This window comes from Methanomassiliicoccales archaeon, from assembly GCA_014361295.1.
Taxonomy (GTDB): Archaea; Thermoplasmatota; Thermoplasmata; order Methanomassiliicoccales; family JACIVX01; genus JACIVX01.
This window is the reverse complement of sequence record JACIVX010000001.1, coordinates 1,670,597-1,728,267: the sequence shown is the minus strand read 5'-3', so window position 1 is coordinate 1,728,267 and position 57,671 is coordinate 1,670,597. Positions and strand designations below refer to the sequence as shown.

Genomic DNA, 57,671 nt, shown 5'->3' with positions numbered 1-57,671 from the left:
GATGCCGACAGGGACGATTGGATTCTGAGAGAAGCGGGAGAAATGCTTCATAAGGATTCAAGAAATGAGATTTCTGATGTTAAAGGAATTGAGGAGCGCTTGTACAGAGTTGGTGTTTGCGTTCCTCTGGGATATTCGTCAGAAAACTCTTTTAAAAAGACGAAGTCGATTCCATCCCACTTCTCGAAAGTCAGACGGGCAACGGAAGAGGATTATGCGTTCCTGCGTCGATTCCTAGGCGATATCGAAGTCGGGAGACTCAGATCGGGAGATCGGGTACTCGATTTTCCTGTCGGAATTTCAGGCCTCGCATTTCCGCACCATATTGGCATTTTCGCGACGACGGGCATGGGAAAGAGCAACCTCATGAAAAATCTCGCTCTTTCCTGCATGAAACTCCGCCGCTACGGTTTTCTCATTTTTGATCCACACGGTGAATATTTTGATGGCGGCGAAATTGGAAAGAAAGGTTTAAGACATGCTGGCATGAACGATGCACTTGAGGTTTTCAGCAGCAGAGAACTGGAAGGGCCTTACACTACCTTGAGACTCTCGGCAAAAGAGATCGAGATCGCAGATCTCCAGAACCTGTACGAGTTCAGCCAGGCTCAAATCGAGTGCCTTCAGACGGCTCAGTTTTTTTACGGGGAAAATTGGCTGCAGGAGCTTAACTCGAAATCCGTCGACGAAATTTGTAAAGATTTGGGAGATAAATTTCATGAGGGTACAATTAACGTTATCAAGCGAAGACTCGAAAGCATCTTCAGATTTGGATTGATCACTTCGGACCCAAAGCTCTCAATCACGAAACATGTGATCGAATGCTTGCACAATGCGAAGGTCGTTCTCATCGACACTTCGAATCTATATGAAGCCGAGGAACTCCTCGTTTCGACGGTTATTTCAAGGGCGATCTTTGAAAAGAATAAATTCCTCTATGGAAACAAGCAGGAATTCGAGCGCATTCCGCCAGTATTGATCGCGATGGAAGAAGCACAGAGAGTCCTTGGACAGGCAAAAGGATCGATATTCGCGCAGATTGCAAGGGAGGGGAGGAAATTTAAAGTGGGATTATGTGCAGTCTCACAACAACCGAAACTCATCGATCCAGAAATTATCAGTCAATTCAACACCTTGTTTATACTAGGTCTGGCAGACAGGAGAGATCGGGATATTCTCAAGAACTCCGCAAAGCAGGACGTCTCGCAGCTTGACAATGAAATACAGACGCTGATGCCAGGCGAAGCGATCATCGCTTCCCCCTTCACTCCTTTCGCAATCCCAGTGAAAATTCATCTTTTTGAGGAATTCGTTTCGAAAGAGGGAACAAATGAGATTGGAACAAAGGGAAAGAGTTCGGGCAAACCGCGAGCTGAATTCAAGTTCTTTTGAAACTTCGCGCACGAAGGGTGTTTGACCAATGACATCAGAGAATGTGTTGTTATCAGACATCGCCGTTGTGCTTATCGTTGCAGGTGTCAGTGCCCTTGTCTTTTCCAAAATGAAAATGCCAGCAGTTATTGGATATCTTGTAGCCGGAATTCTGCTGGGCCCTCACACGCCACCTTTCAGTCTTGTTCAGAATATTGAATCAGTTAACCTTATGGCGAGCCTTGGTGTCATTCTTCTAATGTTCTCAATCGGTCTAGATTTTAATTTAAAGAAATTGCGGAAGATTGGACTTTTCTCAATCATTGCTGGCTCGATCGAGATTCTGACGATGATGGCGATCGGATACACGCTCGGAAATTTGATAGGATGGAATCACCTGGAATCGATTTTTCTCGGTGCTGTGATGTCGATCAGCAGCACCGCTGTCATCATCAAAGTTCTTTCAGACTATGGGAAATTGAAAGAAAGTTCCACAGAGGCGGTCATCGGAATTCTTATCATCGAAGACTTCGCCGCCGTTATGATTCTAACGATGGCGGCGCCGCTCACCAGCGGCTCAATAGTCGAGATGAAGACGATCGTCTCGATGCTCGTTGGCATTATCATATTCATCGTGATGAGTATTATTCTTGGCGCAGCTGTGATTCCAAAAATCATAAACTGGATAGCGAAAGAGCATCCGGGTGAAACACTCCTGCTCGTGTCCCTCGGCCTCTGCTTCGCGATGTCCCTCGTTTCGCTGACAATCGGTTTGAGCGTCGCGATTGGGGCGTTTATTATGGGAGTGATTATTTCACAGTCTGATTACGTTGAGAAAGTCATCGAAAAGATCACCCCCGTGAAAGAAATGTTCCTCGCGATTTTTTCGTGTCGATCGGCATGCTGATCATCCCTTCGTTGATTGTGCAGAATTTTTTTGTCTCAATCTTAATTGCACTTGTTTTCATCATCGGCAAAACGCTCAGCGTAACGTTTGCTGGGTACGTGGCTAATCTTGATGCTAAGACTTCCCTTGTTGCCGGAATGAGCATGGTCGCAATGGGAGAATTCTCATTTATTATCGCAAAGCTCGCGATTGATACTGGCGCAGCTGGAGAGTTTTTCTACTCGACTATCATCGGTGTTGCATTGATCACATCATTTGTTCTTCCATTCTCAATCAAGAAAGCTGAAAGAACTGCCGAGCTGATATCGGGACATTTACCTAACTCCCTGAGGAGCACGCTGAGTATCATCGAAAGATTGCGCGCTTCTGTAAGGGAAAGAATCGCCACTTCAGAAGAGATAAGAAAGAAAGTGAGAACCGACATCACTTGGATTTTTATTGACATAACGCTGATCTTTGTCGTGACAGCTGCTGCGAACATGATATACAATTTCACGGACATTGTGTCAGGGCTCGCTGAAATTTCACCAGGATTACCTGCGCTCATTGTAGGATCGACTGCTGCAGCTCTCCTGATACCGCCGGTGATCAGCATCATGAAAAGAATAAGGGCCATTGTCGCAGTCGTCGTTCATATTGCTCTGGATACCGGCAGATTTAACGCGATTGGTGGAAAGGTCATTTACAGAGTTTTCATGAACCTCTTCACAATCTTCATTATCGTTGTGACAGTCATCTATCTGATTTCGATTGTGCCGATTCCCCCAGATATGCCGTACATATCGCCTGTTCTGATTCTTATCATCGGCGCTTTGGTCGCATACCTTTTCAGGGACGCCGTAAGATCACTTCACCAGAGGATGTCACAAGCACTTTCAAAAGCAATCATTGAAGACGAGAGACCGAGAGATGGAAGTCCCCCTAAGAATCAAATAGGATGAAGATTTTTTGCAAACTATCTATTCAATGAACGCGGATCGTCAAAGGGGAGACGGGGTTTGAAGATCGTTCATTTGTCTGATACACACATTGGCTACTCCGCTTATTCCAAAGTGGACGAGGAAAGCGGCCTCAACCAACGGGAGGTCGATGTCTTCAACGCATTCAAGGAGGTTGTCGATCGGATTTTAGAGATCAACCCAGATGCCGTCCTCCATTCAGGCGATCTATTTGACTCGGTTAGACCGACGAACCGGGCGATATCGTTTGCAATCGAGCAGCTGGTTCGTATCACGGAGAAAGGCATTCCGGTGATTGTTATCGCGGGCAATCACTCAACGCCACGCCTTCAAGAAACGGGAAGTGTTTTCAGAATTTTTGAACATATCAATGGAATTAAGCCAGTGTATAAGGGTTCTTATGAAAAAATCAGAATTGGTGATATGGTCGTCCATGCGATTCCCCATTGCGATAGCGAGACATTAAGGGAAAATATCGAAATGATCAGGCTTTCCAAAGATGCGCAATATAACGTCATGATGCTTCATGCTGGCGTAGTAGGTCTCAGCGTCTTCAAGATGGACGAATTCAACGAGGCACTTATCCAATCATCGTATTTAAGAAAAGAGTTTGATTATATCGCTCTAGGCCATTACCACGGATACTTTGAAATCAACGATAACGCATGCTACGCTGGCTCAACGGAAAGATTCTCTTTTGCGGAAGTGGATCAAAAGAAAGGGTTTCTTGTGGTCGATCTTGAAGATAAGAGAAAGGAATTCGTCGAAATCAAGACGAGGGAAATGATCGACCTCCCGATCATTGATGCGTCGATGTTGGATGCGATTTCATTGAAGGATGAGATCGAGCGATCGATCGAATCGCAACCGCTTGGTGGGAAGATCGTGCGTTTGAGGATCAAGAACCTGCGCAGCTCGCTGTACAAGACGCTCGATTTCGGGAGGATCAGAGAGATGACTAAGAGTGCCCTGGTATTTGATTTAAGATACGATCTCATTCAGGAGAATATGGCAGTTCAGTCGTCCACGACAATACTGAGCTCATTGCCAAGGGAGTTTGTTTCATTCTTGGAACGGCACCCTGTGGAAGGGGTGAATAAAGAAGTAATCAGGGATCTGGGACTCGAGTACCTCAATAGGGGGCTGGAAGAATCAGATTGAGATACATGGAACTTCAGAACTACAGAAAATTCAGGCATTGTGCAATTGAATTTCCAGATGGTGTCATCGGTATCATCGGGCCGAACGGTGTTGGAAAATCTAGCCTAATTGAAGCGATTGCATGGGCGATCTACGGGAATGAAACACCAATCGTAAGAACGACGAAGGAAGGGGTCCTCAGAGCGGGCGCCGGTCCAAATGAGGAATGTCGTGTCCTTCTCGAGTTTGAGCTTGAAGGCGATTCGTACAGACTCGAGCGCTCGATGAAGGGTCGAGAACTTAAGGTCGATGCGAGGCTTTTCGTCAACAACAGACCTGCGGCGAAGGGCGATCAGACCGTCACGGAAGAGCTGACAAGAAGGCTAGGCATGGACTATAAGGCCTTTTTCATTTCAGTTTTCGCAAGGCAAAAAGATTTAGCGGCGTTGTCAACACTCCGGTCCTTTGAGCGAAAGAAACTCGTACTACGAATGCTTGAAATTGATGTTCTTGATAAGGTCGTCAGCGAGATCGATAAGGACGCCCTTTCTTTGAAAAAAGATCTCATGATGCTGTCAAGTTTTCTTTTATCGCCCAATGGCGTGAAGAAGATCGATCTGTTGAAACAACAGCTGAATGCGCTGAATCTGGAACTCGAACGCGAAAGAAACGAGTTCCACTTGCTCCGGGAAAAATTGAACGTTATGGAGAAAACGCTGGCGGAAGCCAAAGCCCGCAGGGACGAGATGAAGAGTAAGGAGGAAATGTTCAATCAACTCAAGAATCGCATGATCGAAAAACGAGAGAGAGTGGGAGCCTTTGAAAGAAAGAGGAAGGACCTCGAAATAGAAATCGCCCGACTGCAGGCAATTGGCGATGAAGCGTTTTTGCTCGAGCCGAGTTACATCGAATATAAGGAACTAATGAAAAAGAAAGATGAAATGGAACGAGACCTCCGCGCTTTTGAGGAATTGAGGGTCTCAAAGATCAGGCTCGAGAAAGTGAGGAACGAAAGAATGGCGGTGGAGAGAGAGGTTATCAATAAGAGAGAAATGCTTGCCTCGCTTGCGGGTATCGAGGATCGATTAATGACAGTAGAAACGACGATGAAGGAAGTCGATGATCGATTGAACGATGCTAAATACCGTCTCAGCCTTCTGGATTCCGAAATAGAGAGAGCTGAGAGCGTCATTAGAGAAACAGAAGAAAAGCGAAGGGAAATCGCACGTCTTGGTCCTGAAAGTTCCTGCCCAACGTGTGAAAGACCTCTCGGCGATTACCAAGCGATATTGCTTGAAAAGCTTGCGAAGGAGATTGAAGAACAGCGAAAATTGATTTCCCTTAGATTCGAAGAGAGAAAAACGATCGAAGAAACATTGAAAAAGGAAAGTGAGCGGAAAGAGGCTCTGGAGAAAAGAAAAAGCGATTTGATTAAGAAACAAAAAGAGGAAATAAAGGTCATAGCTGAGCTCGAACATCTTCAATCAAAAATCCAGGAATTTATTTTGGAAAGCAATGAACTCGAAATGAAGATCACTGCATTGGAGAAGATCACTTTCGACGAAGCCGAATATAGGAAGGTTAAGCTCAGAATCCAAGAGCTCGAGAAGGTTGCTCAGCGATATCTAGAATCGCGCGCGAAGTTTGAGCGATTGCCAGAATTGCAGAAAGAAATGAGGACGATTGAAGAACAACTCGAGATCGAAAGGGAGTCCCTTAAGAAAGTGCAGGAACAGATTGATTCGTTAGGATACAACGAGGCCGAAGCAAAGGACGCATACGAGCGCTATGAGAAGGAACGCGAGGCAAAACAGGAAGTCGAGATGACTCTCAAAGAAAAAGAAGGAGACATCCGTCTCAAAGAGTACGAGATCAGAAATATCGAAAACCAGATAAAGGATTTAGAGGAGCAGGAAAAGGATCTCGCTGCAAAAACGAAACATCTTGAAAATCTTAACGCGCTCAGTGTAATAATGAAAGGATTTCGCGAGAATGTCATGTCAAGGATCGTACCAACGCTCTCGGAAATTTCCTCTTCGTTGTTTACGGAACTGACCGATTCGAAATTCGGCGGCATGGAGCTCGACGAAGACTATGAAATCCATATTTACGACGGCGGCGAACGATACCCGATCTCGAGATTCTCTGGCGGCGAGGCTGACTTAGCAAATCTCTGTTTGAGACTTGCCATATCAAGGGTTATTGCTGAAAGGGCTGGCAGCAGTGTTAATTTTTTGATACTCGATGAGATCTTTGGATCGCAGGATCAGACGAGGAAACGGAACATCATGAGAACGCTAAATCAGCTGTCAAAGCAATTCAGCCAGATTATATTGATCACACACATTGATGACGTCAAGGATTTCATGACTCACGTGATCCATGTGAGGGAGAGAGAGGACGGGACGAGCGAGATCAACCTAATGACCTGAGAGGTAGCCTCCCGTCCATTGTGCACATCCAACTTTACTTTTCCCATATCCTGCTGAGATCGATGTGTTCTCTGACAACCTTTGTGATGAGATCGATCTTTCCCTGGTCCTCTGGATCTATTCTCGCGATCAGATGCTCGACCATTTCGGCAGTTGTTGCAGTGTCGTATCTGACGAGAAGAATCGGAATTTGTTCTTCGTATGCCTTCGCGATAACCGTCTTCTCCGGATACAATCCTCCAGTGAGGATAAGACATGATGTATCAGTTGAGAGTGCGGCGATCTGAATGTCGGACCTGTCTCCACCGGTGATCACCGCTTTTTTGGCGATCCTTCGCAGGTACTTAATCGCTGTCTCCGGTCGCATCGCACCGATTGTTACTTCCTCGACAATCCTGTTAAGCCCCTCCTCTCCGACAATCACATCCGCACCAAGCGCGTCCGCGACTTCCTTGACGCGGTAGTACTTCAGCTCCTTAATGGTTGGAATCGAGCCGAGAACAGGGATTCCCTTCTCATTGAGCAACGCTTCAATGGCCGGATCGTCCGTTTGGTTCAGAATGACTCCTTTGAAATTGAGTTTGTAAGTTTCCATGAGACGTTTTAGCATACCGACCCTCTCGACCCCATTTGGATGAGAAGTTGTCACGAGGATGACATCAGCGCCGACCGCTTCCGAGAATGCGAGTCCTGAAACATCATGTAGATAACCAGTTTGAATGATTCTTGCGCCTTCAATAAGCATGTAATCAAAGTCGCATTTCACCTTGTCATACGCCTTGAGAAGTCTTTCCATCGTTGTTGGTCTAAAAAGGTCGTATCGGCAAGGCGAGAGTGATTCCTCATCAAGCTCCAGACCAAGAACCCTCTTCATCAGAAACGCATCCATGTCGACGAGCCGATCATCAACAGGAATGATGTCCTCCTTGAATGGCTTGAAATAACCAACCTTTCCGGGGCAGTTCTTTGCCAGCCCTAGCGTCAGCATCGTTTTCCCAGTCCTTTCCACAACTGCACCAATATAAAGTGCCTTCACCTACTCTCCCTCCTTATAGTTACGAGCGCGTCAACGGCGCCACAACCCTTTCCTTCATCACCAACGATGACAGGGTTGATTTCTAATTCCGAGATTTCAGGGAAGTCCAATGCGATCTGGGCTACCCTGAAGATGACCTCCTTGAGCGATTCTATGTCCGCCGGCTTTCTACCTCTTGCCCCTGTGAGTATCGGATACGCTTTGATCGATTGGATCATCTTGTTTACATCAGCACGCGTCAGTGGCGCAATTCTCTGAGATACATCCTTCAATATTTCAACGAAAATACCGCCGAGACCGAACGTGATAACCGGCCCAAACTGGGGGTCTCTAACCATCCCTACAATAACCTCTCGACCCGTGATCATCTGTTGCACTGAGACGCCGATGATCCTTGCATTCGGCATCCTGCTCTGGCAGCGCGCGATGATAAGCTCAAACTGCCTTCGCACATCCTCGGGTGAATTCACATTGATTGCAACACCACCGACATCGGTCTTGTGAAAAATATCAGGCGACGCGATCTTCATCACAACAGGATAACCGAGTTTGTTTGCGATTTCGACCGCTTCCTCTGGAGTCTTTGCGAGGCCTTCACCAGGTACAGGAATTCCATACGCTCTGAAGATCTCCTTTCCCTCGTCCTCGCTCAGAGAGGTTCTGCCTTCGGAGATCACGCTGTCGATGAGTTCCCGCACCCTCCTTTTATCACCTTCTATCTTCACAGGCTCACTCTCTACCCACGCATGCCTTATCTTTGCATAGCGAACCATTCCACTCAATGCGGCCATCGCCCTATCAGGCGATTCGTAATTCGGAATCCCTGCCTTTCGCAGAATCTCAATCCCCTCCGCGCAATCCTCCCCGCCAACGAATGCCGAGACAATCGGGATCTTAGTCTTGCCAGCGAAAGAAGCAAGGATCCTCGCTGTCGCCGGGATATCAACGAGATCGGTTGGGGCAAGCATGACGGCGATGCACGAGACGTTTTCATCTTCCATCACTGTCTTGATCGCGAATTCGTATCTCGCCGCATCCGCATCACCAATCACATCAACAGGATTATAGAAGTTCGCCTGTTCGGGTAACCTGCTCTTCAGCTTCGCGATCGTCTCCTGTGAAAAGGATGCCAGTGTCAACCCATGATCCGCGGCGGCATCTGCAGCCATCACACCTAGACCACCGGCATTCGTGACGATCGCGACTCTGTCGCCATTGGGCAGCGGCATATTCGAGAATGCGAGGAGGAGATCGAAAAGTTGATCAATCGTCTTGACACGAACGATTCCTGACTGTTCCATCGCTGCATCATAAACCGCATCACTCCCTGAAAGTGCACCAGTATGAGATGATGCGGCCTTTGCACCAGAGCTTGTTCGTCCTGCCTTGAGCGCGATGATCGGTTTGCTCTTTGTTGTTAGTGCTGCCTGACGCATGAACTCGACGCCACGCTCAGTTCCTTCGATGTACATCGCGATAACTTTTGTCTGATCATCGTCCCTCAAATAACCAAGGAGGTCAGCCTCATCGATATCAACTTTATTTCCAACGCTGATAAACTTCGAGAAACCGATGTTATTTTGCGACGCCCAGTCAAGGATTGTCGTGCAGATCGCACCAGATTGCGATGTGACCGAAATTGTCCCTTTCTTGGGATAGTTGCGAGTGAATGTCGCATTCATTTTGTGATGCGTGTTGATGAGCCCAAGGCAGTTCGGACCAAGGATATTAATGCCGTACTTCCTTCCAATCTCACCGACCTTCTTCTCGAGTTCCGCCCCTTCCTTACCACTTTCCTTGAATCCCGAGGAAATAATGATGACCGATCTGACGCCTTTTTGACCAGCGTCTTCCATGATCCTTGGAACTAGGACATTTGGGACGACGATAATTGCGAGATCCACCTTTCCAGGAATTGCGCTGAGAGAAGGATAGCACTTGAGACCGAGAATTTCATCAGCCTTTGGATTGACTGGATAGATTTTCCCTTCGAAGCCAGAGGCAATGAGGTTCTTCACAACGACGTGACCGACTTTCGACTCTTCCCTTGCAGCGCCAACAACGGCGATCGACTCAGGCTCGAATAGGGTTTTCATCTCACTACTCCCTGCTTGGTGTTGCCGGACTAGGCCCTATTGGATCTTGATATTTGAAAGTTGTGATTCATCTCGGATTCATCCAAATAATGAGTGGAATTAAATGTACCCAACTTCATTTGGTTTTGCACCTGCACTTCCTTTTCACGATGAGGTATCGAAAGAAGGTCCATCATCTGCAGTGCATTCTTAACGGCCTTTGCACTACCGTGATTGTTGAAATAGACGCGGATTTCTTTTGTCTCCAATTGTATTTTTCTTATTCTCTCTTCCCAGGGTTTTAGCTGGTCTTCTGAATAAAGATAATCGTAACGGTTGATGCGGAAGTCATCTTCTTTTTCGCCATCGAACCAGATATCGTAGTTCCGGCCGTGAAATCGAATATAAGAATGATATGATGTTAATTGATCCGTGAAAGGAAATCCAGGTCCATCTACGATGACCATTGCGACGTTAAATTTCTTGAGAAGATCGGTCACCTCTCCAATGATTTGATTTCCAGAATCGTCGATCCACGACCTATGACGGAACTCAATGGCGTACCGGTATCGATCGTAGGCGATGGATGAGAGAAATGAAGATAGCGATAAAATCGAATCAGAACTGTACTTGAAATACGGAGATAATTGGATGAGAGCAGTACCCATGAGGTTCTCCTTTGCAAGTGGTGCAATGCAAATTTCCTCGAAGGATCGGGCCTGTCGACCCGCGGCTTCAATCTTTCCGTTGACGAGCGAATCATGAGTGATGAGCTGTGGCAGCTTGACAGAGAACTCAAATTCACCGAGGGATGATGCTTTCGAGATCCATGACCGTACGATAAATTCGCTTGGCGGCCTGTAAAACGTGCTGTTGATTTCTACGGTCTTAAAGAACTGGGCGTAATATCGTAGCCATTCCTCCTTCCTCTTCGCTAGATAAAGGGGATAGAACCTTCCAACCCAATCATCGTATGACCAGCCACTGCAACCCACTAAAATGGTCATCGAATTTCTATTGATCGTCGGCAGATAAAAACTTTCGCAGTCGTTGAAGAATGAAATCGGGTAGATCATCACGATTGTTGAAGGAAACAACAAGAATCTCGACATCCTCTCTTTCCCTAATCTTGTTGAAAAATGGATCGCCTTTCTCTGGAATCGTGCCGACGACAAGCTTGGAAGAGTCAAGTGCAGCGATCACTGCACATCTGAATGACGGCGATAAAACTTCCATCTTTCCAATCTCATCGATGATCACGATCTTCTTAGTTATCATCGCCTTCTCGATGGAAGCAACTGCAATCCGTTCAATGTCTTCGAGATTGACGCCATATTTGCCAACTTTTGGCGCATTACACAAGGAGACATCAGCAAGGATCCCGCTCATTCCATCCAATGTAATGATCTTAAATCCTTTTCTGATTCCTTTTATTCTCACCTCGGTTGTGTAGAATCCACCGCATTCGCTTTCAAGAGTTTTTGCAACTTTTGTGATCACAGTCGTCTTGCCGATACCTGGCGGTCCTGTGATCAAAAAGTTTTTCTTGATCTTAAAGTCGCTCGCCATTGGAATCACATCGGGGTGTTGCGATATCACACCAACTAATTGTAAATTAGCGGACACCTAAATTTAAATATCCATGTGATAATAGATACAAATGCCCGAAGAGGTCGGGAACGGATTTTTCCCAAAAATCTTCGGGTGGACAGAGTATCGTTAAAATGGGTCGCTCCAGGAACGACGATGCGACATCGGGTCATGACTGGAGACCAACCCCGGTACTCAACAAACCCCAGCCTGGGTCAGTGTGGTGAGACGGGTGTTTCCCTGCGATGATCCAATCTGTTAGGGCTGGGGAACATCTTTTCAATCAGCATTCATTCGAATTCTTTCTGGAAAAAAAACAAATTCTATGAGGTCATGTGGGTAATCGGTGGCACGATATATCAGGAGGGGTGTTTGCAATCGCTGCGGCGATTGTTGCAAGCCGCGATTCGAGATCGATGAAGAAGCGAAGAAATTCTATGCCGAGAATGGTCTGCCTGAAAACGGACAGTGTCAATTTCTTGCATTGATCGGCGGCGAATGGACATGCACGATCTACTCCCGAAGGCCACCATTCTGTGCTGCATTCCCGTGGCATCCAGATCAACTAAAGGGACTCCCGAGGTGTTCCTATTATTTCGAGATAGAGGACAAGAGTTAGCGGAGATAGATTGATCCAAGTCTCTTACTCCAGAACCAATTATCCTCCGTTGCCGCTTCCTCCTTTATCCTGATATACTGCTCAATGCGAGAATCCATGTCATCAGCGAGTGAAACAGCTATGGCTTCGGGAAACATCGGGATCTTTGGCGATCCGAGTTCGGGTTTCCCATGATGACTCAACAAGATGTGACAAATCTTGAGCTTGAGATTCTCTGGGAACTCGGGAATGGAACCACATGCCTTCGAAACCATTTCCGCGCCAATGACGAGATGACCACGAAGCATGCCATCGTCTGTTTCCTCGATACTCGTTTTGATCCGATATTCCCCGATCTTTCCGATATCATGAAGTACCGCGCCAGCAATGAGCAGGTCGCGATCGAGATTTGGATACAGTTTTGACTGAAATTCACATATTTGTGCGACCCGCAATGTATGTTCAAGCAATCCGCCCACCCAGTGACCATGGATCGAGATAGAAGCTGGCGCATGCTTAAATTTCTCCACAAACGATTCGTCCGAAAAAAAGAATGATAGAAGGGATCGAAGAAACGAATTCTCAACTTTCTTTATGAAAGAGTTGAGAGTCGACATCATTTGATCTGGGTCTTTGTCGCTAACTGCAACAAAATCTCTTATGTCGTAAAAGCCTGGTTGAACAACGACGATGGAGTCGCCAGTCTCAGCATTCACGCCGATCTCCATGACATCCTTGTATTCGCACACGATACCTTGCACTCTAATCACGTCGCCGTTCTTGAGGCTATCGTAGAGTTTCCGGATTGTCTCTTCATTGCCTGTTCCCCAGTATTTCAAATTCATCTGGCCCGTTCTGTCAGAGATACGTAATTCGAACATAAAACCTCCTGCATAGCGACGGGGCGGTTTCTTGTACTTGATTGAAAAAAGATCGTCAACCTCTTCGCCAACAACGAGATCTTTAATGAATCGCTTTTTCAACTGCTTAATTTCCATGTGCCTACACCTCAATTCATTTCATTCAAACATCCCGAGTCAATGACATATTTCCAGAAGTCATTCTCTCTCTGGCAATTTTCTTCAACCAAAGTTCTGCCTCATTCCATTTTGGAAACATTTTTTCTCGCCTTCTAAACTCTGATCCATGCCCAGTGAGAAGATGCTCAGAACTCATCTCCAGATGCAGCATTTCATGGTAAAGAACATAAGCAGGAACAACCGATGGTACAGATGGTGAATCCAGCACGGAACTGATCGCTATCACTTTCATGATAACGCTGCAACATCCCACGCGATTTCTGTTACCGTTGATCGTCCATGTAAGATACGCATCTGATGAGTTTTTGATAAGTCCGGTTTCCTCAAGTTGGTGTCGAATCTCATCCAAGTTGAAGGTCGATCCTGATGGTGATAACTTGAGATTCCTACTACGCTGAAGGTAGATCGGGCGATTCTTTTCAACAAACTCTTTCGATTGAATCCAGTTTTTGAATGCCTCTCCGTACAGTTCCCTCCTGTTTCTCGATTTCATTCTGCAAAAGAGTGAGCAGGCAAAATCCTCGATAACCTCTTCATCTGCCAACCGTAGATAATCTGAGACACGAAGAGAGAGCTGCGATCCATTTCTTTTCCAAGTGCTCTTCAATTCTTTGAATGGATAGAACTGTGCTTTAATCTGATCGTAACCGTAGTTCTTACCGACCGCAGTTACAATCGCTTCAAGGTTTGCATCATCCGACATTCTCAATCGATCGCCTCCTGCCTTGGAAGAATAATAAAACCATCGTCATTATCTCCGATAGACTCAGTGCGACGCCCCCTATTTATCCAATGCGAATACACGCATAGTGCGCTGAGAAGTGCATCAATCTTGTCCGCCACACCAGTCAGATCTCTTCTAGGCACGCGATTGATTTCATCTTTCAATTCTGAAGGAATTTCTAATGAAGGCTCCCATTGACTTGCGAGATGAAGAGCCCGAAGGGCATGTTCGCGTCTCTTGTATTCACCGCCTTTTTTGTATGAAGGGACCTTTCCATGTGTGATGATATAGAGTAAACCGTAAGGATAAACTTCAAACAAGATCCTATCCTCACTAGACAATTGATCGGGAAACCTGAAGCCATGCGATAGCAATTTTGATGCAAGAATTTCCCCACGGCAACCACCAAATTTCCGTTCGAAGAAAAGGCGATTCGTTGGAAGGAGTCTAATGCCTCTTGAGAAAAGTGTTTTCTCGCATTTCCTCAATTTATTATGATCTGGGATAATGAGCGGAGCATCGATCCCTACCCAAATATGATTCTTCGAGGTCACTTCATTGATGATCTCTTCATCGGTTGTTACGAGCTCAATTTTTTCAACTTGACCTCGAGAACTCAGAGTGCAAAGAGCCGTCCCCCTTTCTCGTGGGGGATTCATTTTCCATCCAAGATCGATACCGATGAAATACACAATATTGTATTACATACCTAGGGCATTAATACAATTGTTGCTCACATTTTCTATCTTCCCAGTGTGTACAGACCTTGATGATCAGACAAGAATCTTTCAGAGCCCGCTTGATGAAAAATTCGCAGTCATATCAAAAAATTTTGAAACGCCACCACTTAAATTTGGTCATTCACTCATCGAAAACATCTTCAAAGCACCTACTCCATGAATCAACCTTGCTGATTTTATGTTGACTCGACTTCTTTACCTCTTAACGATCAATTTTCCTTTCGCTCATCTGATTCAGTGGGGCGTTCCGTTGGTTCTCTGCTTGCCACCCTCTCGTAAATGAGCACAGGGCATTTCGCATTTTGAACGATTTTGTCCTGAGTTGGTCCGAAGACAAACTTCTTCCAGCGCCTTCTCGCGCTAACGCCGATCACAAGGAGATCATAATCCATCGACTCTGCAACGACGCCCCCAATAATCGTTTCTGGCCTGATCTCTTTTGTGATCACTTGTACCCCAGCAGATTTAACTATTTCCATCAGCCGCTTGGAATATTCTATTGCCTTCAGTCGGTAGCGTTCGTCCACGATGACATTGAGTATTGTGACTCTCGCAGCCCCTACCCTTGCAATCTCTGCAGCAATTTCTGTCGCCTTGCTCACGTGCCATAGTCCACCCGATAGAACCAAAATGTTCTCAGGCCTCAGTTTCTCTTCATCTCTCATCACAATCACGTCGCAAGGCGTTCCTCTCAGGATGTCATCCAATTTTCTCCCGAAAATCCTCTTCTTCGTTCTTGTATATCCTTTCCAACCGAGAATGATCATGTTGGCCGCTTCTTCCTTCGCGGTGTCGATGATCGCGGTGACAATATCGTGGGACACGGAAACAAGCGCCCGAGTCGGAACACCTCTCAGCTCGGCGTAGACTTTGAGTTTCTCCAGCATTTTCGTTCTTTCCTCAACGATTTTCCTGTCAACCGCGTCAATAGGGACGGCAGTCGGGACCTCGACAATGTTGGTGAGAAGAATTTCTCCGTGATTCTTCGCAGCAACAATACATCCCAGATCGATTAGCCCAACATTCCTTACATCATCAACGGGTATCAGAACCCTAAATTTTCTCAGCTCCTCCGGTGTCAGTAACAATCTAGCTGGAACTTCGATTTTCTCGATTTCTTTTCGCCCCTTTGCAAAGTAATGAATGAGAAGTCCAGAGTAAATCACTGCAAGGGCAATATACCATGCAAGAGGTTCAAAATTAAATAAAGAAGCAGCCAGAAAGACCTTCGTCCCAATCCCGATGAGGGGTATAATTGGAGATAGAGGAGTGAGAAAGTGTCTTTTCGCGTCCGGCCTTTTCCACCTTAATACAATTGCCGAAATATTAACAAAGATAAAAAGAAGCAAAATCAGTATATCGGCAACCGCAGCAACCTGAGTGATTGGCAAGAAGGCTGAAACAGATATGATAATGGCACCACTGAGGAATATGGCAACAGAGGGCGTATGATGCTTGCGGCTAAGTCTTCCGAAAAAAGTCGGAAGATTGCCGTCACGTCCCATTGCAAAAGAAACGCGCGAAGATGAAAAAATCACAGAATTTACAGCGGCGATCGAACCGATAATGATACCTCCTGATATAAGAGCCCCGCCGAGAACGGGAACGACTTTTTGAGAGGCGACGACGAGTGCATCTTGCCCTTTTCCAACGGCGGCCAATTGGGCAATCGATTCCCAGCCCATAACCGCGATCGTCAGCGCCGTTATCGCGATGAAAAGAATTGCACTGATCGTGATGCAAAGAAACATTGCGCGTGGAACAGTTTTCTCGGGATTCTTCGCTTCTTCACCTGTTTGCGAAATAACTTCGTATCCTTCGAAAACCATAAAAGTAAAACCCATTGAGGTCGCGATGCTCATGTAGCCCATTGGGATGAAAGGCTCAAACGCGTTTTGTACTCCATTACCGTTCAACAATGCGATAATGCAGAACATCATGTAGATCCCAATGATACCAATGAGCATGACCGAAATAATGACCTCAGATCTCCCGGCGCCCTTCACACCGCGGTAATTGAGAAAGATGAAGAAGACCGAGATTCCGACAGCGAAGAGCTTCGATATCATTTCAGAAGAGATGCCGAAAAAAGAGATGCCGTATTGGGCGAAGAGTGCGCTGACCCCGAGGCCGAAGCCCAACGCATAAACAGCGCATGCGATGCAATGACCAACCCACGACATCCATCCGCCTAGGAAACCCATCGGAGGAAAGAGCGCTTCCTTAATCCACAGGTACCCGCCGCCCGTTTCTGGAAAAGCGCTTGAAAGTTCGGCATACGACATCGCCGTGAGAAGCGTAATAAAAAAGTTGAGAACGAGAGCAAGAAGGATTGCAGGGCCCGCGATGCCGATAGCGATGCCAACAAGAACGAAAATCGTCGAGCCGATATTAGGCCCGATTCCTATCATTAAAACTTCCAAGAGTCCGAGGTCCCTTCGCAATGTGACCTCCACGCTTGACGGCCCCGAGCCTTCTTTGTTGGCCATGATTGTCGCACAGTTATGGGGTGGGGCGAAATAAGTGTTTCCACAAGAATAGAATGGATCGATAGGGCACAGGTAGTCAATTTAGGACCTAGCCTAATGAAAAGAACGAAAGGGAACAACGCACTCATGAGTGTTTTATCGTGTTATGCCAAAAAGGAGCACGGCAAATCAACGATCAAAATTCCGATAAAGAGAGAGTTTCGGAACATCTTCTGTTTAACCAGACAGTTCGAAAAATCGGTTCTCCGTTTCATGACTAATTATCAAGGCAGGGGAGAAATAAGTTTCATAGTATTAGCCCGATTCTCCAGATATCGACAAAGCTGTAGCCAAATATCTCCGCCTCAACGAGTTTTCCTGAAACCGCAGCAAGGATTTCATCGTAGATACTCTTGCCGGCAGTCTCTATGATCCCAGCGACTTCGATGACATCGAAAGCATCAACATCGATGTCGTCTTCTCTCTCCGACGCAGTCCTTGGATTGCCTGTCACTTTCGTCATCGGTTCAACGGGAAGACCGAATGGGGGGCATCGAGACTCGTTGAGAACACGACCACCTGAGCACCCCCTTGCCATAAAGCCAGAAACAACCTCGATCTCACGTCCTGGGGAATCCATTGAAATCAAGCCCTTCTTCTTAGGTCACTCGGCGTATTCAATCACGTCGACCAATGACGTACTGCCTGCCTTATGTAATGCACCAAGCGATTTCTCCTCGATGCTCGAAAGTCCTCTTCTGATGTTTTCAGGCGTGGTTGAGACCCGCGGATATTTACTCTCATTCTGTTTCCTTCTTTCTCCATTCTCGACACGATTTCATAGAGACTGTCAGAGACTTTCTTGTTCGCCGCTCTTTTCCCAAGGATGTGCTCCGCACCGATGATCTCTGTTGTTTCGCCAAAAATAACGCGTCCACCACACCCGATGATCCTGTCTGCAGCAACACCAGTCGCCGGATTCGATACGATTCCGGACGTTGTATCGGATGCACCACACTTGATCCCGATCGTGAGTTCAGATGCCGAGAATTCTTTACGGTGTTCAGCCGATGCATCCTTCACCATATTCCTCGCAATCCTTACCCCTTTTCAATGCTTTTGACAGTTCCGCCTGTTTCCTGAATCTTGATAAGTTCGACAGTCTTCCCCCTTGTGCGAGCTCATCAGCCAACCTCTGAGCATCGATCACCTCGCATCCCAGACTGACCACAAGAACCGAATGGCAGTTCGGATTAAGCCCAAATCCGAGAAGTGCCCTGTTGTTTGCTCAAGATCTTTTCCCATCTGAATGCATCTCTGATGATGCAGGAATGCGCGAGTACCTTTGACTCTTTCCTCCATATCCTCTTCCGACTTCATTCGCGCAGACGACGGAAGGCAAAAACGCAACATGGTTCCTTGTCCCGATACCATTTTTTTCGTTCGTAGCCGAGAAAAAAGTCCTTTGTCACGCGCCTTCAACCTACAACATCCACCTTCGAAAGATCCCCTCGACCTCGCATGCTTTCGATGTTATGAACATGTACATGTTCTCCCTTTTTTATGCTTGAAGTTGCCCTCCCAATGACCCCCCCGTATTTGATAACCTCTGATCCTTTGGGAATATGCGTGACTGCGAACTTGTGCCCGAAAGGAATGTCCTGAACGACTTTAATCTTCTCCTCTTTCTCCCCCTTAACCACAACCGTCTCGCCTGATTTAATCTCAGTCAGCGCCGTTGCGACGTTGTCTTTTTCGTTAATCTTTATCGCCTTTGCTTTCATGAGACCCTACCTCTTTCTTTTAAAACGGGTAACAAATCACCACCGTGATGAATGATGCCCACCGTGGCATCACTCCCATGCTTTTCCAAAGCCAAGTTCAAGGCATCCTCCATCGAGTCGGCATGTCCCATATCCATCTTCCACTTCATTTCCTTCGTCAACCCATCCGAGACGACGAGGACATTGACACCTTCCACTCCTTTCTTTATGAGCATGAGAAGCGAGCCTGCGACTTTGTCATCGACAAGATCGCATCTCATCATTTGCTTAAGCTCCTGATATGAATATTGACCTTTTTCGGCAAGGAATGGATGCGTCGGTGAGATGCCATCGGGCGCTGCCGTGAGGAAAATTACAGTCCCCCCATCCTTGACGACCCGTCTCGAATACGAAAGCGGCTTCGCAGCCTGCCACATATCAAGATCAGCCGGATATGCTTCGACGATAACGATATCCGCCCTCTTCCCAACCTCTCTCACGAAAATGCGCCTGGAAACTTCGATTCCTGCGTCGTGGGCAGCAATCGGATCGCCAGCAACAACTCTGACAAGCTGCCCATTGCTGTTGATGACAGCGTTGACGATGAAGCGCAACCCTGCCTTCAATGCAACAGCGCGCATCTCCTCCATCACCTTATTCCCACGCATACCAGCGTAATCGAGTACCCTATCATCATCGTCGAAAATCAAGTGATGGGTTGCAGCCGTTGTCTCAGGACCGCAAATACCTGGCTGAACAATTTTCGCCCCGCCCGAAAACCCCGCCCAGCAATGGGGAACAATACTCCCAACACCGATGAGAAAATCCGCCTCATACGCAATTCGATTAACCGTTACGGGGGTTCCATTTGTGGTCGTGCCAACATACACGAGATTTTGAGGATCCATCCATTCATGATTGAGGACCTTGACCCTCGAAACGACCTCGCTTCCGAAGTTCTTAACAATCTCCTCTCCAGTCATATATCGGTGAGTACCCAAGCCGATAAGAACTGTGATCTTCTCATCACTAACGCCGGCGCGATTGAGCTCATCAAGAATCACTGGTAAGATAATTTTCTTTGGTGTCGAGCGCGTGAAATCATCCGCGATAATCACGACATTCATATGTGGTTTGACCATGTTGCTTAGTCTTTCACTGTTGATCGGATTTGAGACTGCATCTGCAACGGCTTTGCGTTCATCATCAACCGCAGGCAAATCATTGGGCGAAAGTTCCCATATGATATTTCTCTCTGGGATCTCAACCACAATTTCTTTCTTTCCGTATCTAAGAGGGATTCCCATAACATTCAAAACAGTAATGAAAGATCGACCTACTTACATATTATCACAGATATCCGAGAGTATTCGAAATATCAGAGATCAGAGGCATATTTTTCATGTTGACGATCATTTAAAAAAGGCTGTTCATAAAAGCGGCTCTGGCCGACGATTTTCATATTCGAAGGGCAACGACGCTCTGTGGATGATGAGGCCATCCTCGAAGTGATATGCACGATTGAGTACTAACCTCTTTCCGATGTCAGAGACGGCAAAAACAGGTATTGCCACTCCTATCTGTATCTTCGATGACTTTCCAACGATTTCTCTTACGTAACGCGAAGCACACCCCCATACGATATCCGCATATTGCGCAAGCGTCCTCGCTTCATTTTCTCCTATACCCGTATTATGCACAGCGAAGACGATGGGTCTCACGCCAAGCTGTTCTCCCATTTTCCTGAGGAGCCTTGCATCATCAGCCCTTTCGCCCGTGATCGTTACGACAATTTTTTTGAATCCGAGTTCTACGGCCTTCCTAAATCCCCGGACCTGATCGATGGTGCATCGTTCATCTATAACGAAACACCCTTTCTCCCTCAGCTTATTAATGATCTCTGGAATCGGGTCGGTGGCTATCAAACCAGTCATGTGCGCGCCAATCGCCTGCAGGACCTTTGGCTTATCAACAACAACCGTCCCTGCACCTTCGCAGACGACCACAGCGGCATCGACAAGACCTTCCAGCATCGCATCCATCACTATTTCTGACGCACCGAATGATACTGGCTTCTCGTGAGATTCGAGCACTCTCTCAGGTCCGTACATTCCATATTCATCCATATGTTTCCTCAACACTCTCTCGACAGTTTCCTTGCTTTCTTCCTCGCATCCATAGAGTTCTTTTCTCAGTGGGCAGGACTTGATAAGCGGATCCCTTAAAACAATAATTTGACCATTCTTGATGAGTATGAGGGCTTTTGCCATTTCAAGCAGGTGCTCTCCCATTGAAATCCCTTCCAAATTGTCGGTGCCCTCTTCTGATCAATGGCTGAACAAATTTTCTCATCAGTAGATTATTCCGTTGTCTTGCTACAATCCTGAATCCCATGTGTTCATAAAATCCGATTGCTTCTTCATTGTTTGATTGAACCCATAGTTCCACTCGTTCTGCGTTTAAGTGTGAGGCAATTGCCTCAATCCTTTTAATCATAGCCGCACCGTAACCACGATGTTGATATGCCCTAGCTACCTGTATCGAAGCGATGAAAACTCTCTTATCCTCAATGAAAATGCAGTAGTATCCGATGATCTTGCCGTCGATCTCAAGTATTTCCGTCTGTGCGTCCTCGTCACATAATGTGTCGAAGAGCAGCTCATCTTTCCATTCAACACCCCAGGCAGATCGAATAATATGAGCCATGTTATCCCTACTGATCTTGGCGAGCACTGGTAGATCGTGCTTCTGAAATGAGCGAAACGACAGGGAAAGAAATTTGTCAGGCCCCATGCGAAGTCAAGAGAGGACTTTCCTGACTTAACCTTTTCTGATTTTGCGATTAAAACATCAATATTTTGAAAATTGTAGCAAGTTGTGCGCTAAGCTGTGAGGGAAAGAAATTAAATAGTTGCTTGTTTGTCAAAGTCGCAAGGTGTAATATCTATGGTATACATCACTGAAGAAGCGACGAAGTTCCTGAATGATATCATCGAAAAGAATGATAAGAAAGGATATGGAATTAGGATTTACATCGCAGGAATCGGATGCTCTGGCCCCCAATTTGGAATGGCATTTCAAGAAAAGAAGAACGAAGGCGACATCGAGGACAAGCAGGAAGGTTTCTCCTTCTATTACGATGAGGAAACCCAAGAACTACTCGAAGGTTGCAAGATCGACTATATTGAAACGCCTCAGGGTTCTGGCTTGATCATTCACAATCCAAATCTCAATGGCTGCGATTCGTGCGGCGGCGGATGTCACTAACTGAGACATTCGATTCGGCGAACACCAAACACTTTTACCATTCCTTCCAAAATCTTCTTTTATAATTCAGATGATTTGATCATGTGTTCGTTCAGCATCCCCTCATCAAACCAAACAAGATCGAGGACAGAGCTTATCAGGCCTCTCTTTCAAGAGCATGCCTGGAATCCTCGACACTGATCGTTCTCCCGACGGGGATGGGGAAGACAGTTATTGCGTTACGCGTGATAGCTGAGGTCCTGTACAGAAAGGGCGGAAAAGCGCTCGTTTTGGCGCCGACGAAACCCCTTGTGGAACAACATGCGTCATTTCTAAGGGAAAATCTCGTGGGGAAAAGGGTCGTCTGCCTGACGGGCGAAATTGATCCAGCGGAGCGAGAAGTTTGCTGGCTCGAGAATGATGTCATTGTTTCAACCCCCCAGGTCATCGCAAATGATCTGAGATATGAAAGGATCAACCTGCGGGATGTTCAATTGATCGTTTTTGACGAGGCTCATCGGGCGGTTGGGAATTACGCTTACGTAAGAATTGCTGAAGAGTTCAAGGAATACGGTAGGTTGGTCATGGGAATGACAGCCTCGCCTGGAAGCAGCGGGGCGAAAATCGGAGAGGTGTGCAGAAATCTCGGTATCCAGCGAGTAGAAGTTCGATCCGAAAGTGACCCAGATGTCGCCCCATATATGCAGGATGTCGAGATGCAAATCGTCGAAGTCGACATTCCTGATGAAATGAAAAGGATCACAAAAATCCTGAGAGCGATGTTTGATTCATGCGTCCGGGATTTGATCACCCTCGGACTGATCGATGAAAAACGCCCCGTGACAAGAAAATATCTTCTAGAGATAGGAGAGACAATTCAGGAAAGGCTCAACTCCGGAGAAAAAAGAAGTCAATTATACAGAGGGTTGAGCGTTCAGGCAATGGCGTTAAAAATCAACCACGCACTCGAGCTCGCAGAAACACAGGGAGCAACCGCACTGACTAATTATCTAGAACGTATGAGATCTGAAGCGATGTCGGAAAACGGATCGAGGGCATCGAGATCGATCGTGCAATCAGATGAGTTCGAAAGAATCGAAGATATTCTTAGAAGAACAAAAATGGAACATCCAAAACTATCAAAGGTTATGAGCATCGTGTCGAATCAGATCATCGCACACCCCGAATCCAGAACGATCGTGTTCACTCATTATCGAGATACATGTGAACTTGTCGCGAGCAAACTTTCAAAGATCGAAGGTGCGAGGGTCGCGAAACTCGTAGGCCAGGCGGAAAGAGGAGAGGAAAAGGGACTCAAGCAGAAAGAGCAGGTGGAAGTTCTGGAGAGATTCAGAAAAGGAGATTTTAATGTGATCGTTGCGACCTCAGTCGGCGAGGAAGGTCTCGACGTTGCCTCAACCGATCTTGTCATTTTTTATGAGCCCGTGCCCTCCGAAATCCGGAGCATACAGCGAAGGGGGAGAACGGGGAGACAGAGGCCTGGCCGGGTTGTTATTTTGAAGACGAGGGGGACGAGAGATGATGCTTACTTTTTCACAAGCCAAAGAAAAGAAAAGGCGATGAGACGGCGATTATTCCAAATCAGCAAGGAACTTCAGAATGGGGAACGCTTTGCAGAAGAGAAAGAAAAAGACGAGCCAACGGAACAGAAAAGGAATCAAAAGGAAAGTGGGCAGAAAACGGTCTTTGACTTCCTTTGAGATTTTCTAATTTCGAAAGAACGCGAATGCATTTTTTTGTCGTCAAGTCGATCTTCATGAATTATATACTCAAACTCTGATTGGTAAGGCATGCTCTACAGAGAGCTCGTTAGAGTTTACGAAGCACTTGAGTCTACAACGAGCAGACTCGAGATGACTGACATTCTTGCTAACTTCTTCAAAGAAGCGGATTGCTTTTCATTAAGGAAGATCATTTATCTAACACAGGGACAACTGTACCCTGATTTTTATCCTCAGAAACTTGGGATCGCCGACAAGCTTCTATTGAAGGCGATCAGCTTCACATCCGGCGTCAAGGAGCAGATGATTCAGAATCTTCTCCTCAAAGAGGGTGATCCTGGCAATGTGGCTCAGAAAGTTTTCCAGGGAAAAAAACAGACAACTCTTTTTTCTACACCCCTGACGCTGGAAAGGGTCTATGACAATCTCAGAAAAATTGCTGAAGCGGAGGGCAGCGGGTCGCAGGATTTGAAGATCAAGATGCTCGCAGATATCCTCCATGACGCAACACCTGTTGAATCGAAATACATTGCAAGGATCGTAACGGGCAAAATGAGACTTGGTGTAGCTGACATGACCGTTCTCGACGCACTTGCGCAAGCCTTCGCAGGGAAGGAGGAGAAGGATGTCATCGAAAGGGCATTCAATATCACATCCGACCTCGGCCTCGTTGGCGAAATTCTCTGCAGGGAAGGGGTCGAAGCACTGCGAAAAATAGGCGTTTCTGTCGGAAATCCTATCAGGGCGATGCTTGCCGAGCGTCTGTCATCACCAGAAGAAATCCTTGAAAAAATGGGGGGGCGTTGTGCATTCGAATATAAATATGATGGCGTACGAGTCCAGGCGCATATTGATTCACAAAAGAGAATTAGACTTTTCTCGCGTCGCCTCGAAGATATCACTGATCAATTTCCTGATGTCGTGAACGCATTGCGAGAAGCTTTCGCGTCCAAGGATGCGATCATCGAGGGGGAATGTGTTCCAGTTGATATCAATACAGGGGAAATGCTGCCTTTCCAGGAGGTCTCACACAGGAGAGGCAGAAAATATGATCTCTCAGTCGCCATCGAGGACTACCCCGTTCGGACGTTCCTCTTCGACTGCCTTTATCTTGATGGCGTTGACCTGACCGAATCTCCTTTTTTAGAAAGAAGAAAGGCGCTGGAGAAATGCATCAAACCGTCAGAGGATGTCAGACTATCAGAAATCAAGATACTTGATCGAGTCGAGGATGTCGAGCGATTTTTTGAAGAGGCTTTGAAGGATGGCTGCGAGGGACTTATGGCAAAATCGATCGGTGAGGATTCGATTTACCGCGCAGGTGCACGCGGCTTCCTCTGGATCAAATACAAAAAGGAGTACAGGTCGGAGATGTCGGATACTGTTGATCTTGTTGTCGTCGGTGCCTTCGCTGGAAGAGGAAGGAGAAAGGGAGTCTACGGAGCGCTCCTCATGGCGACGTACAATGATAAGGAAGATACATTCGAAACAGTTTGTAAGCTGGGAAGCGGTTTCGATGATGCCACACTCGCAGCCTTACCGTCCATGCTTGAGCCGTACAAACTGCAAATAATCCATCCGAAAGTCAGATCCAAGTTAGAAGCGGACTACTGGTTCGAACCCGCCATCGTCATGGAAGTCCTCGGCTCAGAAATTACATTGAGTCCAACCCACACTTGCTCGTATTCCCTCATCAAAAAAGATGCTGGCTTTGCGATCAGATTTCCGAGATTTACCGGCCGATTCCGTTCGGACAAAGACCCACGGGAGGCGACGACGAGTGTCGAGCTTGCGGAAATGTACAAACGCCAGTTGAAGAAAATTGAAGAATGATCGGGCTATCAAAAGCTTTATAAAGAGAAGTAAGATAGGAGCGGCCATGGAACTTGAACTCATCGAAAAAGACAAAGATTCCATCAAGATCCGTATCAAGGACGCTGATATGACATTAATTTCTCCACTCGTCAGCGAACTCTTGCTTGATGAGGGTGTCGCCGAAGTGAAATTTACGACTGGCCATCCGGAACTTGACTCTCCAGTGCTTTATGTGAAGGTGAAGAACGGTAAACCTCAGACCGCTCTTAAACGCGCATCGAAATCACTCGCAAACCAGTTTAAAGAAGCAAGAGAAAAACTCGAAAAGGAATTGAAGTAGGTCATGGATCACATTCCAAGCCACGCTAGAGAAAAGGAGCTCGGGATAGAGGTCTTTTTCACCGATACGCCGGGCATCGGTGGCAAGTTGAGAAAGGATCCAGAAGATTTTGTTGTGGAGGAAATTTCGGATTTTCCAGAAAAAGATGAAAACGGTCGCTATACGATTGCAAAAGTGACCTCAATAAACTGGGAGATGAATCGACTCGTAAGGCAACTTGCAAAGAGCTTGAGGATTAGCAGGAATAAGATAGGCTTTGCAGGAACGAAGGACAAGAGAGCTGTCACTACACAGCTGATGTCTTTTGAGGCTCCGATTGAAAATGTCACTTCTTTGTATATGCACCAGGTTGTTATCACCGATGCGTATCGCGCTCGAAAACCGATCACGATCGGGGACCTCATTGGCAATTCTTTCAAGATCAGAATCAGGGAGTGTCTATATCGCGATGAAGAACTCGGAAAGATCCTGAAGGAAACTCTTACGATTTTGGAGCGATCTGGCGGTTTCCCCAATTTTTTCGGAATCCAGCGTTTCGGCGTGATCAGACCCGTTACCCATCACGTCGGCAAGTATATCATCAAGGGTGATTTTGAAAGGGCAGTCATGACTTATGTGGCAAATCCCACAGATTACGAGAGTGAGGAGGTGAAAGAAGCCCGCAAAAACCTCGAGGAAACAAGAGATTTCGAAACTGCACTTAGAGTCTTTCCGAAAAAACTTCTCTTCGAAAGAGCCGTCATTTCACATCTTGTCAAACATCCTGGCGATTACGCCGGTGCGATTCGATCGCTTCCAGAAAATCTCCAAATGATGTTTGTCCATGCATATCAATCGTATCTTTTTAACAAGATACTCAGCGAAAGAATCAAAAGAGAATTTCCACTCAACCGGCCAATACTCGGCGATGTTATTCTGCCGGCTGATGCAAAAGGATTGCCAGATCACGATCACTATGTTCTCGTAACAAAGGAAAACATCGATTTCGCTGAGAAGAGAGTTGCTGAGGAGAAGGCATTTGTCAGCGGCGTTCTGTTCGGTTCTGAGAGTGAGTTCGCGGAAGGCGAGATGGGAGCGATTGAAAGGGAAATCATTGAAAGCGAGGGGATCGCAAAGAAGGATTTCGTTGTCCCAGAGTTGCCCCAGTGTAGCTCGAGAGGCAGCAGAAGGGAGCTCCTTGCCAGAATGAAGAATTTAAAATATTCTGTTGAGAACGATGAGGTATTGATCTCATTTTCTCTCGACCGCGGTTGTTACGCCACGGCCCTTCTCAGGGAAATTATGAAAGCTGACGTGACATCTTATTAATCATCATTTGTCATAAAATCCTGTGCAATCAGAGCCGCGTCCAGTCCCTTGATCCCTTATCGTCTTCGCTCTGATCCACTTTTTCCTTGGCCACTTTCACTTCTTTCGGCGCTTCCGGTTTCTCCTCTGTCTTCACACCTTTCTTTTCAATCGGCGTGCCACATCTCGGACAATAATTCGATTTTGCAACGCAGTCTGCGCACAACAGCGTGCCGCATGAGGCGCATCTCATCACTGCCTGGTTTCCGTGGAACAAACATCGACGCCCTTTGAGTTCCTCTGCTTGAGGCGACACTTCGACCGTTCTTGTCTCCTTGTACAACCTCGAATAGAGATCTTGTTCCCTTCGAACCGAGAGTTTCTGCGCGCTTTCTCTCCTGACATCCGATGCCTTAGACTTCTCTTCCCTTTCGATGTCGACGAGCCGTACGCGCTCAGGTATTTCCTTAACCCGCACCGTCGGCGTCTTGTACGCCTCTGTCTTCAATGATCGGAGAATGCCGACAAGTTTTCTTGCGTTATAAATTCCCAAACCAAGGTTTTCCATGAGACCAATCGCCGAACGCTGCTCTTCAGGTAAATTCAGTGCCGCGCGAATGAAACGATCGGAACGCTCGTCTGCCGTCGCATTGGAGAAGTCAATTTCATTGACCGCCTCGATGTATGCTAACACTCTCTTGGCCTTCCTAATATCTCTTTCAGGCATGTTCATAAAGACATCGCATAAGCGCAATCCGTATCTTCCGACGTTGGGATTTCGGTACGCCGCCAGTATTATCGAGCGCGAGAGTCGTTCATATTCATCGAACTCTTCGTCTGTAAGTAAATTAATGTTGACGCTTTCCTTCTGATCGAGATACCGCATCACATCATCCAGATAGGAAAATGGCACGCCGGCTTCACGAAAAGCTTCCTCCCTCGTGACCTTCTTTCCCGCCCGATATTCGTACTCGAGAAGTTTCTCAGCATGCACAGCGATCTCCTTTTCCTTGAGTTTCGCCTCTGCGACCTTCAATCCTTCCCTCGCCAACTCGTAATTTCGATCGAGTTCGAGGGCTTTCTCAAAAGCGCGTTTGGCCTGTTCGTATTTTTCGAGACGCAACAAAACGGAACCCTTTCCAGTCCACGCGACCTTTTCTTTCGGATCAATGCCTATCGCTTTATCGTACGATTTGATCGCTTCATCCGTACTCTCCAATTTCTGCATAATCTCTGCCCGAACAAGCCACGCTTCCTTGTCGTTTGGGTCGAGGTCAATAGAACGGTCGATGCTTCCAGAGGCGGCCGTGAGATCACCCAATTTCATCTGCACAGTGGCCAGACTTAACCAGACGGAGGGGGCGTTGGCATCCATGGCAATAGATTTCTGATAGCTTTCCAAGGCTTCTTCCAGCCGATTTAGCTTTTCGAGAGCTTTTCCCCTGAAACGATAGACAGCGGCGTCCTCAACACCGAGTTCGATCGCCTTCGAATAGCAATTAGCTGCCTCTTCATACTCCCCCATCCTGAAAAGGACACCACCCTTGTATTTCCAGGCTTGCGCATCTGATGGATCAAGCTGAAGGGCATGGTCAAATGCCTCAATCGCCTCCCCGAGTCTATCAAGCGATGCAAGCGCCCTTCCCTTATCAGTGTGGAATCTCGCATTTGAAGGGGACATCTTAATACACTGCTCAAAGACCCGAAGTGCATCGATGAAGTTATGCATGAGAAGGAGCGCCCTTCCCTTATTATCGAGCGCGTATGGATCGGTCGGATCCAATTTGAAAGCCCGGTCAAACGCCTCCACAGCTTCTCTGTATCTCCCTAGCTCCGTGAGCGCGAGACCTTTGTGGTAAAATGCGACTTTGTCCGTGTTGTCAATCTGAATCGCTTTATCATAATTTTCAACAGCTTCTTCAAGACGACCAATTTTTTCGAGCGCGATTCCTTTATCAATCAGCGCGAGCTTATTCCTCGGATCGATCTGAAGAATACGCTCTGTCACATTGAGAATTTCATTTTGATCGCCACTTGCGATGACCGTCGACTTTTTATGTTCCAGAATACTCAGATCATATGGGTCAATCTCGAGCGCCCTGTCAAATGATTTGATTGCCTCGGCGAGATCGCCAATGCGGTGACATGCAACGCCTCTGTCGAACCATGCATTCTTGTTGCGGGAATCAAGCTTGATGATCAGATCGCAAACTCCGATGACCTCATTATATTTTTCGAGTGCTTTGAGGGAGTGTTTCTTCGCCTCGAGGACTTCAAGATCCTTCGGTGTGATATCGAGCGCACGGTCAAACGCGGCGACGGCTTCGTCATGTCTGTTCATCTTCGCGAGGACGTAGCCCCGGCGTATGTGCACAAATCGGTTATCGGCGTCGAGGCTGATCGCGACGTCGTACGATGAGAGCGCCTCGGGATACCTCTCAAGCCATTCAAGCGTGACGCCCTTGCTTATCCATGCATTTTTGTCATCTGGATCGAGTGCGAGTGTTTTTTCATAACACGCAAGAGCTTCCTCAAATCTCTTGGCACTTTCAAGAGCAAGGCCCTTTGAATACCAGAGTTTGCTGTCCTGAGGATCGATGTCAATGCCCTTTGTGAACGCTTCTGCCGCTTCATCGAATCTTCCGAGCGCATAGAGACTATCGCCTCGCACACGCCAGAAGATTTTATTTGATGGATAAGAGGTTGCACCAGCCGAGGACCATTCAAGTGCCTCATCATAACGCCTCAGTGTGAAAAGGGCGATCGATATATTCTTGAGCGCTTCTTCCTCAGTCGGATCGACATCAAGAACTCTTTTGTACATTTCGACGGCATCAATTTTCTTATTGAGCCTGTCAAGCGCAATTGCTTTGTCCATGAGGGCAAATTTGTTCTTGGGGTTGATTCTAATGATGTTATCGCATGCCTCTAGAACTTCCTTGTCCCTTTCAAGGTGCTTAAAGCATTCTTTGAGAATAACAAAAGTGCTCTCACGATCTGGCTGTATTTTCGATGCCTTTTCAAGAACCTTGATAGCTTCATAGAATTTTCCAGTTTTGTAATAAGCAAAACCCTGATCGTGCAAGGCATCAACATTATCAGGATGCAATGAAAGGATTTCGTTGCATACGCCGATCAGATCATCGTACTTGTTCAGGGCATAGAGCGCGACTCTTTTCTTCTCAAGCAAATCAGGCTCTCGAGGAAAACGCTCGAGCGCACTCGATACCGTTCTCAAAGCCTCCTCCACCTGGCCAATTTTCATCTGAGCTTCTGCCTTTGTAACAATCCACTGAATGCTATCAGGACTCAGTTCAAGCAACTTCGAACAGCATTCAGCGAGTTCTGCATCTTTGCCGAGTTTCCTCAGAATGCTGCATTTTCCTTCGAGAGCTGGAAGATAATTATTATCAATTTCTAGCGCTCGATTGTATGATTTCAATGCTTCTTCGAATTTACCGAGGTGCTCGAGCATCGTCCCTGCTTCAAGCCAGGTTTGTTTATGAGATGGATCGGATCTGAGCGCTTCACGATAGTGTTTGAGGGCATCATCTACTTCACCTTTCTCTCTATGAGAACGCGCCTTGTTAAGATGTGCGGTGAAATTGCGCGGATCTTTGAGGAGCACTTCGTCGTACACCATTGCCGCATCGTTATACCGGTTGAGGACGACAAGCGCATTTCCTTTGGCGAGAAGAACATCCAGATTTCCAGGAGACAAGGAAAGGGCGTCGTCGAATACCTTGAGGGCTTCTTCAGCTTTTTCATTTCGCACGAGAGTTTCTCCTTTTTTCCTCAGCCAAAGTATCTTGTCTGGTGTTTTGGTGATGATAATATCATAATAGGAAATGTCGTTGGGATCGATTTCGACGATCTTCTCATAGCAATGGAGTGCCTCCGATACCCTGCCACTACCGTCAAGAATTCTGCCTTTTTCCGCCCATGCACCTTTGTTGCTCGGGTCTTGGACAATGATTTTGTCAAGGATCAACAAAGCCTCTTCCACTGAGCCGATGGCAGCAAGTGATTTTGCTTTGCAGATTATTGCGCTCACAGAGTTAGGAGTTAAGGTTACGGCCTTGTCGGCAACCCTCACCGCCTCTTCAGGTAAACCAAACTTCAGATAATTCTCAGATAGAATAACCAACACGTCCGAGAATTCTTTTGCGTACTTTTTCACATTCGGGATTTCCTGAAGAATCATATCCCTAACTCTATTCAATTCGGATTTCGCGGAATCAACTTTGCCAGTACTTAATCGGGAATTGGCATCTTCAATAAGTTTTCTCGCTTTCCTCAGCGTTTTGAGCTCCGCATCGAACAATGATTGAAAATATCCCATCCCATCACCAAACATTGCTTTAATGCCCATCCAACTTCAAAAAGCTTTTGACCAGACAGCCGCAAGTAGCCCATCAATGAATCGCCCTTTTACTCTGATTCAATAAGAGCAAGTGGAATTCGAACGGGATTAGAAAAACCAAAAGAAACCAGATGCCGCGATTATCGATATTTTGGCGCGTCTACATATTGTGTATTTCAAGGTGCAAAAACCTTAAGTATAGGTGATCGCATAACGATATTTGTCTGACAAAAGTCGGACAAATCTAAAACCTCTTAAGGGATGGGATGCAGAATTGACAGGAGATCACTTGAACGAAAATTCGTCGGAATTTGACCCAAGTGTTGTTGACTGGATGCGTAATCATACTATCGGCGACCTAAAGAGATTGGCACAGGAAATGGAATTATCGGGTATCGATGCAAGAGAAATATGGGGATTCATCGATGATCTTCTCCTTGTTGCGATGAGTATGACTGAAAGTCTACCAGAGACGGCAAAACTCGATCTTGAAGAAATCGTTCTGGCTTCGCCGTGATCTCCTGTGAAGGGGTGTGTCAGACACCCCTTCGAATCATTTTTGATGGGAAACGCATGTGAAATTGAAGAACGACCTTGAGTTTTTTGAATAGCTTAATGATTTTTGACGTCCAGACATCGACCGCTAAAAATTTAAAACCGATCGTTGTTAAGGAGAAATGAAGGCACACGCAGGTGTGATCTAGTCTGGTTAGGATTTTGGCCTTCCATAACCGGTATCGACCGGTTGAGGATAGCCAACGGCCCGGGTTCAAATCCCGGCACCTGCACTTTGTTTAAAATCATTCCACCACAATAACGCAGAAACAGAACTGGGGGACAGGCGGGGAACCACATAACGTGCGTTTCAAAGAACCTCAGCGCACCTCATCGGTCTTTCGTAACGGATTCTGAGATTACTTAAACTCAAATCTCCATTTATAAACTCAATAATTTGGGCAAATCCTCTCACGATGGGACAGTAGAACTGTCGGATTTCTTATTCATATTGAAATCGGAGGAGAAAGATTGCAAAGCCGGGCCGATCAAGCAAATCGACCCGTGTCCAATCCAGATTATCCGGAGGGAGCATGGCGAAATACAAGTGATCAACAAGGATCAGACTCGCTTTGCATATTAGCAATCGTTAATTCATGCTATTAAATTTTTGATTCGAATGAGATCAATGTTCCATTAAATGATCAAAATATTGGCGTGTGGAGATCGATAGGGCAATTGATTGGAAACCGTGAAAAGCCACCTTGATCCTGGTTCGAGATAGCTAGAATTCTATTTTATTAAAATTCGAGTCCCACATGGAATCAGATTCGTGCGGATAGATATTCATCAAGGGGAAAACGGTGGGGGGGAAGGAGGCCTTGATTTCCCCCCACTGAGGGATGGTTGCTCATCGTGAATTTCGTCATATAGCAAACTGGATACACCAAACAATTTGTAGATTTCTTCCCAATCGTAATGTTGAATGTCTGCTTCCGTCATCGGGACACTTCCTATTTGTTACGATCAATTGACCCTTGCCTTTAAAAAGAATGCCGAGAGAGGTCACCGAAAGTGGTTCAAATACGAATAGACAGATCTACTAATCTGGAGCCAAATGCCTGACCTTCACAGCTTCGCCACGCTTGCATCGTACCATCTCCTCTCCGCACATCGAGGCAATGCCGACTGCCTTTAGCGACCCATCCCTTAAAACAACTGCTTCATCGCCAATTCTTAAACTCTTATCCGCATCCCTGATCCCAGCGACGAAAAGATTTCCCTTCAATACAAAATCCTCGATCTCGACCCAGTTTCTTCTTATGGGCAGAATCTTTTCAGCGCCTCTCAATGTTAAAGAGAGCATTCCTCTTTCTGGGGTGAGAATGGCAACCTGTTTATCCCCTTCCATAATCTTGAGATAAGGATATTTTCCCCGTACTTCACATCCATCAAGGAGAATCTCTCCACCTTCTCCAAATTGAAACCGCGCAATCGATTTCATTTCACAGAGGCGATCTTCATCTTTGCTCACATTTGGCAGGCCATTGCAAATCCTCGTCAGTTCCTCCCTCAGATTCTCAAGCGATTCCTTCGATGTTGGGCTACCAATGGAGGTGTCGAGGCAGTCGATATTCTCGCTGATAAAATCCATCCCTTCACCCAGATGACACACGATTGCCACATAATTATGTGTAGCAAGCGACTTGATCATTTCGACCACCATCGACCTCTCCTCCATATCCCAATGTCCAGTTACCGGCACATCATAATGAGCGGCCGGATAGAACAATTCGAGTTCCCTTGGAACGAGACCAAGAGGTGAGGTCACAATCACCTGATGCACGACTCGCCAGTTTTCGATCGAGGTGATAATATTCTCAAAAATTCGATGTGTCCGAGAAAAGGAATACGGCTTCTTAGCTGAGCAAGGGAGCAGGAGAAGAACTCTTTTGTTCGAAGGTGGCTTATAGCGCTCGAGAATTCTTCGTCGATGCCGCCAGACGTCAGGTCTGTAAAGCGATTCTTTCGAATTACAGAAAATTCTCTGACCGATCACTGGCGTGTATTTCTCCTGATAATCATAGAACTCAAGGTCAAGAATCCGAAGGACCGCTACAGCCCAGGGATTGACATTAGCGCGAAGTTCGACAAATTCCCTTAAGCGACCCTGTTTCATCATGAGTTTTACAAGTTGAAGCTCTTTCCACGCAGATTCCAGATTGAATTTCGTAATGGGCTCGCGCGTGTCGCCTGGATGCAACCAAGACGCCTGATCAGCAGATAGTGATCCCTCAGGAAGACACAAACGCCCGAGCTGACTACTGTAAATAAGGAAAGAGGAGTCAAATAGATCGACTCCGAGATAAACAAGAATCGCGAGATTGCTCGGATCCATAATCCCCGGTAGGTAAATCAGCTTGCTTGGTCCGATCGCTTCCCTCAACCTAACGATGCTCTCAACAAGCAATCTCGCATTTCTTCTCAGTTCAAACGCGCCTTCCAACGAAATGATTTCTGCGCTTGAGTTCTCGATTCCCATACAACATTCAGTGATTTGATTAGGTGCAGCACGCACGATCGCGGTGTCTTCGGACGCCCGTGAAAAGCCATCACCGTTCACTGAGAGCCAGGATAGCGACGGCTTAATGTAGTCCTCTGGCGGAAACTCAATCAACCGCCGATTGCTTGAATCGATGATTTCGCGCCGACCCTCCTCATTAATTCTTACGATTAATTGAGCGAAAGATGGTGCAGGATGAACTTCGGATGAAAAGAAAAGGATGTTAGGCATTTCAAGTCTCGTTTCTCCGCGGGACCATTTGACAATCCTTCCAGGTCCTCCCCTGGAAATCACCTCGATCATATTCAGCGAATGAGAATCCGGGCAATTAAAACAATTGTTTCCGGATGCGAAAAAAAAAGGAAAAGATGGTAAAGAAGTAAGAGAGTGAAATCTCAGAACGTCGTGACGAGTTGGTGTTCCGAAATAATCGAGCGCGCTTCTTCCCATGTCACCATTTTAACGCCCGCCATCGTCTCGATCTCACCAACCCTTTCAAAAAGATCTTCTTGGACACAGTAAACAGGGGCATCAAAATCGAGGACATCCTGGATCGCCTCGAGATTCGAAGGCATTTCAATTGCAGCTGGTTTCTGAGACGCGACGGCGTTTAGCGTTCCGTCACCAATCAATATGATCGATGTCTTTTCAATGATGCCACTTGCGATCATTGCGAGAGCAAGTCGAAGACCCGCGAAGGCATCTTCCGTGCCGTAGGGTGGCTTTGTAATCAGCACAGCGATACTTTCAGCCATCGATTCACCTCGCTAGCGTGATCATTCGATCACTTTCCGCAACAAATTTCGAAAGGTCGTTCGTGAGGCTTCCGATCTTCGAACCTTTGATCTCCTCACCTCTTTTGATGCCGCGAGCTGCGCAGCAAGTTTCGCAAACGGCAATCGTCACTCCCTTTTCAGCGAGATCGTGAAGGATCTTTCCAATGTTGGGAAATCGTTTTGGGTCCTGTCCTTCTTTGATCGTCATAACCCCTTCGCCGTATCCAAAAATGTTAACTTTGTACCCCTTGCTGATCGCTGCCTCAGCGATTTTCACCATGACGTTGGCATCCATATTCATCATCGTTCCAGATCTGATATGAATCGTCAGTGTCTTTGTCATCAAAACGCCTCCATCCAGATTCTCGATCATATAGTGATTGTTTGGTCGTACTCTTCCATGATGAGATCAACAACGGTCGGATAATCAATGACCTCGTATCCTTCCGCAAGTTGATCACTAAATCCTCTAGCATGTAGATCGTCCGCAATTACGTACGCTTTGCCAACGAGATCAAGAAGCTCTTTACTCTTTCTTTTATCGACGGCGAAGTACACCGCATCCTCAAAGAGAACAGCAGCTCTCTTTTCATTGCCAGCGATCTTATCGAGGTATTCCAATGAGTGATACTCGAATGGCGATTTCAGTAGTATGAAAAGAATCGATGGCATCGTATCACTATCCAATGAACAACTGTATATCCGAGTCCGCGGCGATGTTCAGGAACGCGGCAGCTCCAAGCACCTTAACGCCATCGATCATATCTTCCTTCTTAACCTGCATGAGGTTCATGGTCGTGCTGCAAGCATAGACATTGACCCCCAAATCGATGGCCATTTTAAGCTGATTTGAAAAGTCCTCGATTCCAATTTTCGCCATGCGCTTTCTGAAGACACCAGTAAAAAGCCTGTAAATACCAGGTAATTTCGGATTTGCCCCTTTCTTGAGGAGTTTTAAACCGAAAAATGTATAGAAGACATGAACTTCCATGCCCATGCTTGCCGCGGTATTGGCCAGTATGACCGACATCATCGCCTTATCAAAGGTTCCTTCTGAAACGACAATTGATAATCTTTTTGCTTCCGCCATTCGTTTCCCCCTGATGCACTCCACTAGTAGGTTAGAACCGCCTTGGCTTCGCCGATTTCTTTTACAAGGGTCGGTGCGTTCACAACAACTGCCCCCTCAATCAAATCACTCGGTTCGATGCCTCTTTTCTTCATGCATGGCGAACAGACAAGGAGTTTTCCACCACTGCTCAAATATGAATCAATCAATTCGTCAACTGGTGGAAAACTCGATTCATGAACCATTTTCGCATAGCCTTTCTTCGCAAGATACACGCCCATCGATTGGAGTGCGACAACTGGTTGCATCTCAGATGCGAGTGCCGTCACCGCGACAACAAAGGGCAGCGTTGCCTTTTCTGGATTGTCTTCGGCATGTGTTGCAATAATCAATAATTTATCCATTTCATTCACCTTATTTCTTTTTAATGATATAACGGTAGACTCCACCTTCTTCCTTCATCTCAACGAGTTCATTTCCCGTCCTCTTGCACCAGGCTGGAACATCTTCCTTCGAGCCAACATCGTCAGCGATAAGCTCGATGAGGCTACCCGGTCCCACCTCCTTGATTTTCTTTGCCAGTTTGACGATCGGCATCGGGCACATGAGGCCTCTGCAGTCGAGTATTTCCGTTTTCATAAAACACTCTCCTCAGGATTTTTCAATCGGTTTTGCACGGTTGTGCAACAAGTATATATAACCACTTGCTTATAAGCCTTTCGAGTTACAGATTAGGGGAGAGACATGATACCCGAAAAGCTTCTCTCGGAGGTTACGACTTGCCGAGATATTATCAAATGCGCATTCAATCTCAATGACTTCGAGGTACTCGTTTACAAGAGATTATCAGAACACGGTCCCTCGAGCGCCAATAAGCTAGCTGAAATACTGGAAAAGGAAAGAAGCACTGTTTACAGAGCGCTTCAAAAGCTCGTCGCATGTGGCATGTGTTACAGAGAGACTAAAGGAATTGAGAGGGGAGGATACTATCATCTTTACACAGCGATCGATCGAAAGGAATTGAAACGGAAGCTCGAAGAATGTGTCGAGAACTGGTACTCAAAACTCAAGGAAGCACTTTCAAAATTCGACTAATCCGCATGCAACACAGATCATTGTCCTTCATACGATTCCTCCACAATTCTCAAGCACAAGATAGCGATATCGAAGATGTCATATAGGAACTTCGATAATTCAGAAACGAGGAACATGAGCGTTTTCAGGAATTCTGACATCGTTTCCATACGCGACTTGTCGAAAGAGAGCATTGAGCAAATCATGGATCTTGCTGAAAGGATGATCCCTTACGCAAAAGGTGAGAAAAAGACAAAAGTACTGGAAGGGCGCATTCTCGCTAATCTCTTTTTCGAGCCATCGACGAGGACGAGACTATCATTCGAAAGCGCGATGGTGAGGCTTGGCGGCGAGGTGCTCGACGTTTCTTATCCGTTGATGACATCCGTCGCAAAGGGAGAGACGCTCGCCGATACAATCCGCATGGTTGAATCTTATGCAGATGTAATCGTGCTACGACACCCGCATGAAGGTGCGGCGAGACTTGCCGCACATTTCTCCTCAAAACCCGTTATCAATGGGGGAGACGGTGCAGGTCAGCATCCAACCCAAACAATTCTTGACCTTTTTACAATTCGAAGAGAAAAGGGAAAGATCGAGGGAATGAATGTCGTGTTGGTCGGCGATCTCAAATACGGAAGGACTGCCCATTCCCTCGCCGAAGCACTCGCGCTCTTTGGGGCGCATCTATGGCTTGTTGCACCTCAGAACTTACAGATGCCAAAAGAAACGATAAAAGAAGTTGAGCGATTGGGTCAGAAGCCGAAACTCGCTTCGAAACTGGAGGAGGTTATCGCAGAAGCGGATGTCCTCTACGTTACGAGAATCCAGAGAGAGCGTTTTCCTGATCCGAGTGAGTACCTCAAGGTTGCTGGCTCTTACAGAATCGATAAATCGATTCTGAGAGAAGCAAAGAAAGATCTCATTATCATGCACCCTCTGCCACGCGTCGATGAAATCGCGCCAGAGGTCGACAATACACCGCATGCAAGGTATTTTCAACAGGCATTCAACGGCGTGCCAGTAAGGATGGCGATTTTGCTTCTTTTGTTAGGAGTGGATGTCGATGAAGGATTTTAGAGTGACGCCGATAAGAAATGGTACAGTCATCGATCACATCGAATGTGGAATGGCACTGAAGGTTCTCAGGATCATAGGGGTCGACGGAGAGAAAATCCACTCGACAGTCAGCGTCCTCATGCACGTGCCTTCAAAAAAAGCTGGATGGAAGGACGTTGTGAAGGTTGAAGACAGGGAACTCGATCCGAGCGAAGTCGATAAGATCGCGCTCATCTCTCCGAGAGCCACGATCAACATCATTCGCGATTTTAACGTCGCCGAAAAATACAAGGTCAGACTGCCTGATGTTGTGAGAGGCATCGTCCGATGCGGAAATCCAAACTGCATCACTAACCTATCAGAGCCTGTTGAGCCAGAATTTGTTGTTGAATGCAAGGATCCGCCAATCCTTCGTTGCATCTATTGCGACAGAATTTTAGAAAATATCTCGGAGCATATCATCTAGATTATCTTAACCAGATGAGCTCCTCCTTCGCGCGGATGATAATTCTTTGGAGGTCATCGAGAACACGACGATCGTCCATATTTCGATCTACTGTTGCCACGATGAGAAGATTCGGGCTGAACTCCGTGATGAACAATTTCTTCTTTTCAAATACAGCGACAACATACTCCAATTTTTCTTTTGAGTTTTCGGTTTTCGCAGATTCAGCTGATGAGTATATGATAGCGGCCATCGCCGAAAAGGTTTCTGAGGGGATCTGAGAGAGAGATTTTCCTGCGATCATCAATCCAGTTTTCGAAATAATGAAAACATTCTGGAGAGAAGGGGTCTTATCCATTTCGTTGCGAATGATATTCTCGAGCACGCTTTCAATCGATTTTGCCGGTCTCAAGAGGATCCCCCAGAGCAGATCGGAAATTGACTGACCCAGACTATGTGATGTACCCAATTAGCAAAATATCACTTAATGATTTCCAAATTCGACGAAGACAGCAAGGAATCAGCTGAGAATCGCAGTCCAAATACTCAATAACTCTGTATGACTCGAAATAGTCAAGATTTCGACGAGATCAATTGATGATGAATCAAAAAAAGTGATTGTTGACTCGAATGGCATCAATTAAATAAAGATAGGTCATTACAAAGTGATGGTGAATTCGTTGCCACTACGACTTGACACCCTGAAATGCACAGGATGCGGACTTTGCGAACTCGCCTGTAGTTTCAGAAGAGACCGTGTAATCACAACAATGAGGTCAAGCATCATGTTACATCTCGATGATAAGAAAAATTACTTTGGCGTCATGATTAAAAGACCTAACGACGAACTCGTGCTTGGCCGACCTGAGGGCCTCGAAATCCAAGGGAGAGGTGATAGGAAGGAAGAAGATGGTGCTGGAGCGAAGCCTATTCTGCTCAGAGAAGAATGCGATGAATGTGATGGCGAGATTCCCTACTGCGTGAGGATCTGCCCTTCTAGATGCCTCTACGAAGGTGAGTAGCATGGACTATATGTACACAGGAAACATGATCATTGTTGACCTCGAAAATAGAGAAGTTCAGGAACGGTCGCTCGATGATGAAATCATCGATCGTCTCCTCGGCGGTGCTGCCATTAATAACACCCTGTATCGGGAATTTCAAGATAAAGACCCAGTCATCATCGGAACAGGACTTTTCACTTCCTCGATGATCCCTTGCTCATCGATGTCCGTCATGACTGCGCGATCTCCGATCAATGGGAAAGTCATGCACGCTCCAATCGTGAATTTCATGGGTGCGGAGCTTAAGCTTGCGGGATTTGATTTTATCGTCATTCATGGACGCTCTGATGAGCCAGCGTACCTCTGGCTTCACGACGAAATTGCTGATATAGTGCCCGCGAAGGACATTTGGGGAAAAGATACTTGGAAAACGGTTGACTACATCAGAGATGAGCAAGGCGAAGAAAGAATTCAGGTTGTTTCTATCGGTCAGGCTGGTGAAAACAAAGGCACCATTGCTCAGTTCATCGTGAATTACTGGTCAGAGGGGGACAAAGTCGGTTTTGGTGCACGCTTGGGCGAGATGCAATTAAAGGCGATTGGTACGAGGGGTATGGGTGAGCTTGAAGTCGCTGACACGGAATCCTTCTTCGATCTATGCGTTGCTGCGATAGAGGACGCAAGAAAACGACTCGGCGGAGATCGAGGGATTCGAAGTCTCATCCCATCATATGCATCTTTGAAGAATTTTGACGAAATCAAACATCGTGATTCCGCATGCTTCGGTTGCCCTTGGCCATGCAGGACATTTGTGAAATACAATGAACCTGCATCTGTGCTCAAAGAGGGGGTCGAGGAGCCGGGTGTCTTGATAGTAGATGCTCCTGGCTATCTTGCATTTCTTAATGCGGGCTTTGACGCAATTGAATCGGCGAGACTCCTTGAATTGGCGAGCAGATTTGGTATTGAACCTATAAACGCCGCCACTCTTATTCACGGTCAAAAGTTTGAAAACGCGAAAGAATCCCTCGTCAATATAGCGTCACGAAAATCTGATGCATCTTCGATCATATCGGTAGAGGGGGCGTGCAGATCAGACGTCTTCAGTCCCTTTGCTCCTAACGGCGGTGATGAAATCACGATCGCACTCGCTTATATTCTTGGTATTTGTCCACGGTATGCGGCGAAAATAGGGATCGATATCGAGCGCGTTTCAGAATTTATCAAGGTCTGCGCCGATTTAGATATGGATCCTTCGAATTTGAAAGCGCTAGCGAAATCTCTTTTCACATGACTTTGATAGGAACGGATTCTTAGCACAAAACACATCGGTGATGATATGAAAGTGATCATCGTGACCGGCATGCCAGGTGCGGGCAAGGAGGAGTTCGTCAAAGTCTCGAAAGAAATGGGGTTCGATGTCGTGAGAATGGGCGATGTTGTACGAATGGAGGCGATAGAAAAGAAGATCACATCGGATGATCAGAGTATCGGAAATTTCGCTCACTCGGAGAGATTGAAATATGGATACGATATCTGGGCAAAGAGAACAGTCCCCTTGGTCAAAAGTAAGAAAACGGTCATTGATGGTTGCAGAGGAGAATCGGAACTATCCATATTCAAAGATGCATTTGGTGAGGATTTGATCGTCATTGCGATTCATGCGTCGGCAAAAACGCGATACGATCGCCTCAGAAGGAGAAATCGATCGGACGCTCCAGCGAATTTTGAACAGTTTCAGGAGAGGGATCAAAGAGAACTCGGATGGGGACTAGGTAATCTCATCGCCCTCGCGGACTATGTGATAGTTAACGAAGGGACACTTGAGGAATTCAAGGAGAATGTGCGAGCGCTTTTGAAGGAAATCGATGGAAATGAGGTTCAAGATCGTTAGACTGTGCACAGGCGATGCTTTTTCAGTTGTGCCGCAGGAAATAGTCCGGTTCGACCTGAGTCGGGTGGCCGAGATTCTTAGGAAAAATGGAATGGAGATTATTAATCCAGGCGTGATGATTATTGCAAGACTGAAAGACGTTGAAATGACCATCTACACGAATGGACGTTTGATGATCCGGCCGATCCAAGAAAAGGAGAGAGCTGAGTCAATTGCGAATGAAATATATCGCTGCCTCGAAAATGCGAGGATCGAATGATCTTGGATTCTCTAATTGAGCCAGATTCCCTTCTGAACAGCGAACAGCGTGACGATTCTCTTGAATTCATCTCTTGAAACGCTTCCGACGAACTCATCCCGTGCGTCCAAAACGATCACAAAATCATTTTGTGGTGACATGATTTTGAGTATTTCGGAGGCATCCATGTAATCCCTCACATAGGGCATTGAGCGATTGACGATTTGAGCTATTGTCACATTACTCCTCTCATTCAAAGGAACACGAGCGATCGCTTCAGCAGTAATGATGCCTAGAAGCACACCCTTCTCGACGACAGGATACGATATGCGTCGTTCCAATATCATTCTCTTCAGAGCTTCATCAACACTCGTCGATGGTTCAAGCCAGTAAATTTGCGAATTCATGATCGCGCGTACCTTGACGCCGTCGAGAGCGAACATGAGTTTCGTCATCTGTGCCTCTTCCGATGCGCCTGCATAGATGAAAAGTGCAACGAGCACGATGAAAATATCGAAGAAGACGATGCCGATCACGATCATTACGACGGCGATTCCCTTGCCAACCTTAACAGCTATGTCCGTTGCCTTTAGCATTCCAAGTCGGGACGCGAGTATCGACCGCAGAATCCTGCCTCCGTCCATTGGAAAGGCAGGAATGAGATTGAATCCACCAAGCAACAGATTGTAAAAACCAATCGTACCGCACATGATCTTTAGAGCTTGAATGGGTGTGTTTCCTCGCGAAAGATCGTTGAGAAGTAGCGCAATCGGAATGAGGACAAATCCGATAGCAAAACTCGTCGCAGGACCGACGAATGCCATGATACCCTCAACTTTTGGATCACGAGGCGTGTCCTCTAGTTGCGCAACACCGCCAAACAAGAAAAGGGTGATGCTCTTAATGCGATAACCGTGCTTCAGCGCGATGAGAGAGTGACCAATCTCATGAAGGAGGATTGTGAGGAAAAAAAGGATCGCACAAATGGCGCCGAGCACCAACTTAGCAGGGAAAGAGACATTAAGGGATGAAAAGCCAAGAACGAAGCCGTTAATTTTCACCCCGGTAAATGCGAAAAATGTCGCAAAGATGGGAATAATGATGAGAAAAGTGAAGTGAAAGTAAATGGGAATTCCCTTGATTGATCCCATGCGAAGTGATGCACGCACAGACAGTTATTCATTTATCCGGTCTATTTAGTATTCGGTCAAAGTCCTTTAGAAATTCGGATGTTTATCAACTGGATGACTAGCTAACACGATCTCATATTGAATTTCGAAAGAATTTAGGGAGGATGTCTTGATTAAATCTACTCTGTCTCGCATCCCATTTCAAATTCGATTATCCTTCTCCGGCCATCGTTGAATACGATTTCATGTGAAAACTTCGTATGATCAATGATGATTTTAAAAGACCACAAGTTAGACATATAGAGCTCTCCCCGTTTTCTCTTCTTGTTCTTTGTGATCAGATTATATTGCTCCAATGCACGCAGTTGACGATAGCATCTTGTCAAGGGAATCTTTAAAATTTGTGAGATCTCCTTTGCAGTTTTTGGTTCTGATGAGACGAGCGAAAGTATCCTGCCTCCCTCAAAATCGAGTGCCAATCTGAGACCTTTGAGGTCCATCCCTTCCAACATAAGGTAGTATTCTTAAATTACCCAAATATGCATGTTACGAAAAAATTATCATAAGTGATTATGAAAAATGATTTTCTTGCTTACGAGAAAAAGTTCTGAATCGTGCTGATTATTAACGAACTTATTTATCATCGATCATTCGAATTTACTATTTCGTAATCCCCGGCCATGCGATAATGATGAGTTAGATTCTCACGAAACCAGCTTTTTAATACAAAAGAAATATATATAACATAAGGAGCCGTTATAACACAAAACCAAGGGGGTCAGATGAACAAGTTTTGTGGAGCTGTGCTCTTATCTGTCCTGCTGATAATCACAGTTCCACTCAGCCTTGAGACACTTGAAATGGAACAACATCAAACGATCATTTCCCAAGCACCGCATTTTCTCGTTGAAGGCGACACTACTCCCCCTGAAATCTTCGATTTGTTTTCAACAACACTTCGAACAAGAATTGACCCAGCATTCGTTGGTGTCGGCGATTTCAATAACGATAGTCTGAAGGATATCGCGGTTGGGAGTCGAGTTAACAAGACGATCGAATTATTTTTTCAAAAAACAGATGGGACCTTTGACATAGGCCCCAGTAAGACAATTAACCTCGGTTTCACTGTCACAGGAATGGCTATTGGCGATCTCGATGGTGACACGACTGATGACATCATAGTAACTTCCGCAACAACTCAAAAGGTATACCTGCTCTATCAGAAATCTAACTTTAGTATCAGCCCGAAAGACGCGAGACCGAACCCATATGGCGTCGTCGTAGGTGATTTCGATCAAGACGGATTAAAAGACTTTGCTTACGTAAGTTACAACTCTTCGATAAGCCCAAACTGCAGCTTTACCGTTCATTTAAAAAAGACAAACTTCTATCCAGAAAATTATGTTAGGCTAGACGTTCCAGCCGGTCTATTTAAAGCTACCTTTATTGAAACAGCAGATCTAGATCAGGACGGGCATCCGGATTTGGCAATTGGAGATACTGATTTTAGCAAGATAGCGATTTATAAAGGTGGTATAGAAAGCGGTATGCCCACTTGGTCTTTAATCCAGGTTATGGATTCAAATTCTTTGAACAATCCAATTGAGATGCATTTTGTACAAGTCGATATGCTTGAGTCTGAAGAGCTTGTTGTGCTTTCGAGAGGAGATAATAAGATTACCATTTTTAGATATGATAAGACGAGTGGACAATTGTATGAATACATCACCAAGGAGGGTCTTAATAATCCGGCAACAAGCGCAATGTTGGATACAAACGATGATTTGATTCCCGATTTGATCACTGTTTCAAGAAATACTTGCATCGCAGAAATCTTTCTAACGAAACTCGCTTTACCGTACGGGAAGTCAGAGTTCACTTTCCCATCAAATGCATTTCCTCTCAAAGCAGTTTCCAAAGACATCAACAATGATGGTCTCGCAGACCTTCTCATTTCGACAAATGCCACTTCATTGAATGGATCGATTACTATCTATTATAGATTGAAATCCGGCTTCCTTAGTAACGCGAATGAAAACATTTTTCTGGAAGGAGGAAGTCTACCGACATCGATCGTCCAAGGAGACTTTGACGGAGACGGAATCATAGAAGTAGGCGCTATTTGTTTAAACGATACTCTAAAATTCCGAAAAATAGGTCAAAATGAAACTGGATCAAAATTAACTGGAATGTCACCATTTGAAGCAAGGACAGCAGATCTGACGAATGATACAATACCAGACATTGTTGTTTCGAATTCAGGAAGCAATAACATTACATTCTATTTTGGAGGGGTTGGCTTCTTTCAGAATCAAGCAGTTTCGTTGTCATTACAGGTAAATGGATCACTTAACAGTCCAAAAGGAGTAGCGATCGACGACATAGATGGTGATGGAAAACTCGATGTCATCATTGCGTGCGACCTCGGGATCCAGATGTTTTTCAACACGGGGGCTCCCCCATATTTCAGCGAATCTCATTCCCTTACTCTCTTAGCGCAGGCGAGTAGTTTTACTTATCTTACAACTGGTAATTTCAATGTTGGATATGAGACGAAGATGGGATGGCCCACAATGAAAGACATTGCGGCTTATAATTCCAGCTCCCATAAATTGGAAATCTATTTTCAGTATTACCCTTCTCGTTCTTTTTCGATTATTCAGAAAGCAGAATTCGTCCCAGATGCCTCATCGGTTGCTGTCTTGGTAGGTTCTGGTAAAATCAATAACGATTCATTGGACGATCTTGTTGTACCATTAACTAACGGGCAATTGGTAATTTATATTCAGAAAACTGGTTTACAAAATGGATTTTCAGACGGTTCGGGCTCAAAGTTTTCGACGATTTTACAAAACGGAATCTGGAAGGCGTCAATCGGTGATTTGAACGATGATGGAAGAGATGAAATCGCAATCATATCCAATCGTATCGGCTTAGCACATATTATTGAATTCAATGGATCTGCTTTTTCAAACCTTCGATCGTTTTCGTGTGGTGCTGGCCTTGGAGGTCTGTTGGTCGCCGACGCGAATGGGGATCTAAGACAAGATTTGCTGATTTCATCGCCATTATCTTCCTCAATTTCAATCAATTATCAAAACAATCTTCCACCTCGCGCTCTTGCCGTCTGTGTGACTAATCCCCCATTCAATGAAGGTATTGGAGTGAGATTTGACGGGCGTAATTCCACAGATTCTTACTCCGATGCTGCTTCTCTCAATTATACGTGGTCCTTCAGCGATGGCCAGATAGCGTATGGAAATATTGTCACCCATATTTTTATCAAGAACGGAACGTACATTGTCTCTTTAAGAGTCACCGACCGAGAAGGACTCTCAAGTTACAACAATCTTTCGATAGACATTACTGATTTAGCTCCAATCGCATCCTTTGAAATCAATCCTCAAACAATCAGAGAAGGTTCATCGATTGAATTCACCGATACCTCGACGTCGTATCCAGACCCGATTATCTCACGGCGATGGGAATTTGGTGACGGAACTATCGATTACGGAAATAACAGCTCTGTCAGACATATCTACATGAAGAGTGGCATATACCGAGTCAATCTGACCGTCACGGACAGCGACGGATCGACCAGTTCGTATTCCAATACCGTCACGGTACTCGATAACGCACCATCTGCTTTGTTTATTGTTTCAAACGCGTTTCCAATGGAGAACACAACGGTGTACTTTAAGGATCAATCGACATCGTACCCCGACACGATTGTCGCTTGGTCTTGGGATTTTGGAGATGGAACAAATAGCTATGAAAATAATCCTGCTCACGTCTATGTCCAAAACGGCACATATACTGTGCAGCTAACGATTTGGGATTCCGATGGCAGTACCCATTCGTCTTCAATGATCATTCAAGTGCAGGATTCGATTCCTTCCGTCTCGTTCTCATTCAGTCCGATAGTACCAAACGAAGGTCAGCTCATAACATTCGAGGATAAATCAACGGCGTACGATGGCATCGTGTCGTGGTCGTGGGACTTTGGTGATGGGACAAATTCCAACGAAAGAAATCCCAGTCATTATTACAATAATAACGGTACGTTCAGTGTAAAACTCACCGTGGTTGATAGGGATGGATCCATTGGCATCTCCGAAAAGCAGATTTCGGTCAAAGATACATCCCCTATCATTGTCAAGATATTTACGCAATCAAGTGGCGGCCAGATGGTAGAGGATGCGGAAATCGGTATAGAAGTTAGTATAATACCTGGATGGGAGAGTGTAAAAAATCTAAGGTACTGGTGGGATTACAATTACTCCGGCTCCTTTAATACCTGCGAGAACACACAAATTAATAAGACAACCCATTCATTTTCCAGGCAAGGTACATACAAGATTGCAGTCAGAGTATGGGACTCTGATTCTTTTGTTGAGGAAAATATTGTAATAAATATTTACAATGTCAAACCAGTAGCTAGGTTTTCTTACAGACTTGTGCAGAGCGGAGAGATTCGATTTGATGCAAGTCTTTCAGAGGACACACCAAGCGATTTGGTCACGCTAGAATATCAATGGAATTTTGATGATGGAACAAACTGGTTAGCTTGGAGCCGTAGCCCTGTGATACTTCATATGTTCGAAAGTGATGGCAACTACAGCGTCGTCTTAAGAGTGAGGGACGATGATGGTGCCATTAATACTACCAGTGCTTGGATAATTGTTGATAGAAAGGCTCCAGATATCGGAAACATCATTGTTGGAGAGGTGGTTGTAGGAAAACCTATTGTAATTACCGCAACTGTCGACGATAATATCGGATTAAGAAATGTGACTCTATTTTATGAAGTCAGCAATGAGACTTTTTCAACGATAATGTTAAAGAAAGAAGGATCGAGCAATACATGGGTTGGTCAAATAAAGGCCCTAAACAAGACAGGGATTGTAGTATACTGGATTGAAGCAGTTGATAACAGTGGAAACAAGTTCACGACTGGTAAATTAGAATTCCTTGTTACCGAGGGCGCGATCTCGCCCTCTCTTTGGATTTTGGGCTTGAGCATCGCTGGGCTTGCACTCGGAGGACTCTACGTCTACATGAGGCAGTTCTCAACCATTGTAGACGAAGTTTTTGTGATTTATGAAGATGGTTGTCTCATAGCGCACGATACGCGACGTTTGAAGCCTGGGATGGATGATGACGTTCTCAGCAGCATGCTCATAGCCATTCAGGATTTTGTCAAGACTACATTTAAGGATGAAAACACGACGGCACTCAAACGACTCGATTTTGGCGAAAAGAAAATCCTTGTTGAAAAAGGGGAAAAGGTTTATTTAGCCGCCGTCCTCCACGGAAAGTACGATGCAAAGATCGCCCAGAAGATGCTAAGAATCCTCAACGAGATCCAGCGGGATTACGGGAGTGTCTTTGCGCAATGGGACGGCGATCTCGAAAAGGTGAGAGGGGTACGGGACAAAGCCCATCTCCTTTTTGAGAAAGACTGGAAGGTCTCGATCGAACTCTTCAAGTCAATTGGAAAACGCCTCAGTTTGAAGAGAGCCCCGAAGATCGAATGCCCGATCTGTGGTGAAGAGATTTCATCAAGCATTGGTCGATGCCCTTCGTGTGGATCCGAGTTACACTTCGCTAGCATATCTGAACTCGAGGAAGTCGCGAAGGAAATTACTGAAAGAGACAAAACATCAAATATCAAAAGCGAAGGCATCGATCAAAATGAAAATACAACAGAAAGATATGAATGAACAAGAATTTTAAGACAAGTCACGCAAATCAAATGACTAGAAAATCAGTGAATTGTTCGGTCGTTCCAATTGATCTCGAAACTGCCTTCCTCTGGGGGGTTACCTATACATCTTCCTAATTCTGAGCCATAATTTCATAATTACCTCGATGTATTTATCGCCGTGTCTCCGGCCGAGACCTTTGTCCTGTTGCTGCTGCTCTGCGCTCTTCTCTCGATCCTGGCCTACAGATTCAAATTGCTCACCGCGAGCGGCAGTATTGCATCGATCGTCGTAGGGCTTATTATTGGCTGGTTCGGATCGATCACCTGGCTGCTCATCCTGATCGTTTTCGTACTCCTCGGATTTCTTGTCACTAAGTACAAGATACAGCTCAAAATGGCGAAAGGATTACAGGAAGGTAAAAGAGGAGAGAGGACCTATCCTAACGTCCTCGCCAACGGATTTGTGCCAGCAATCATCGCATTATTCTCGTACTCTCTGAACATGCAAGACGAAATGATAACGGAAATCGCTTACCTTTCGGCGATTAGCGTCGCAGCGGCCGATACCACGGCAAGCGAGCTCGGCGTATTGAGCCCTCGGACCTATCTAATAACGAATTTCAGTCGAGTGAAGCCCGGCACGAATGGAGGGGTCTCTCTGGCGGGAACACTCTGGGCTGTTGCAGCAGCAACCTTCGCATCGGTTATTGGCTGGTTTGCGATTGTACCAGGAATGTCGATTGACGCGATGGTGCTTATACCGATCTTTGCTGGTGTCTTTGGATGTACGATAGATAGCATCATCGGTGCGACGCTAGAAAACCGCGGATTTGTTTCAAAGCTTGGAACCAATGTCATTTCAATGTTCGCCGGCGCCGTGGTCGGTGTGATCATCTGCCAGATAATTCAATAGAACTTATAAGAAGCGTTAATGAGCAGGAGTTGTCATCATCTGAACTCAGAACCGTTTGTGTTGCATGTGTAATGTGAGATGACTCTACGCAAAAAACATAATCGACTGCATTGTTAATTAACATGTAGGGAAGAAATTGAGATAAGAGAATCGATGTGAGTCTGAATGATGCAAGTAATTCTTAGGCAAGGAAACCTCTACATGCTGCAGGGAAGAGATCCCAGCAAGTTGTTCAATCTTTGCAATAACACCAAAAATCAGGGTGGCAAGATACTCTGTATTACGAGAATTCATCCTAATCAACTAAAAGAGGAATACGGAATTCCACAAGACCAAACCATTTGGATTTCACAAACGGTGGGATCGCGGAATATCAACCCGCAGAATATGGGAATCCTAACAGAGACCGTCGTTCGATTTCTTTCAACAAATGTCAAATCGATCGTTTTTCTCGAGGGACTAGAATATCTTATGGCACAGAACGATTTTACCAAGATATTGAAGTTCATCAACCATGTATACGAAGCGGTCGCGATAAACAAGAGCATTATGGTCTTCTCGATGGATCCCCGTGCCTTCTCAGCGAGGGAGATAGCGTTTCTCGAAAAATGCGCTGTTGCGATTGATGAGAATGATGAAGTTATTATCAGAATGTCTGATTAAGCTCCATAGCATCTCATTCGTCTTTTGCTTTACCATCCTAATCAAGATATCTGGGATCGTTCCAATCAACAAACTATTTATAGATGCTTCCTGTTTAAGCGACACAACGCGAATGGTATGACGGCCATAGCGGCGGGGATACACCCGGTCTCATCCGAACCCGGCAGTTAAGCCCGCCCGCGTTCCCTGTTGTACTGTGGTGCGCGAGCCCACGGGAAGCAGGGATCGCTGTCAGCCATTCGCGCACTTTTTCATCATTAATATGGGGCGTAAAGGATTTTGTAACACCCAGTGCATTTATGGACTTTTTCGAAGGCTAATCTAAGCAATAAAAGATTTAAACATCAATGATTGTAATGGGTATCTAGAGTCGGTGCCGCTGATGGCTATTTCGTGGGATACGACAGTCATTGCCGTCGGCGTGGCGGTATTGGCAATCGTCGTCTTCTTTGAGCTGAGATATATGAGATCAAGAAGGAAAGACAAGATCGAGACGGTGCTGTTGCGCGATGAAGCATATAATGCTCTGATTACAACCAGCGCTGTTTCAAAAGCTCTGAAGGAAAAGAAAAAGGATACGACGGACGCGGATCGTCTGATTTTCGAAGCGGAGAGAGCTTATCAAAGAAGAGATTATTCAACTTGCAAGGAATTAACCGACAGAGCCAGGGAAGCGCTCAGGCAAGCAAAATCGAAGGAGCTCGAGGTCTTTGAGGAGATCGCTTCAACGCCTGCACCGCAGGAGGAAGAGCCAGTTGTTCCCTTCCAAGAGGTCAAGAAACTGCCTGTGAATTACATCGAATCGAAGTTCATGATCGAGAGTGCAAGAATAGGCATTGAGACAGCGAATCAGAGGGGCATGGATACAACGGCTGCGAGGGCTTATTTGGAGAGTGCTCAGAAATATTTTGCGAATACCGAATACACAGAAGCGCTCAAATACGCGTACAAGGCAAAAAGATGCACAGAGGGGCAAGCGGTCGAACGGCTCGTGACGGCTGAGAAGAAAGGCACCGAGGAGGAATTGAAACCGCAATCTGTCGAAGAAGAGAAATGTCCACAATGCGGGGCATCAATTAGGTCAGTAGATAATTTTTGTGGAAAGTGTGGCGTAAAAATCATTCGGATTCCAAAATGTCCCTCTTGTTCCGCTGAGGTCGATCCTTCCGATAACTTCTGCAGACGATGCGGTACAAAATTGAAGGAACCTTAGTTAAATTGCAGTTCAAGCGGTCAGTCGCGATTTCATACTAACAGAAGAAAAATCTCTCTTAAATAATAGTGACTGCGGATTTCGAGATGCTTCTAAATCATCTGTCGACATTCTCGAGCTTCGTGAGAGTTGTGACGACACCGAATTCAAGCGTCGTCGTCTGAGAATCTTTTTATATGCACCTTCTGATGCTTTAGCTGGTTGAATGATCCTTGTAAAATTGGGCGGTAGCGTCATCACGGAAAAAAATCAGCTCAGGAGTTTTCGCAGAGAAAACGTCGAAAGGTTAGTCGAAGAAATAAAGAACGCGAGAAAGAAGATCATTCTCGTTCATGGTGCCGGATCTTTTGGCCACTTGCTTGCTTATGAATATCATCTGCAAAAGGGTTTTATCTCAAGCGACCAGATACCTGGTCTCGCGAAGGTTATGCTCGATGTGAGGGAACTCAACTTGAATGTCATGAAGGTCCTCGAGGAGAAGGGCATCGCTGCTGTCTCTATACCTCCGAGCACTTCAACGAGATTGAATTCGGGTGAAATTGTCCATCTTGATTACGACTTGTTTGAACAATTCATCGAACTTGATACGATGCCGGTGACGTTCGGCGACGTCTGCCTCGATAAGAAACTGAAATTCGGAATTTGCTCTGGCGATCAGCTCATGGAAAAACTTGCGATTCATTTCAACGCGGAAAGGGCGATATTCTGCACGGACGTCGATGGCATCTTCTCATCCGATCCAACATCGAATCCCGATGCCAGATTGATCGAGGAAGTCGATCGATCAATTCTCGATCACATACCAAAGAATTCTAGGTACACCGATGTGACAGGAAGCATGTTTGGAAAAATTGAGCGAATGATACGAATCGCCTCAAGGAATTGCGAATGTCTCGTAATCAATGGCAATGTTCCTGGAAGGCTTGAGGCCGCACTCAAAGGAGATTCCGTGAAAGGAACAAAGGTAATTGGTGAATGAGTCGATGACGCGTATCGAAAAGAGAAAGGCTGACCATGTCGAGGTCTCAATTGAAAAGGATGTCAGTTCTCACTATAACTATTGGGACGACGTGAAACTCGTGCACAATGCTTTGCCAGAAGTCGACCTCGAGGAAATCGATACTTCGACGACACTTTTCGGCCGCAAACTCTCATTTCCTCTCATCGTCACCGCAATCACTGGAGGATACGGAAAGGCGGCGAAGATTAACAGAAATATTGCGAAAGCTTGTGAGGAACTCCAGATCGGAATGGGAGTTGGAAGCCAGCGTGCGGCGCTTGAAAACGGTGATGAAAGTAGCTATTCGGTGATCAAAGAATTCGACATCCCATTAAAGATTGGAAACATTGGAGCGCCACAATTGATAAAGCAACGAAACAAAGAGGCATTTGATCTCTCTTCGATCCAGAAGGCTTTTGAAATGATCGATGCCGATCTGCTGAGCGTCCATCTCAATTTTTTGCAAGAAGTTGTGCAGCCTGAAGGGGACACACGAGCGAGAGGGTGTTGGGAAGCGCTTAGAGCAATCGCCAAGGAGTTTCCAGTGATGGTAAAGGAGACGGGCGCCGGCATTTCGAGGGAAGTAGCTGAGAGACTGAAAGGGACTGGGATCAGAGGCATTGATGTCTCTGGCGCCGGTGGAACAAGTTTTTCCGCCGTCGAAAAGTTCAGATCGGAGAGAATTGGTGATGAAAGAGGCGTAGCCTTGGGAGAGACCTACCGCGATTGGGGGATTCCCGCACCTGCTTCAGTCATATTGGCAAACGTTGGTCTTCCCCTGATCGCGAGCGGGGGGGTTATGAACGGCCTCCATATCGCCAAGGGCATTATACTGGGTGCTCAATGCGCTGGCGTTGCGAGATCGATTCTTGCCGCTGCGATGGACTCGGCAGAAGCAGTTGTCAAGAAATTGAAGATCATGCAATTAGAATTCAGAACTGCGATGTTTCTAACAGGCTGTGCCAGAGTTTCGGATTTTCAAAAAAAAGAGTTTATAATCACAGGACTGACGAAGGATTGGCTTGAACAGAGCAGGAGGAGGATTATATGAGTATTCTATCGGAAATGAGGGGAATCATCGAACGAGTTGATAGGAATTTGATGTCATATCTTGAAGAGGGAAAACCAGAGAAACTGATGAGAGCCGTACGCCATTATCCCGAAGCCGGAGGAAAGAGATTAAGGCCGCTAGTTGCGTATCTCGTCGCCGAAGCTGTTGGTCGTGATGGTGAAAGATCTATTCCATTTGGATGCGCGCTTGAAATCATTCATAATTTCACGCTGATCCACGATGACATTATCGACCAGGACCCCATGAGAAGGGGGAGACCAGCAGTTCACGTCCTCTTTGACATTCCGACAGCGATTATCGCTGGAGATGCGATGTTCGCGCGTGGATTCGAGGTTATCGGTAAAACTGAGACAACGCCAGAACGATTGAATCGATTATACGCAATTACTTCTAAGACGGTTTGGTTGATTGCCGAAGGGCAGCAAATGGACTTCGATTTCGAAACGAGGAATGATGTGACGCCACAAGAATACTTAGAAATGGTTGAAAAGAAAACCGCGGTTTTATTCGCTTGCGCGGCAGAAGGGGGTGCGATTATCGCCGCGGGATCGGAAATCCAGATAGAAGAGATGAGAGAGTACGGGAGGATGCTTGGCATCGCCTTCCAGATTTGGGATGATGTTCTCGGGATCACAGGAGAAGAAGAAAAACTGGGAAAGCCGGTCGGATCAGACATCAGGAACGGTAAGCGGACGCTCATCGTTCTCCATGCATTGAAAGAACTCGATAACAGAAAAGACGAGGCAGGTAAAGAGTTTCTTGTCTCCACGTTGGGCAACGAAAAGGCAAACGATGAGAAAATACGCGAGGTTCTTGATATGCTTCGCGATCTCGGCAGTATTGATTATGCGAAGGAGATCGCACTTTCTTTCGTAGAAAAGGCGAAGGCGAATCTTGAATGTCTCGACGATAGCAAAGAAAAGGAAATGCTATCAGCGCTCGTCGATTTCGCCGTCGGAAGAAAAAGATGAGTTTTTGCAAGAACCATAATGATGAAAATTCAGCATGAGATGCCCTGGTCTGTGAGGGTAAATTCTGCAGTCCGACCTTCAGGAAGATGTCTATGTTTAACGAGGACTGCTCTTCTTTTCCCAGGCGACAGTTTCTCTAGGCGTATAATCGCTTTTGCGTTATGATGCAGTGCATGGCCACCTAGCGCTTCGTACGTGCCTTTCTCCACGTCCGTGTAAACCTGAGATGTCAGCAATATGGGAATGCTCATTTTCCTTGCAACGCTAAGCAGTTTGACTGTCTGATTCGCGATCGATCTCCTCTCGGACCGCTCTTCCTGTCTGCTCGTCAAGCGGTAATACATCGTTGCGGAATCGAGGACGATCAGACCGATGTCGGGATTACCCTCGGCCATCTTGACTGCTCTGTCGACCATTTTCTCCTGCTCATCAAAGCTGTGAACCTCACTGAACAAAATGTTCTTCACGACTACATCGAAATCGCCACCAGCGATTTGACGCAACCGATCGAGAGAGACGCCTTCTGTATCGATGTATGCGACTTTCTTCCCACACTTGACGATATTGCATGAAAGGAGAAGGCAAAGGCTTGTCTTGCCTGTACCGGCTTCCCCGTAAATGAGAGTCAAACAGCCAGTCTCAATACCTCCGTCGAGCATCGAGTCCAGCGCGGCGCATCCGAACGAGATCCTATCCACAAGTAGAAAAGGCGATTGAAAACAATAATCTTTGTTGTCGGTGTCACTAGCACTCAATAATCACAACTAGCTGATGAAGATATTGTACATCTGTCACAATCTTATCTAAACCGCCAGCCAGCATATTCTAATGTTTGGAGTTTTACGATCCGAAGGAGGCCATCGTAAGAATACGTCGCAACTTGATTGGAAATCTAAATCATCATTCAGAATGTTAAGTAATTTGTCGTATAATGTCGTTTAATTAATGCTTTCCCGAATCAATGATATTTAGTTTCGCGCGTGACTCTAAGAAATACAAGTAGGAGTAAAGCGCCAATAATTTGGAAAATTGCCATAGTGATGAGACCGATGTCATAAGAAGAAGTGAATGCGACTGCCAACCCAAGGAGAATCGGTCCAAATACCGCTCCACCGTTTGCAATACCATTCATAATCCCTGTTGCACTTCCAATCAATCGCGGCGGAGCAATGCTTTGTAAAAGCGTGAACGATGTAGGTGCCATGACACCCAGGAAGAAGAAAATCGCACCAACGACAAAAACGACAAGATCGTGGGGAAATGTGATGATCAAGAGCAGAAGGAAAATCGCGTCGATCATCGCGAAGGTAAACGCTGTCTCAACACGCCTTCCTGTCCGATCACTAATCCACGATCCAGTATACATACCACAGAGGCCCCCTATATAAGGAAGTGAAGCACCCCAGACTAACTCCTCAACGGAAAACCCTTTGGCAACGATGAAATAAGTGGGAAGCCAGAGAGAAAGACCCCACCATGCCAAGTTGATCGCGAGAAACGAAAAAGTAATGGTGAAAAGACCTTTGAGCCTTATCGCTTCGCTCAAGTTCTCCTTTGTCAGCTTGATAAGAGAACGCATGGATATATGTGATGCCGTCCGAGATCGAGTTTCATCGGGATAATCGCATAGACACCTCCAGAGTGGAATCAAAAGAATAAGACCAACTGCGCCTACTGCATAAAACATGAACTGCCAGCTTGTTGCAACGATCAATGGGAGAAGGAGAAGTGGTACGAGGAGATTTGATAAGAATCCTGAACTCAGATACAGAGCGTTGACTCGTGCCCGACCTGAGGGCGGAAACCATGTCCCGACGACCTTACTCGCGCTGGGAAAGAGCGTACCTTGTGAAAGGCCAAGAAAGAATCTTGCCAAAATGAAGACCATAACGAAAGTACCAAAAAAACCAGTGAGAAAGGTCAAAATCGACCAGGCTAGAACGGTGAAAATAAGACTTTTCTTCGGTCCGAAATAATCAATAAGCGGGCTGATAAAGACATTTGAAATTCCATATCCAACTAGAAAGATGCCAAGTAAAACTCCGCCGAGTTCTCCGAGCTGCTCAGACTTCCACCCATATTCATCGGCCACAAATGGAAGCGCGACAGAAACATTTGCTCTTGCAATGTAGCCGATGAGGGTTGTAAGAAAGAGGGTCAATGCAATCGTTGTCGCACGTCGTGGCGATAATCGTTTTAAATCATCACTTTCCACAGATATCAACAGGGGATTTCACGTCGGCCTTATCATCCTTTTTAGTAGAGTTACCGATCATGAAGAAGCAATTAATATACTCTTAGCGGAAAGTGATTCGTTTGAAGAAATAAGACTAAGATAATAATGGAAGGATCATCGAGTGATCGTGGTAAAGATATCCAAAGAGACCTTTTTCCTTTCAGCAAGGCGCGAAAAGGCCAGGATCTGTTTCTTAAACATGCTAGGGAATGCGTCAAACACGGGATTCATCTCTTTGCGCACGCTCCAACAGGACTCGGTAAAACTGCTGTGAGCATCGCAGCAGCACTAGAGCATATCTTGCAAAGCGAGGGGACTCTTTTCTTCCTAACTGCGAGACAGTCTCAACACGCGGCCGCAATTGAAACAGCCAAGAGAATTCACGAAAGGGAAGAGATTAGGGCCACAGACATCATCGCCCAAGAAGATATGTGCCTGGCAACAAGAGAAAAGCGCCTTCAGTGTAAAAACAACGATGCCTGCTTTTTCTCGAAGGAAATCCCGAAAGAAATT

At 46.0% G+C, this 57,671-nt stretch carries 54 protein-coding genes, 1 tRNA gene, 1 rRNA gene and 1 pseudogene (2 of these 57 running past the window's edge); 29 read left to right on the top strand and 28 right to left on the bottom strand.

Translation table 11 applies throughout. The annotated features are described in order from the left end of the window. The 5 genes in view from H5T41_08620 to H5T41_08600 are tightly spaced (at most 57 nt apart) and all read left to right on the top strand, a layout consistent with a single transcriptional unit that may run on beyond the window. Window positions 1-1,392: the 3' portion of an ATP-binding protein gene (locus H5T41_08620; GenBank protein MBC7108827.1), read on the top strand. Its footprint begins 156 nt before the window's first position; 1,392 of the gene's 1,548 nt are visible here — the last part of the coding sequence; its start codon lies beyond the left edge, outside the window; its stop codon occupies window positions 1,390-1,392. 28 nt (window positions 1,393-1,420) lie between these two features. After that, the gene (locus H5T41_08615) at window positions 1,421-2,278 is read left to right on the top strand and encodes a cation:proton antiporter (GenBank protein MBC7108826.1); all 858 of its coding nucleotides are present in this window, start codon (window positions 1,421-1,423) and stop codon (window positions 2,276-2,278) included. After that, entirely contained in the window at window positions 2,260-3,219 is a 960-nt protein-coding gene (locus tag H5T41_08610) for a cation:proton antiporter (protein ID MBC7108825.1), read from the top strand. The genes H5T41_08615 and H5T41_08610 overlap by 19 nt, the downstream gene beginning before the upstream one ends. A gap of 57 nt (window positions 3,220-3,276) precedes the next feature. Further along, on the top strand, window positions 3,277-4,398 hold the full coding sequence (locus H5T41_08605) for a DNA repair exonuclease (protein ID MBC7108824.1): 1,122 nt from the start codon (window positions 3,277-3,279) through the stop codon (window positions 4,396-4,398). Beyond that, window positions 4,395-6,809: an SMC family ATPase gene (locus H5T41_08600; GenBank protein ID MBC7108823.1), complete on the top strand. Its 2,415-nt coding sequence runs from the start codon at window positions 4,395-4,397 to the stop codon at window positions 6,807-6,809. The genes H5T41_08605 and H5T41_08600 overlap by 4 nt, the downstream gene beginning before the upstream one ends. Window positions 6,810-6,843: 34 nt before the next feature. Here the strand turns inward: H5T41_08600 and H5T41_08595 are convergent, their stop codons facing one another. The 4 genes from H5T41_08595 to H5T41_08580 are packed head-to-tail and all read right to left on the bottom strand — an operon-like array spanning window position 6,844 to window position 11,489. Continuing rightward, window positions 6,844-7,845, bottom strand: a complete 1,002-nt coding sequence (locus tag H5T41_08595) for an AAA family ATPase (protein ID MBC7108822.1) — start codon at window positions 7,843-7,845, stop codon at window positions 6,844-6,846. Further along, window positions 7,842-9,941: an acetate--CoA ligase family protein gene (locus tag H5T41_08590; protein MBC7108821.1), complete on the bottom strand. Its 2,100-nt coding sequence runs from the start codon at window positions 9,939-9,941 to the stop codon at window positions 7,842-7,844. Before H5T41_08590 ends, H5T41_08595 begins: the two co-directional genes overlap by 4 nt. Window positions 9,942-9,970: 29 nt before the next feature. Then, window positions 9,971-10,927, bottom strand: coding sequence for a DUF72 domain-containing protein (locus H5T41_08585; protein ID MBC7108820.1), 957 nt, complete (start codon window positions 10,925-10,927; stop codon window positions 9,971-9,973). Window positions 10,928-10,934: 7 nt separating this feature from the next. Beyond that, window positions 10,935-11,489, bottom strand: a complete 555-nt coding sequence (locus H5T41_08580) for an NTPase (protein ID MBC7108819.1) — start codon at window positions 11,487-11,489, stop codon at window positions 10,935-10,937. A gap of 367 nt (window positions 11,490-11,856) precedes the next feature. Here H5T41_08580 and H5T41_08575 point away from each other — a divergent pair, with 367 nt between their 5' ends. After that, complete coding sequence (locus H5T41_08575) at window positions 11,857-12,129, top strand: YkgJ family cysteine cluster protein (GenBank protein MBC7108818.1); 273 nt, start codon at window positions 11,857-11,859, stop codon at window positions 12,127-12,129. Here the strand turns inward: H5T41_08575 and H5T41_08570 are convergent. From H5T41_08570 to H5T41_08520, 11 genes and pseudogenes are all read right to left on the bottom strand, one after another. After that, window positions 12,126-13,106: an HD domain-containing protein gene (locus tag H5T41_08570; GenBank protein MBC7108817.1), complete on the bottom strand. Its 981-nt coding sequence runs from the start codon at window positions 13,104-13,106 to the stop codon at window positions 12,126-12,128. The genes H5T41_08575 and H5T41_08570 overlap by 4 nt on opposite strands. A 25-nt stretch (window positions 13,107-13,131) precedes the next feature. Then, window positions 13,132-13,851 carry a hypothetical protein gene (locus H5T41_08565; GenBank protein ID MBC7108816.1) on the bottom strand — a complete coding sequence of 240 codons (720 nt, stop codon included), beginning with the start codon at window positions 13,849-13,851 and terminating at the stop codon, window positions 13,132-13,134. A gap of 2 nt (window positions 13,852-13,853) precedes the next feature. Further along, a complete protein-coding gene (locus H5T41_08560) occupies window positions 13,854-14,564 on the bottom strand; it encodes a DUF429 domain-containing protein (GenBank protein MBC7108815.1) in 711 nt (236 codons plus the stop codon). Window positions 14,565-14,821: 257 nt separating this feature from the next. After that, window positions 14,822-17,101 carry an amino acid permease gene (locus tag H5T41_08555; GenBank protein ID MBC7108814.1) on the bottom strand — a complete coding sequence of 760 codons (2,280 nt, stop codon included), beginning with the start codon at window positions 17,099-17,101 and terminating at the stop codon, window positions 14,822-14,824. Between the two features lie 286 nt (window positions 17,102-17,387). Beyond that, window positions 17,388-17,729 (bottom strand): UxaA family hydrolase, encoded by a 342-nt coding sequence (locus H5T41_08550; protein ID MBC7108813.1) that lies wholly within the window; start codon window positions 17,727-17,729, stop codon window positions 17,388-17,390. 32 nt (window positions 17,730-17,761) lie between these two features. Then, window positions 17,762-18,163 (bottom strand): UxaA family hydrolase, encoded by a 402-nt coding sequence (locus tag H5T41_08545; GenBank protein ID MBC7108812.1) that lies wholly within the window; start codon window positions 18,161-18,163, stop codon window positions 17,762-17,764. After that, window positions 18,144-18,359, bottom strand: a pseudogene (locus tag H5T41_08540) (UxaA family hydrolase). The gene H5T41_08545 and the pseudogene H5T41_08540 overlap by 20 nt, the downstream one beginning before the upstream one ends. 199 nt (window positions 18,360-18,558) lie before the next feature. Beyond that, entirely contained in the window at window positions 18,559-18,864 is a 306-nt protein-coding gene (locus tag H5T41_08535) for a UxaA family hydrolase (protein ID MBC7108811.1), read from the bottom strand. Further along, a complete protein-coding gene (gene larA, locus H5T41_08530) occupies window positions 18,861-20,150 on the bottom strand; it encodes a nickel-dependent lactate racemase (GenBank protein MBC7108810.1) in 1,290 nt (429 codons plus the stop codon). Before larA ends, H5T41_08535 begins: the two co-directional genes overlap by 4 nt. 123 nt (window positions 20,151-20,273) lie before the next feature. Next, complete coding sequence (locus H5T41_08525; GenBank protein ID MBC7108809.1) at window positions 20,274-21,134, bottom strand: DUF2099 family protein; 861 nt, start codon at window positions 21,132-21,134, stop codon at window positions 20,274-20,276. Continuing rightward, the gene (locus H5T41_08520; protein ID MBC7108808.1) at window positions 21,115-21,636 is read right to left on the bottom strand and encodes a GNAT family N-acetyltransferase; all 522 of its coding nucleotides are present in this window, start codon (window positions 21,634-21,636) and stop codon (window positions 21,115-21,117) included. Before H5T41_08520 ends, H5T41_08525 begins: the two co-directional genes overlap by 20 nt. A gap of 153 nt (window positions 21,637-21,789) precedes the next feature. Between H5T41_08520 and H5T41_08515 the strand changes: the two genes are divergently transcribed. From H5T41_08515 to truD, 5 genes are all read left to right on the top strand, one after another. Beyond that, window positions 21,790-22,110 (top strand): iron-sulfur cluster assembly accessory protein, encoded by a 321-nt coding sequence (locus H5T41_08515; protein MBC7108807.1) that lies wholly within the window; start codon window positions 21,790-21,792, stop codon window positions 22,108-22,110. Between the two features lie 83 nt (window positions 22,111-22,193). Beyond that, window positions 22,194-23,810 carry a DEAD/DEAH box helicase gene (locus H5T41_08510; protein ID MBC7108806.1) on the top strand — a complete coding sequence of 539 codons (1,617 nt, stop codon included), beginning with the start codon at window positions 22,194-22,196 and terminating at the stop codon, window positions 23,808-23,810. A 90-nt stretch (window positions 23,811-23,900) separates the two neighbouring features. Further along, window positions 23,901-25,664: an ATP-dependent DNA ligase gene (locus H5T41_08505; GenBank protein ID MBC7108805.1), complete on the top strand. Its 1,764-nt coding sequence runs from the start codon at window positions 23,901-23,903 to the stop codon at window positions 25,662-25,664. Window positions 25,665-25,710: 46 nt separating this feature from the next. Next, the gene (locus H5T41_08500) at window positions 25,711-25,986 is read left to right on the top strand and encodes a DNA-directed RNA polymerase subunit L (protein ID MBC7108804.1); all 276 of its coding nucleotides are present in this window, start codon (window positions 25,711-25,713) and stop codon (window positions 25,984-25,986) included. A 3-nt stretch (window positions 25,987-25,989) separates the two neighbouring features. Next, window positions 25,990-27,294, top strand: a complete 1,305-nt coding sequence (truD, locus tag H5T41_08495; GenBank protein ID MBC7108803.1) for a tRNA pseudouridine(13) synthase TruD — start codon at window positions 25,990-25,992, stop codon at window positions 27,292-27,294. Between the two features lie 28 nt (window positions 27,295-27,322). On the opposite strand, the gene H5T41_08490 is transcribed toward truD, so the two are convergent. Then, a complete protein-coding gene (locus tag H5T41_08490; GenBank protein ID MBC7108802.1) occupies window positions 27,323-31,645 on the bottom strand; it encodes a tetratricopeptide repeat protein in 4,323 nt (1,440 codons plus the stop codon). A gap of 280 nt (window positions 31,646-31,925) precedes the next feature. On the opposite strand from H5T41_08490, the gene H5T41_08485 reads away from it, so the two are divergent. Further along, complete coding sequence (locus H5T41_08485) at window positions 31,926-32,153, top strand: hypothetical protein (GenBank protein ID MBC7108801.1); 228 nt, start codon at window positions 31,926-31,928, stop codon at window positions 32,151-32,153. Between the two features lie 172 nt (window positions 32,154-32,325). After that, window positions 32,326-32,424, top strand: a tRNA-Gly gene (locus tag H5T41_08480). Window positions 32,425-33,233: 809 nt separating this feature from the next. On the opposite strand, the gene H5T41_08475 is transcribed toward H5T41_08480, so the two are convergent. From H5T41_08475 to H5T41_08445, 7 genes are all read right to left on the bottom strand, one after another. Continuing rightward, entirely contained in the window at window positions 33,234-34,997 is a 1,764-nt protein-coding gene (locus tag H5T41_08475) for a DUF5591 domain-containing protein (protein MBC7108800.1), read from the bottom strand. 92 nt (window positions 34,998-35,089) lie between these two features. Then, window positions 35,090-35,449 (bottom strand): DsrE family protein, encoded by a 360-nt coding sequence (locus tag H5T41_08470; GenBank protein MBC7108799.1) that lies wholly within the window; start codon window positions 35,447-35,449, stop codon window positions 35,090-35,092. A 4-nt stretch (window positions 35,450-35,453) separates the two neighbouring features. Beyond that, window positions 35,454-35,813 carry a DsrE family protein gene (locus H5T41_08465; protein ID MBC7108798.1) on the bottom strand — a complete coding sequence of 120 codons (360 nt, stop codon included), beginning with the start codon at window positions 35,811-35,813 and terminating at the stop codon, window positions 35,454-35,456. A 26-nt stretch (window positions 35,814-35,839) separates the two neighbouring features. Next, complete coding sequence (gene dsrH / locus H5T41_08460) at window positions 35,840-36,142, bottom strand: sulfurtransferase complex subunit TusB (GenBank protein ID MBC7108797.1); 303 nt, start codon at window positions 36,140-36,142, stop codon at window positions 35,840-35,842. Between the two features lie 7 nt (window positions 36,143-36,149). Further along, window positions 36,150-36,560: a DsrE/DsrF/DrsH-like family protein gene (locus H5T41_08455; GenBank protein ID MBC7108796.1), complete on the bottom strand. Its 411-nt coding sequence runs from the start codon at window positions 36,558-36,560 to the stop codon at window positions 36,150-36,152. A 23-nt stretch (window positions 36,561-36,583) separates the two neighbouring features. Further along, window positions 36,584-36,943, bottom strand: a complete 360-nt coding sequence (locus tag H5T41_08450; GenBank protein ID MBC7108795.1) for a DsrE family protein — start codon at window positions 36,941-36,943, stop codon at window positions 36,584-36,586. Window positions 36,944-36,953: 10 nt separating this feature from the next. Continuing rightward, entirely contained in the window at window positions 36,954-37,178 is a 225-nt protein-coding gene (locus H5T41_08445; protein MBC7108794.1) for a sulfurtransferase TusA family protein, read from the bottom strand. A gap of 105 nt (window positions 37,179-37,283) precedes the next feature. Here H5T41_08445 and H5T41_08440 point away from each other — a divergent pair, with 105 nt between their 5' ends. From H5T41_08440 to H5T41_08430, 3 genes are all read left to right on the top strand, one after another. Continuing rightward, window positions 37,284-37,634 (top strand): TrmB family transcriptional regulator, encoded by a 351-nt coding sequence (locus H5T41_08440; protein ID MBC7108793.1) that lies wholly within the window; start codon window positions 37,284-37,286, stop codon window positions 37,632-37,634. Window positions 37,635-37,748: 114 nt separating this feature from the next. Beyond that, a complete protein-coding gene (gene pyrB / locus H5T41_08435) occupies window positions 37,749-38,693 on the top strand; it encodes an aspartate carbamoyltransferase (protein MBC7108792.1) in 945 nt (314 codons plus the stop codon). Beyond that, window positions 38,674-39,138 (top strand): aspartate carbamoyltransferase regulatory subunit, encoded by a 465-nt coding sequence (locus H5T41_08430; protein ID MBC7108791.1) that lies wholly within the window; start codon window positions 38,674-38,676, stop codon window positions 39,136-39,138. Before pyrB ends, H5T41_08430 begins: the two co-directional genes overlap by 20 nt. Window position 39,139: 1 nt before the next feature. Here the strand turns inward: H5T41_08430 and H5T41_08425 are convergent, their stop codons facing one another. Continuing rightward, on the bottom strand, window positions 39,140-39,529 hold the full coding sequence (locus H5T41_08425; GenBank protein MBC7108790.1) for a roadblock/LC7 domain-containing protein: 390 nt from the start codon (window positions 39,527-39,529) through the stop codon (window positions 39,140-39,142). Window positions 39,530-39,797: 268 nt separating this feature from the next. Here H5T41_08425 and H5T41_08420 point away from each other — a divergent pair, with 268 nt between their 5' ends. Genes H5T41_08420 through H5T41_08405 form a run of 4 tightly spaced genes read left to right on the top strand, consistent with a single transcriptional unit; the run spans window position 39,798 to window position 42,274 of the window. Continuing rightward, window positions 39,798-40,139, top strand: coding sequence for a 4Fe-4S dicluster domain-containing protein (locus H5T41_08420; protein MBC7108789.1), 342 nt, complete (start codon window positions 39,798-39,800; stop codon window positions 40,137-40,139). Window position 40,140: 1 nt separating this feature from the next. Continuing rightward, window positions 40,141-41,415 (top strand): hypothetical protein, encoded by a 1,275-nt coding sequence (locus H5T41_08415; GenBank protein ID MBC7108788.1) that lies wholly within the window; start codon window positions 40,141-40,143, stop codon window positions 41,413-41,415. Between the two features lie 45 nt (window positions 41,416-41,460). Further along, window positions 41,461-42,015 (top strand): flagellar hook-basal body complex protein FliE, encoded by a 555-nt coding sequence (gene fliE / locus H5T41_08410; GenBank protein ID MBC7108787.1) that lies wholly within the window; start codon window positions 41,461-41,463, stop codon window positions 42,013-42,015. Beyond that, window positions 41,990-42,274 carry a hypothetical protein gene (locus H5T41_08405; protein ID MBC7108786.1) on the top strand — a complete coding sequence of 95 codons (285 nt, stop codon included), beginning with the start codon at window positions 41,990-41,992 and terminating at the stop codon, window positions 42,272-42,274. Before fliE ends, H5T41_08405 begins: the two co-directional genes overlap by 26 nt. An 11-nt stretch (window positions 42,275-42,285) precedes the next feature. On the opposite strand, the gene H5T41_08400 is transcribed toward H5T41_08405, so the two are convergent. Then, complete coding sequence (locus H5T41_08400) at window positions 42,286-43,404, bottom strand: site-2 protease family protein (GenBank protein ID MBC7108785.1); 1,119 nt, start codon at window positions 43,402-43,404, stop codon at window positions 42,286-42,288. 158 nt (window positions 43,405-43,562) lie between these two features. After that, a complete protein-coding gene (locus H5T41_08395; protein MBC7108784.1) occupies window positions 43,563-43,895 on the bottom strand; it encodes an ArsR family transcriptional regulator in 333 nt (110 codons plus the stop codon). Between the two features lie 270 nt (window positions 43,896-44,165). Between H5T41_08395 and H5T41_08390 the strand changes: the two genes are divergently transcribed. From H5T41_08390 to H5T41_08355, 8 genes are all read left to right on the top strand, one after another. After that, window positions 44,166-49,106, top strand: coding sequence for a PKD domain-containing protein (locus H5T41_08390; GenBank protein ID MBC7108783.1), 4,941 nt, complete (start codon window positions 44,166-44,168; stop codon window positions 49,104-49,106). A gap of 162 nt (window positions 49,107-49,268) precedes the next feature. After that, window positions 49,269-50,003 (top strand): DUF92 domain-containing protein, encoded by a 735-nt coding sequence (locus H5T41_08385; protein MBC7108782.1) that lies wholly within the window; start codon window positions 49,269-49,271, stop codon window positions 50,001-50,003. Window positions 50,004-50,168: 165 nt separating this feature from the next. Continuing rightward, a complete protein-coding gene (locus H5T41_08380; GenBank protein MBC7108781.1) occupies window positions 50,169-50,666 on the top strand; it encodes a DUF835 domain-containing protein in 498 nt (165 codons plus the stop codon). 116 nt (window positions 50,667-50,782) lie between these two features. Next, window positions 50,783-50,903: ribosomal RNA gene (gene rrf / locus H5T41_08375) — 5S ribosomal RNA — on the top strand. A gap of 145 nt (window positions 50,904-51,048) precedes the next feature. After that, window positions 51,049-51,879: a zinc ribbon domain-containing protein gene (locus H5T41_08370; protein MBC7108780.1), complete on the top strand. Its 831-nt coding sequence runs from the start codon at window positions 51,049-51,051 to the stop codon at window positions 51,877-51,879. A gap of 205 nt (window positions 51,880-52,084) precedes the next feature. Further along, complete coding sequence (locus H5T41_08365; protein MBC7108779.1) at window positions 52,085-52,858, top strand: isopentenyl phosphate kinase family protein; 774 nt, start codon at window positions 52,085-52,087, stop codon at window positions 52,856-52,858. 4 nt (window positions 52,859-52,862) lie between these two features. Next, entirely contained in the window at window positions 52,863-53,930 is a 1,068-nt protein-coding gene (locus H5T41_08360; GenBank protein ID MBC7108778.1) for a type 2 isopentenyl-diphosphate Delta-isomerase, read from the top strand. Next, complete coding sequence (locus H5T41_08355; GenBank protein ID MBC7108777.1) at window positions 53,927-54,922, top strand: polyprenyl synthetase family protein; 996 nt, start codon at window positions 53,927-53,929, stop codon at window positions 54,920-54,922. Before H5T41_08360 ends, H5T41_08355 begins: the two co-directional genes overlap by 4 nt. 29 nt (window positions 54,923-54,951) lie before the next feature. Here the strand turns inward: H5T41_08355 and radB are convergent, their stop codons facing one another. Next, complete coding sequence (gene radB, locus H5T41_08350; GenBank protein ID MBC7108776.1) at window positions 54,952-55,620, bottom strand: DNA repair and recombination protein RadB; 669 nt, start codon at window positions 55,618-55,620, stop codon at window positions 54,952-54,954. Window positions 55,621-55,880: 260 nt separating this feature from the next. Then, on the bottom strand, window positions 55,881-57,137 hold the full coding sequence (locus H5T41_08345) for an MFS transporter (protein ID MBC7108775.1): 1,257 nt from the start codon (window positions 57,135-57,137) through the stop codon (window positions 55,881-55,883). Between the two features lie 126 nt (window positions 57,138-57,263). Here H5T41_08345 and H5T41_08340 point away from each other — a divergent pair, with 126 nt between their 5' ends. Then, window positions 57,264-57,671, top strand: the start of a protein-coding gene (locus tag H5T41_08340; GenBank protein MBC7108774.1) for an ATP-dependent DNA helicase. It continues 1,449 nt past the right edge of the window; 408 of the gene's 1,857 nt are visible here — the first part of the coding sequence; its start codon is at window positions 57,264-57,266; the stop codon falls past the right edge of the window.

Coding starts and splice junctions, on each gene's coding strand:
- H5T41_08615 (MBC7108826.1), top strand. CDS start 1,421: ATGACATCAGAGAATGTGTTGTTATCAGACATCGCCGTTGTGCTTATC.
- H5T41_08590 (MBC7108821.1), bottom strand. CDS start 9,941: ATGAAAACCCTATTCGAGCCTGAGTCGATCGCCGTTGTTGGCGCTGCA.
- H5T41_08585 (MBC7108820.1), bottom strand. CDS start 10,927: ATGACCATTTTAGTGGGTTGCAGTGGCTGGTCATACGATGATTGGGTT.
- H5T41_08580 (MBC7108819.1), bottom strand. CDS start 11,489: ATGGCGAGCGACTTTAAGATCAAGAAAAACTTTTTGATCACAGGACCG.
- H5T41_08570 (MBC7108817.1), bottom strand. CDS start 13,106: ATGGAAATTAAGCAGTTGAAAAAGCGATTCATTAAAGATCTCGTTGTT.
- H5T41_08565 (MBC7108816.1), bottom strand. CDS start 13,851: ATGTCGGATGATGCAAACCTTGAAGCGATTGTAACTGCGGTCGGTAAG.
- H5T41_08555 (MBC7108814.1), bottom strand. CDS start 17,101: ATGGCCAACAAAGAAGGCTCGGGGCCGTCAAGCGTGGAGGTCACATTG.
- H5T41_08535 (MBC7108811.1), bottom strand. CDS start 18,864: ATGAAAGCAAAGGCGATAAAGATTAACGAAAAAGACAACGTCGCAACG.
- larA (MBC7108810.1), bottom strand. CDS start 20,150: ATGGGAATCCCTCTTAGATACGGAAAGAAAGAAATTGTGGTTGAGATC.
- H5T41_08525 (MBC7108809.1), bottom strand. CDS start 21,134: ATGGGAGAGCACCTGCTTGAAATGGCAAAAGCCCTCATACTCATCAAG.
- H5T41_08520 (MBC7108808.1), bottom strand. CDS start 21,636: ATGGGGCCTGACAAATTTCTTTCCCTGTCGTTTCGCTCATTTCAGAAG.
- H5T41_08515 (MBC7108807.1), top strand. CDS start 21,790: ATGGTATACATCACTGAAGAAGCGACGAAGTTCCTGAATGATATCATC.
- H5T41_08505 (MBC7108805.1), top strand. CDS start 23,901: ATGCTCTACAGAGAGCTCGTTAGAGTTTACGAAGCACTTGAGTCTACA.
- H5T41_08500 (MBC7108804.1), top strand. CDS start 25,711: ATGGAACTTGAACTCATCGAAAAAGACAAAGATTCCATCAAGATCCGT.
- truD (MBC7108803.1), top strand. CDS start 25,990: ATGGATCACATTCCAAGCCACGCTAGAGAAAAGGAGCTCGGGATAGAG.
- H5T41_08490 (MBC7108802.1), bottom strand. CDS start 31,645: ATGGGCATTAAAGCAATGTTTGGTGATGGGATGGGATATTTTCAATCA.
- H5T41_08475 (MBC7108800.1), bottom strand. CDS start 34,997: ATGATCGAGGTGATTTCCAGGGGAGGACCTGGAAGGATTGTCAAATGG.
- H5T41_08470 (MBC7108799.1), bottom strand. CDS start 35,449: ATGGCTGAAAGTATCGCTGTGCTGATTACAAAGCCACCCTACGGCACG.
- H5T41_08465 (MBC7108798.1), bottom strand. CDS start 35,813: ATGACAAAGACACTGACGATTCATATCAGATCTGGAACGATGATGAAT.
- dsrH (MBC7108797.1), bottom strand. CDS start 36,142: ATGCCATCGATTCTTTTCATACTACTGAAATCGCCATTCGAGTATCAC.
- H5T41_08455 (MBC7108796.1), bottom strand. CDS start 36,560: ATGGCGGAAGCAAAAAGATTATCAATTGTCGTTTCAGAAGGAACCTTT.
- H5T41_08450 (MBC7108795.1), bottom strand. CDS start 36,943: ATGGATAAATTATTGATTATTGCAACACATGCCGAAGACAATCCAGAA.
- H5T41_08445 (MBC7108794.1), bottom strand. CDS start 37,178: ATGAAAACGGAAATACTCGACTGCAGAGGCCTCATGTGCCCGATGCCG.
- H5T41_08440 (MBC7108793.1), top strand. CDS start 37,284: ATGATACCCGAAAAGCTTCTCTCGGAGGTTACGACTTGCCGAGATATT.
- pyrB (MBC7108792.1), top strand. CDS start 37,749: ATGAGCGTTTTCAGGAATTCTGACATCGTTTCCATACGCGACTTGTCG.
- H5T41_08430 (MBC7108791.1), top strand. CDS start 38,674: ATGTCGATGAAGGATTTTAGAGTGACGCCGATAAGAAATGGTACAGTC.
- H5T41_08415 (MBC7108788.1), top strand. CDS start 40,141: ATGGACTATATGTACACAGGAAACATGATCATTGTTGACCTCGAAAAT.
- fliE (MBC7108787.1), top strand. CDS start 41,461: ATGAAAGTGATCATCGTGACCGGCATGCCAGGTGCGGGCAAGGAGGAG.
- H5T41_08405 (MBC7108786.1), top strand. CDS start 41,990: ATGGAAATGAGGTTCAAGATCGTTAGACTGTGCACAGGCGATGCTTTT.
- H5T41_08400 (MBC7108785.1), bottom strand. CDS start 43,404: ATGGGATCAATCAAGGGAATTCCCATTTACTTTCACTTCACTTTTCTC.
- H5T41_08395 (MBC7108784.1), bottom strand. CDS start 43,895: ATGTTGGAAGGGATGGACCTCAAAGGTCTCAGATTGGCACTCGATTTT.
- H5T41_08390 (MBC7108783.1), top strand. CDS start 44,166: ATGAACAAGTTTTGTGGAGCTGTGCTCTTATCTGTCCTGCTGATAATC.
- H5T41_08380 (MBC7108781.1), top strand. CDS start 50,169: ATGATGCAAGTAATTCTTAGGCAAGGAAACCTCTACATGCTGCAGGGA.
- H5T41_08370 (MBC7108780.1), top strand. CDS start 51,049: ATGGCTATTTCGTGGGATACGACAGTCATTGCCGTCGGCGTGGCGGTA.
- H5T41_08365 (MBC7108779.1), top strand. CDS start 52,085: ATGATCCTTGTAAAATTGGGCGGTAGCGTCATCACGGAAAAAAATCAG.
- H5T41_08360 (MBC7108778.1), top strand. CDS start 52,863: ATGACGCGTATCGAAAAGAGAAAGGCTGACCATGTCGAGGTCTCAATT.
- H5T41_08355 (MBC7108777.1), top strand. CDS start 53,927: ATGAGTATTCTATCGGAAATGAGGGGAATCATCGAACGAGTTGATAGG.